Origin of the sequence: Tessaracoccus sp. SD287, assembly GCF_017355265.1 — a bacterium.
Classification (GTDB): domain Bacteria; phylum Actinomycetota; class Actinomycetes; order Propionibacteriales; family Propionibacteriaceae; genus Aestuariimicrobium.
This window is the reverse complement of the sequence record NZ_JADIJQ010000005.1, coordinates 57,672-115,342: the sequence shown is the minus strand read 5'-3', so window position 1 is coordinate 115,342 and position 57,671 is coordinate 57,672. Positions and strand designations below refer to the sequence as shown.

The following is a 57,671-nucleotide window of genomic DNA, read 5'->3' as shown; positions in this document are numbered from 1 at the left end:
TCCACCCGCGACCAGTGGATCCATCAACTCGCTGGGAACGACGGGCACGGCCTTGATGGTGGGGGTGGTGGCGACGGCAGTGACGCCGATGGCAGTGGCGGTGGCGGTCGATCACACGGTCGGACCGGGCGTGAACGGGTGCCCTTGACCGGTCCCCACAACCTGGGTCCGTTGTCGCGCAAGGTGCATCGAGCGAAAACCTTCGGCGGCTGGCAACTCACCCAACCGTCCCCGGGCACCTTCCTGTGGTGCTCACCCCTGGGGTTCGGCTACCTTGTCACGCCCTCGCATTCCTGGATGATTGAGGACCCGTCGGGTCAGATCCTGCCCAAGCAACACCACCCGGCACGAACCGCCCTCGCCAGCTGAGCCCGATCAGCCAGTACCCGCCGTCACCCGGCGGGCTACTGGCATGCCGCGGACTACATCGTCGTCGCTGCGGACTACGACCCGGGTGGGTGTCGTCCGCCCGGCAGAGCCAATGCAGCTTCGGTACCGGAGAAGGGACTCGAACCCTCACGCCCTCGGGCACAGGAACCTAAATCCTGCGTGTCTACCAATTCCACCACTCCGGTCAGCGCCGACAATGCTAGCGCCCGGTGCATCCCACAGCGTGCACCCCTACGCTGTCGCCATGACTTCAGCCGACCGATGGACTCCGCCCAGCCTTGACGCAGTCCGCGAGGTGACGTTCAGCCGCAACCGGCGGGGACTGGACGGCTACGAGACCGGGGAGGTGGACGATTTCATCCAACAGGTCGCGGCGCGTATGGTCCGCGGCGAGGACCTCGGCCCACTCGTCCACCATGCCCGATTCCAGATCGTCCGCTCCGGTGGCTATGACGCAGGACAGGTGGACGATTTCCTCGACCGTCTGGTCGCGAGCTCACCCCCGGACGGCGAAGCGCCGCCGGCCAAGCAGGGCTGGTTCCGGCGGCTGTTCGGCTGAGAATCAGGCGCTGATGCCCAGGTCGCGCTGCAGCTTGGCCACGTGACCGGTGGCCTTGACGTTGTACTGGGCCAGCGCGACGGTGCCGTGACCGTCCTCGTCCACGTCGACCACGAAGGTCGACCGGATGACGCCGATGACGTCCTTGCCGTACAGCTTGCGGCTGCCCCAGGCGCCGTAGGCCTTGATGACCTCACGCTCGGGATCGGCCAGCAGCGGGAAGCCCAACTGCTCGGCCTGGGTGAAGGCGGCCAGCTTCTCGACGGTGTCTGGCGAGATGCCGATCACCGTGTAGCCGGCAGCGGCAAGGTCCTTCAGTGAGCTGCTGAAGTCGACGGCCTGAGTGGTGCACCCGGGCGTCATGGCGGCGGGGTAGAAGTAGACGATGACTTTCTGACCGGGGAAGTCGCTGAGGCTGACGGTCTTGCCATCGGCGTTCTGCAGGGCAAATTCAGGTGCGGAGGTTCCGGCTTCAAGGCGCTCGCTCATGGGTCAAACCCTATAGGCTGCCGGTGGTGAGGCGGCATTTGTCGCCCCGGTCTGACAGATGCTGCGGAGGAACGATGGCCGAGAAGAAGGACAAGCCCAAGGACACCCGAACTGCGGAGCAGATTCGACGTGACATCGCCGCTGCGCGAGCCAGGGTCTCGGCCAATGTCGAGCAGTTGGTCGAAGAGGTGCACCCGACCAGTATCAAGGACCGCGCCGTCGGGCAGGCCCGGACCTTTGCCCAGGCCGAGTTCAACTCCGCCAAGGCGACCATCAAGGACGAGGCCGGATGGCGCCTGGACCGCGTGCTCGCCGTCGGTGCCGCCGTCGCCGGGGTGGTCGCCTTCCTGCTGACCGTCCGCGCCATCGGTGGTGCACGCCAGAAGTCCATTGCCAGGAAGGCGTCCCGGGAACTCACCGTCCGCTGACCCGCAAGGCGTCTGCGAACGATCTGGTCGTTGCCTCGCGGCGTAGAGTGCCGCGAGACGTCACATGATCCATGGGGATATCACCACCGCTTGAGGTGGCTGGCGCATTGTTATCCATTCGCAACCGGTGCGTTCAACACTTGCACTCAAGAAGTTGACAGAGTGAGAGGCGCATACCGAGGGCTGCTCAGTGGGGAGCGCCCAGAAATGGAGTTGTAACCATGCGTCCACTCTCACGGATCGCCGCTGTCATCAGCGCGACCGCTCTGGCACTGGCCATCGCCGGCTGTGCCGACACCGGTGAGGACACCACCGGTGCCACCACCAAGGCCGACGCCGGTCAGATCGACTGCGCTCCCTACAAGGCCTTCGGTGATCTCACCGGCAAGGAAGTCAGCGTCTACACCTCGATTGTCGCCCCTGAGGACCAGCCTCAGATCGACTCGTACAAGCCCTTTGAGGACTGCACTGGCGCCAAGATCATCTACGAGGGCTCCAAGGAGTTCGAGGCCCAGCTGCTCGTCCGCGTGAAGGGCGGCAACGCCCCTGACATCGCCTTCGTCCCGCAGCCCGGCCTGCTGAATACCTTGGTCAAGGAGACCGGCAAGGTCGTGGAGGCCCCGGCCGAGACCGCCGCCAACGTCGACAAGAACTGGGAGAAGTCCTGGAAGGAGTACGGCTCGGTCGACGGCAAGTTCTACGCCGCCCCGCTGGGCGCGAACGTGAAGTCGTTCGTCTGGTACTCGCCCAAGATGTTCGCCGACAAGGGCTACGAAGTTCCCAAGACCTGGGCCGATTTGATGACCCTCACCGAGAAGATTGCCGCCGACGATGCCGAGGCAAAGCCCTGGTGCGCCGGCTTCGGCTCCGGTGACGCCACCGGTTGGCCGGGCACCGACTGGCTCGAGGACGTGCTGATGCGCACCTCGTCGCCCGAGAACTACGACAAGTGGGTCAAGCACGAGATTCCTTTCAACGACCCGACCGTCGTTGACGCCCTCGACAAGGTCGGCGCCATCCTGAAGGACGACAAGTACGTCAACGGCGGCTTCGGCGACGTGAAGTCGATCGCCACCACCACGTTCCAGGACGGCGGCCAGCCGATCCTGACCAACAAGTGCTACATGCACCGCCAGGCGTCCTTCTACGCCGCCAACTGGCCGGCCGGCACCAAGGTGGCCGAGGACGGCGACGTCTTCGCGTTCTACCTGCCCACCGTCGATGAGGCCAAGGGCAAGCCGGTTCTGGGTGGCGGCGAGTTCGTCGCAGCCTTCGCTGACCGTCCCGAGGTGAAGGCCTTCCAGACCTACCTGTCGTCGGCCGACTGGGCCAACGCCAAGGCCAAGGCCACCCCGGCCGGTGGCTGGGTCTCGGCCAACAAGGGTCTCGACCCTGCCAACCTGGTCTCGCCGATCGACAAGCTGTCGTTCGAGACCCTGGCCGACGAGAAGGCCGTGTTCCGCTTCGACGGCTCCGACCTGATGCCCGGCGCCGTGGGCTCGGGCACCTTCTGGAAGGGTCTGACCAACTGGATCACCGGTTCGAACACCAAGACCGAACTGGACATGATCGAGGCCTCCTGGCCCAAGTGACCCCACCCGTCCGGGGGCGGTGACGCCCGCGGGTGCGTGGAACGTCATTGAACATCGAGGCCGTGGTGGGCGGCGCGCACCGTCCACCACGGCCTCCTTCATGAAAAGGGAGGGACCCATGGATCTTGCAGACCTGGGATCAAAGTTCATTCCCATGCTGATCGCGATCGCCATCTTTGCCGCCGTGGTGGCAATCGTGATGGTGGTCGGGCACCTGATCAGCAAGGGCACCAACAAGTACGTGGAAGCCATCCAGGGCTACTGGTTCATCCTGCCGGTCATCCTGATGCTGGCGGTCGGCCTGCTGTGGCCGGGCCTGCTCACCATCCGGCAGAGCTTCGGTGGCCCGCAGGGCAACGGCGGATTCAGCCTGAGCAACTACTCGCACATCTTCACTGACGCCGGCATGCAGCTGACCCTGTTCAACACCATCGCCTGGACCGCGCTGGTGCCATTGCTGTCGACCGCCGTGGGCATGACCTACGCGATCCTGGTCGACCGTACCCGTGGTGAGGCCTTCGCCAAGGCGCTGGTCTTCCTGCCGATGGCCATCTCCATGGTGGGCGCCTCGATCATCTGGCGTTTCGTCTACGACTACCGGGGTGCTGGCCGCGACCAGGTCGGCATCCTCAACGCCGTCCTGGACGGCGTCGGCCTCGAACCGATCCAGTTCCTGCTGGTTCGACCGTGGAACACCTTCTTCCTGATCGTCGTGATGGTCTGGATCCAGGCCGGTTTTGCCATGACGATCCTGTCGGCCGCCATCAAGGCCATTCCTGACGACGTCATCGAAGCCGCAAAGATCGACGGCACGGGCGCGTGGAACCTGTTCCGCTACATCACCCTGCCCAGCATCCGAGGCTCGATGGTCGTGGTGCTGACCACGATCGGCATCGCCACCTTGAAGGTCTTCGACATCGTGCGCACCATGACCGGTGGACAGTTCGGCACCTCGGTCATCGCCAACGACTTCTACAACAACTCCTTCAGGTACAACCAGGCCGGCATCGGCGCCGCCCTGGCAGTGGTCCTGTTCGTCATGGTCATCCCGATCGTGATCTACAACGTCATCCAGTTGAGGAGGTCCTGAGATGGTTCAGCCGGTGATCAATCCTGAAACGCCGCTGCCCAGCGAGACCGACACCAGCGACCGGGTGACCGTGGACGGAGCCGTCGGGGACGACGTCGTCAGCCAGCGCGGCCGCAGGCGCAAGAGTGCCGCCGGCAATGCGGCGCGCGCGGTCACCTCGAAGTGGGCCTCGTTGGCCGCCATCGTGATCGCGATCCTGTGGACGCTGCCCACCCTGGGCCTGTTCGTCACTTCCTTCCGTACCCAGAAGGACATCAACGAGACCGGGTGGTGGTACGCCTTCGCCAAGCCCTGGTTCACCACGAAGAACTACGAACAGGCGTTGTTCGGCTCGTCGACCAGCCTGGTCGACTACTTCGTGAACTCGCTGGTGATCACGGTGCCGGCGGTGATGATTCCGTTGCTGCTGGCCACCATCGCGGCCTACGCCTTCGCCTGGATCAAGTTCCCGGGGCGTGACTTCCTGTTCGTGATGGTGTTCGCGCTGCAGGTGGTACCGCTGCAGGTCGCCCTGATTCCGCTGCTGCAGTTCTTCAACGGCACCGGCATTGACGGCTTCTGGCGGGTGTGGCTCGCCCACGGCGTCTTCGCCCTGCCGCTGGCGGTGTTCCTGCTGCACAACTTCATGAAGGACCTGCCCGGCGAGCTGCTCGAGGCGGCCCGCGTCGACGGGGCCGGCCACGTGCAGATCTTCACCCGGATCATGTTGCCGCTGCTCACCCCCGCACTGGCGAGCTTCGGCATCTTCCAGTTCCTGTGGGTCTGGAACGACCTGCTGGTGGCGCTGATCTTCCTGGGCGGCACCCGCGACGTGGCACCGCTGACGGTGCGCGTGGCCGAACTGTCGGGCACCCTGGGCAACTCCTGGCACCTGCTGGCTGCTGGCGCGTTCATCTCCATGATCGTGCCGGTGGTGGTCTTCCTGGCCCTGCAGCGCTACTTCGTCCGTGGCCTGCTGGCCGGCGGTCTGAAGGGCTGACCATCCGGAGGACTGGCTCCTCTGGTGGTTGGTGCGGCGGGTCTGCTTCGGCAGGCCCGCCGTTTCCGTCCGGGTGACGGGGGAGTGTGTGGATGGCGGGGCGTGCGGCTGCCGAGCTGCATGGACGACCAGGTGTCTGGGAAGGAGCTGGCCATCGACGAACTCGTCGGCACGCCTGATCTGGGCCGATGCCGGGTGTCCGGGAAAGACGAAGGCCCCTCCCGAAGGAGGGGCCTTACTCGTACGCCGCCCGGGACTCGAACCCGGAACCCTCTGATTAAGAGTCAGATGCTCTGCCAATTGAGCTAGCAGCGCGCGCGAGATAGAACATTACCGCGGCCTCACCCAAAAGTGAAATCGGACTGCGTGACCCACGTGACGTGGTCGCAGGGATCGCCCCGGCGACCGGACGTTGTGCCGCTGGTGCCACGAAGTCGCCTCAGATCGCCTGCCCGACCGGACGTTGTGCCGCTGGCGTCACGATGTCTTGGTGGACCGCGTCGTCCGACCGGACGTTGTGCCGCTGGTGTCACGATGTCCTGGTGCAGAGCCCCCGGGGCCGGACATTGTGCCCGTGGTGTCACGATGTCTTGGTGGACCGCGTCGTCCGACCGGACGTTGTGCCCGCTGGTGTCACGATGTCGCGTTGCAGAGCCCCGGGGCCGGACATTGTGCCGCGTGGCGTCACGATGTCCTGGTGCAGAGCCCCCGGGGCCGGACATTGTGCCGCTCGCGTCACGAAGTCGCCTCAGATCGCCTGCCCGACCGGACATTGTGCCCGTGGTGTCACGATGTCCTGGTGCAGAGCACCCGGCGACCGGACATTGTGCCGCTGGCGCCACGACGTCGCGTCGCAGCCATCGTCCGAGCACTCAGGCCCGGATGGCGGCGATCCGCTCGCTGCGCAACGCGTCGACCGAGGGCATCGGCAACGGCTCGAGGGGATGGCCGAGGGCCAGTTCGAGCAGGTGGTCGGCCAGCGCCGGGTTGCGGGCCAGCACCGGGCCGTGCGGGTAGGTGCCGATGATGTTGCCCTGGACGGCGCCCTCGAAGCCGGTGCCATCGTTGCCCACACCCTTCCGAACGCGTGCCAGCGGCTTGGCGGCCGGTCCCAGGGTGGTGTACCCGCCGTGGTTCTCGAACCCGGTGATCAGGCTGGTGCTGCCATCAGGTCTGGTCCACTCGGTCAGGATCTCCCCGACCGCCCGGGAGGGACCGCGACGGGTGCTGACGTCGAGCAGGCCCAGGCCTTCGTGGACGACGTCGTTCTCGCCGACGGTGAAACTGGTCCCGCAGATCTGGAAGCCGGCGCAGACCGCCAGCAGCACCCCGCCCGCGTCCAGTCCCCGGAACAGGTTGCCGTCGGCCGTCAGCGCCCGAACTGCCGAGATCTGGGCGAGGTCCTCGCCGCCGCCGAGCAGGTAGACCTGGGCGTCCGCGGGAATCGTGTCACCGGGCTCGCAGATCACCAGTTCGGCGTCCAGGCCGCGGCGCAGCAGGCGCTGCAGCAGCACGGTGGAATTGCCGCGGTCACCGTAGACACCCAGCAGCGACTGGTAGACCAACGCGATGGTGAACGTCATGCCAGGCCTCCGAGCTTGCGCAGCTTCTGGAACGGGGTGTAGGTGGCGACCACGTCGACGGGGTCGGGGTGGTTGATCACGCGCGTGTCCTGGAAGGCGGCCATCAGGTCCTTGACCACGCTGTGGTCGACGCCGGCGTAGTCGAGCCGCACGGCCAGGTCCTGGGCCCGGGGGCCGGTGCAGATGACGTGACGGCCGACCAGTTGTTCGAAGTCGACGTCCCACAGCCACGACAGGTCGCGGCCGTCGGCGGCGGCAGCATCGATGGGAAGGATCACCGGATCGCTGGTTGCCAACGGCAGCGACTCCGCCCAACCGGCCGGGTTCTTGGCCAGCAGCAGACGCCCCTGGGCCTGGCCAAAGGTGGCGACCGCGTAGCGTCCGGCCGGCGAGGTGACGCCGGCCATGCCGGCCAGGGCCATGCCCGGCGGAACGCCCATGACCCTGGCCGCCGCGAGGGCGCAGGCGGCATTGGCACGGTTGAAACGTCCGGGCACCTGCAGGTCCAGACGCCAGGTCTGCCCGACCGGGTCGATCACGTCGTCGCCGTCCAGGACGTAGTCGGCGTCGGGTTGGACGAGGTCTCCGGTGGGGCACGCCCACCGTCCACCCGCACGGACCAACACCGAACCGCAGGCGGGGCACAGGGTGGAGTCCTGCGTCCACGGGTCGGCGGTGTCGACCCAGATCACCCGCCGCGCGGGCTCGGCCGACCACACCACCAACGGGTCGCACGCATTCGCGACGACCACCGGCCCGGAGTCACCAGCACCAGCCAGGGCGGTGCGCCATCCCCGCCCCAGCGCATTGATCTCATGGTGGCGGTCAAGCTGGTCACGACTGAAGTTGAGCAGCACGAGCACCTCGGGGGCACCCAGGTCGATGATGGCCGGCACCACCCGCTCATCGGTCTCCACGATCGCGATCGAGGCCCGCGGATGGGTGGCCAGCGCCGAGGCAATGCCATGGTGCAGGTTGGCGCCGTCGGCGTTGGTGACCACCTCGCGCGGGTCGGCCAGCGAGGCCTGGACTGCGGCGGTCAGCAGATGGGTGGTGGTGGTCTTGCCGTTGGTGCCCGAGACGGCCGCGACCCTGCGCCCGGCCAGCAGCTTGCCCAGCGCCCTGCGGTCGACCGCCAGCAACACCTTGCCGCGGATGGAGGACCCGGAACCCCGGCCGGCGACCCGCGAGGCCAGCGCGGCACCGCTGCCGGCCAGTGCGGCGGCGTCAAGGTGCATGCGTCCCAGCAGGCCGGGACGGGGTCGGGTGAAGCGGAGTCTCGGTCGGGCCATGCCGACCATTGTGGCACGCGTGACCGTCCCCGAATCGCGACCGGGCTACGCGCTGTGTGACAACTTCGTGACGCTTGCCGGGGCGTCGACGGGGCCGCCGTAGAGTGGGCGGACACCCAACTTGGAGGTGAGGATGACTCCCACGAAGAAGTCCCAACGCGATGACCCGGGGCCCTCGGTGAAGGACCCCGAGCTGTACCAGGCGCTGCGACGCGAGGGCAACAGCAAGGAGAAGTCGGCGCGCATCTCCAACGCCGCGGCCAACACCTCACGATCCGAGGTCGGACGCCGTGGCGGCAATGCCGAGGACTACGACGACCGCACCAAGGACGAACTGATGCAGCGTGCCCGTAAACTCGACATCGCCGGTCGCTCCTCGATGAGCAAGGCCGAGCTGATCGAGGCCCTGCGTCACCACGGCTGAACGTTCAGCACGCCTTGGCGTTCAGCACTCGCTGGATCGGAACACGAACCAGCCGCTGGGCAGTTCGACGGTGATCTCGCAGTCGGGGTCGGAGCCGCGCTGCGCGTACACCGCTGCCCCCACTCCTGCGGCCGTGCTCGAACCGTTGGGCCACGGCCTGGGGATGAACGCCTCGGCCTTCTGGGCAATGGCGGCCACGTCGCAGGTCACCTCGCCCAGACGGTAACTCGGATTGCCGTGGCGATCGGTGGCCTCGTAGTCATGCCAGTTCCACACGACCAGGGCGGGGTAGTCGGGGCGCGGCAGGCTGTTCGGCAGCGGACCGCTCTTGGCCGTGGGGCAGGGGAACAGGGGGCCGCTCCACGCTGGGGCAGGAACACCCTCGGGTCGAGACGCCGTCACGGCGTTCGCAATGCTCACCACCGCCGCGATGACGACGAGCAGGACGACCGTCGCACCGATCAACGCCAGCCGGCGGGACCCGTCCAGGGGAGTGGACTCGATGGTGGTGACCGTGGCGCTGCGGCGGGCGTAGCGGCCGGTCAACGGGTCCAACTGCGGGCGCTGGGAGGCGGCGGACTGTCGCGTTCCAGCCCGCTGGCGCGTCGGCGATGACCCGGCCATGTGACCCAGATTACATCCGTGGCCCAGCCCTGGTCAGGGTGTTCTCCCACCACGTGGGCCGCACCCGCAGCCACAAAAAAGCCCGGTCACCAGGACCGGGCGATTCTTTGACGGTGGTGGGGTGCCTGAGTAGTACGTTCGGCAACTCCGCCCCCAAGACAAAAACCCTGGTCAACCGCCTAAACCGTGGGGTCTACGAGGTCTCTCGACGTCCCCAGGATACCGCTCCGAAGGACGATCGTGGCCCTGTTGTGAGGACTGTCGAGACGGCTCAAACTTTTCTCACCGCCGCCGAGGTGGACGCGCTCGTCGGCGACTACCTCGCCGGGATGAGCGTCAAGGCACTCGCCGAGAGGTACGGCATCCACCGCGCCACCGTGTTCTCGCACCTGCGTCGCCGCAACGTGCCGAGCCGCCGACCAGGGCTGGGAATCGACGAGAAGGCCGAGGCCGTGCGCCTCGCCCGAGCGGGCGTCTCGATGCGAGCGATCAGTCGCCGGATGGGCGTGGACCGCAAGGCAGTACGTGCAGCGCTGGTCGAGGCTGGACTCATCGTGGATGACACCGACGATTCGCGTCTTGACCGACTCGCCGGGTCCGATCTGACAGACTGAGGGTGTTGAGCCGAGTGAAGAGTGACCTCGGCAGCCATCCTGTTGGTGCTAACTCTGACGGATTGCCGCGTGATACTAAAGTTGTGTGCTAGAGTCCTTCGTGACGACGAAGGAGGCCCCGGTGGCTCAGCAACACGACAGCGACGACTGGCGCAGCGAGTTCCAGCCAGCAGAGCTCGCGGCACTCCGCGAACGAATCCCGACCGCGATCCAGCGCAGCCAGGATCGCTCGGCCCGCGCTCAGGCAGCATATGACGATCCCGATGGGGACCAGGACGTGTACGGGGCTGGCATGGCCCGTGGTGTGCAGAAGGAGCTCCGCACACTTCTGTCCGACCTACCTACCTATCGGGAGGCAAAGGTCCCGACGACCCGACGGATGCTGACCTTCGTCGGCAACACACTCATCTTCGCGCAACGGGTGGGCAAGCAGATGCCGCGCAACGTTCGCCGTGTTCGGCTCAGCTACTTGCCTGACTCGCGCCGTGAACTCCTCTCGAAGACGAGCAACGTCAAGTACTCGGACCCCGGGCTCTTCGACATCAGTGACGTTCTCGAAGGAGATCAGCCTGCATCGCTTGAGGATGCGCTCAGCCACGTCGAACTGGCTGTGCCTCGCACTACGCTCTTCGTTCCCTACTACAGCAGTACGCCGCAGGGTGTGGGAACGGTCTACTTCGCACCTGCGCGACTGAACGGCCGGTACCTGGAGTTTGCAGACCCCGAGCGGCTCACCTATGAGCGCACGCCTTCTTCGGTCGATGCTCCGCACACCATGTTGAAGCCTGTCGCCGGGTTCAACGGCAGCGAGCGTCCGCGTACCTCGGTGAAGCTGCGCCAGCGGCGGTCCGAGCAGGAAGGCAACTGACCCATGCCGACTGAGTACGTAGGCGACGCTGACCTAGCGGCGGTTGCCAGGATGTTTGACCCAGCGCGGCTAGCTCAGGCTCGTCGGATCAGCAAGATGTCCAAGGCTGACCTTCATCGCAAGGTTGGCGTATCGGCCGCCGCGATCGGGCAGTACGAGCGTGGAGAGGTGCGTCCCCGCGCAGAGACGGTCGCTGCCCTAGCCACGGCGCTCGGTGTTCCGCCGGGCTTCTTCGCGCTCGGGCGTCCACGCGTCCAGGTGGACATCGCTGAAGCGTCGTTCCGTCGACTCCGTTCAACGACTGTCACGCAACAGCAGCAAGCGACTGCGTATGTCGAACAAGCCTGGGAACTCAGCTGCTACCTCGAAGAGAGCGTGGAGTTCCCTGATCTAGACCTCCCTACCTGGGCGCAGGTCGACTCATCGGATGTGCCCGACCCCGTGACAGCAGCGCGAGCCATGCGTCAACACTGGATGCTCGGGACCGTGCCGATCAATCACCTCGTGTACGAGCTTGAACAGCATGGCATCCTGACAGTCTTCTTCTCCATGAAGGAAGACCTCGCACTTGACGAGAAGAGCCGGATCGACGCCTTCTCGACCACCGCACTGCCACGTCCCATGATCGTGCTGACCCCAGACAAGGCCAACGATGTTATGCGGCATCGGTTCTCGGCCGCGCACGAACTTGGACACATCGTCCTTCATCACGGCCGGCAAGGAACAGATAGCCAACTTGAGCGGCAGGCAGACATGTTCGCGGCCGAGTTCCTCACTCCTCGCGATGCGATCCGTGACCAGTTGCCTCGGCGCATCAACTTCAACCGGTACGAGGAACTTAGCCAGCTGTGGGGGGTCTCCATCAACTCTCTGATCTTCCGGTCCCGGGAGCTTGATCTTATCTCGGAGTCCACAGCCCGTCGCGCGTACATCACGCTGAATGGGATCGCTCGGCGACCTATGCCGGTTCACGACTATCCCGGCGAGCGACCCGAACTCCTGAAGTCCGCGCTTGAGCTGCTTGACCAGGCAGGTGTGCCACTGACTCAGGTCGCGGAGGACCTCCAGATGACGCCTCGTCACATACGACGGCTAGCTGGCATCGACGATCCCCAGCCCAAGCTGACGCTGGTGAAAGACCACCCAGACAACAGGAAGTAGTGGGCAGCAGTCCCATCCGAGAAAGAGGAAAGATCATGACAGAACCCAACAAGCGAGTAGTCCAGCGCCGAAGCGACGGCGACTGGGACGTACGGAAGCCAAGAGCTGATCGTGCCAGCGCCGTAACCTCCACACAGGTCGAAGGCATTCAACGCGCCCGTACGATCCTCGGCAACGACGGAGGGGGCGAGTTGCAGGTCCGTTCGCTCAAGGGGACGATCCGCGCGCAAGACACGATCGCACCTGGGAACGCCCGAGGTCATCCAAGGGGTGATCGCGGCGCACTTGTTGGCAGTCGCGTTCCTTGGATAGGCGAAGAAGAGAGAGGCTCGACGTGGAGTACCGCACCGAGGATGTCTGGGCGACGCCGCACGTCGCGGGCAAGAACGTAGTCCGTCAACTGCTGGTCCCGACGTGCGACGACATTGAGGTGTTTGAGACCGAGCCAGGCATCGAAGTGGTGAAGACACCCTTCGGACAGTGGCCTACAACGTGCACTGCTGATCTTCCGACTGATGGGCTGCTCGCGGCGAGGCTCCCTGGAGATCACTCCCCGAACGCCCAGATCGAATGGGGCGGTAGTCGAGAGGCGGCTCAGGCGAGCGAGGTCATCCAATCCTTCGAAGGTGCCATTGGGTTTACTGCGCATGACCTACCCCGCAGCCTGAGACGACCGCAGATCGCAGCGCTTCACTCCATCGTCGGTTACCAGTCGTCCGGCCTGTCTGAGCCCGGGATCGTGGTCATGCCGACAGGCACAGGCAAGACAGAGACGATGCTGGCGTGGCTCGTGGCACAACGGCCCGAACGTGTGCTGGTGGTCGTTCCCTCCACTGCACTTCGCGATCAGATAGCGAGCAAGTTCGAGACCCTGGGCATCCTTCAGGTCGAAGGCATCGTCGACCACCGCGCGTTGCGCCCCAGAGTCGGCCGGGTAGAGGGCCGGTTCACCGATGGTGCCGAAGCGAGGGCTTTCGTCGAGGCAGCGAACGTCGTCGTTGCAACACCCAACGCGATCCACGCCAACGAGCCTGACGTGCGCGCAGCCTTCTTCGAGAGCTTCACACACCTGCTCGTCGACGAGGCGCACCATGCGCCGGCTCGAACATGGACAGAGATCATCCGTGTATTCGCGAACCGGCCAACGCTTCTGTTCACGGCGACACCGTTCCGTCGCGACGGATTGACACTGCCCGGCCGCGTCATCTTCCGCTTCCCGCTACGGGAAGCTCAGAAGGAGGGATACTTCAGCACCATCGACTTCACTGCGGTACTCGATCTGGATGATGACGATGAGGCATTGGCACTCGCCGCAGTCTCGCGGCTTCGAGATGACTTGGTCGCCGGCCACGAGCATCTGCTTCTGGCACGGGTGGGGTCGAAGGCGAGGGCGGATGAAGTTCATGCGCTCTACTCACGCATCGCTCCCGAGCTCACGCCGAAGGTCATCTACGACTCGATGTCAGCACGCCGCCGAGCCGAGACGCTCAAGGCGATGCGCGACCGGACGAGCCGTGTGATTGTCTGCGTCGACATGCTTGGCGAGGGATTCGACCTACCGACGCTGAAGGTAGGGGCATTTCACGACGCACACCGATCGCTAAGCCCGATGGTGCAACTCATCGGTCGGCTCGCGAGGACATCTTCTCCACTCCCGATTGGCAGGGCGAGCGTCTACGTGCGCCAGGACCCACGTCACGCGCTCTCGCCGATGCGGTTCCTTCTTCGTGAAGACCCTGACTGGGACAAGGTGCTGAGCGACATCACCGAACGCGCCACTGAACGTGCAAACGAGGTCAGTGAGTTCGAGGCGTCGTTCGTTGACAACCCTCCGGATGTGCCAGTCGGCCTCTTGGAACCCAAGATGAGCGCCAAGGCCTTCGCGACATCCACCATCGACTGGGACCCGCTCGCAGCACGCGAAGTCTATGGAGACGCCGTGCTGGACGACCTCATCAGCGTGAACGCAGACAACACCATTGCGTGGTTCGTGGTCGAGACCATCTCGAACCTCCGATGGGGTGACATCCCGTCGCTTCGCGCCACTGACTACACCCTCCTCGCCATGTACCTTGATCGCGCGCAAGGCATCCTCTACATCCACTGTTCTGACACGAAGCACAGTCTCGACGACCTCGTCGAGGCAGTGCTCGGCCACGAGCCGAGACCACTCAACGGATACGACACCTTCAAGGTCTTCTCGAAGCTGGACAGGCTCATCCCCACCAACATCGGCCTTCTCGATGCCCGCGATCGCGACAAACGTTTCTCCATGCACGTCGGCAGTGACGTGGAGACAGCGCTCACGGAGGCTGAACGCACGCACAAGTCCAACACCCACGTCGCGGCGAAAGCGTTCGAGGAAGGCGAGCGCGTCACCATCGCAGCATCGCTCTCGGGAAGGTTCTGGTCCATGCGCACGGCGCCGAACCTTGCCGAGTGGCGCACCTGGTGCCGACAGCAAGGCGCGAAGCTGAACGACGGCAGCGTCGATATTCATTCGCTCTTCCGCTCCATGATCATCCCGACCGACGTAAGCGAACGACCAGGCTTCCCCGTCCTGGCGATGGAGTGGCCCTGGAATCTGTACCTAGGCAACGGAACATCCTCCAGACTTAGCCACAAGGACTCAAGCGTGCTCCTCACCGATGCCGAGTTCAGGATCGACGACTTTGGCACCAGCGGCCCGCTCCGCTTCTCGATCATGACTCCCGGCTGGGAGTTGGCCTACGAGGGGCAGTTCGGCTCGCACGGTCTGCACTACAGCGCAAAGGGTGATGATGCCGAGGTTATCGGCTGGCGAGACGCGAGGACGCCCTTCTCGACCTGGCTCAACAACCACAAGCCAACCCTCTTCCTGTCGGGAGATCGGATGGTAACAGGCGACGATCGGCTCCTCGCGCCACGGACCGAGCTGGCTCCATACCCGCGCGAGCAGCTCCGAGCCCTCGACTGGGTGGGCAATGGTGTTGATATCACTGTGGAATCGCAAGGGACCGACCGCAAGGCGAACTCTATTCAGGCGTACATGGCCCGATTCCTGTCGCAAGACCAGACTTTCGATATCCTCATCGACGACGACCGCGCTGGCGAAGCCGCCGACCTTGTTGGTATCCGCGTCGACAAGGGCGATCTTCTTGTCACGCTGGTGCACTGCAAGTACTCATCGAAGCCCACAGCCGGCTCACGCCTCAGCGACCTGTACGAGGTATGTGGGCAAGCGATGCGAGGTGCGCGATGGCGCGATAACGGAGCCCTTCCGTTGCTGGAGCATCTTGACCGCCGCGCCAAGGCGTACACCATGCGCACTGGTCTCAGCCCTTTTGAGATCGGCGATCGAGAAGCGCTGTTCCGCATCCGGCAGCAAGCCCCCCAACTGTTCCCCCGCATTTCGACCGTCATCGCCCAACCAGGCCTCAGCATCAAGGCATCCTCAGACGAACAGCTCAGGCTGATCGCTGGCGCAGCGTCGTACGTACAGAGCGTCACCAAAGGTAGCTTCGACGTCTACGCGTCTACATAGGTGGTCAGGCCGTTGATACTGGCCTGCTTGCTCTGGGTAACGATGAGAACGGCATCGGCGGCCACCAACGCGTTGATCGTCAGCTGGTCCAGCGAGGGCGGGCAGTCGATGAGCACCAGGTCATACCGGTCCGCCACCGTCGCCAGCGCGTCACGCAGCCGCGACTCACGCCCTGCGCCGGTCACCACGAGCTCATCGCGCACGACTCCGAGGGTCTCCCCGCTTCGGCACAGTGCACATCCTTCCAGCGGCACCCTCAGCGCCACAGATCAGATGTCACTTATCCGTGCAGCGGTCCCGGGTCGCGGTCAGCGACATGGTCCAGGGCTTACCGATCGGGACATCACCAACGTCCAGCAACACCCGCCAGACGACGCTGTGCCGGACCGAACCACTACCTCCGTTGGTTGAGCGTCAGGCTGCCACGCGCGCGAGGGCGAACATGGCGGACATCAGAACGATGAGGATGCCGGTGGCGATAGCGAGCCGATCGGCGAGTGTACGGCGCATTCAGGCCTCCTTCAGGCGAAGTTGTATCGCTCGGAGTGGTACTTGGACATCGGTACGCCCAGTGTGCTGAGGGTGGTCTCCATCGAGTCCATCATCGGGGGTGGTCCGCAGATGAAGTACTCGTGCTCGTCGTATGGCGGCGGGACGTGGCGCCGCAGGATGTCAGCGGTGATGAAGCCTCGCTCGCCGGTCCAGTCGGCGGGCGGATCGGTGAGCACGTAGACGGTGGTCAGCGCCAGCCGGCCGGCGATCTTGTCGAGTTCCTCGCGGAACGTGATCGACTCCCAGTCTGTAGCCCCGTACAGCAGGATGACAGGCCGGTTGTCGTGTCGGTCGGCCAGGGTCCGGATGATACTCATCATCGGTGTGATGCCGACACCGCCAGCGATGAGGATGTGCATGTCGGCCGGGTTTCCGATCGTGAACGCCCCATAGGGTCCGTCCACGTAGACTCGCTTGCCGACCGGAATCGTCCCAACCGTAGCGGTGAAGTCCCCTAGCCTGCGGATCGACATCTCGACCGATCCCTCGCCGGCCTCAGCGCTGCCGGAGAAGGAGAACGGGTGACCCGTGATGCGGAAGGGACCGCCCCAGACGGTGAGCCAGCCGAACTGACCGGGCTCGAAGTGGAAGCCGTCGTGCCCGTCGGGCTCCATCACGAGCGTCGTGGTGTCGCCGCGTTCAGCACGCACCTGTGTGACCGTGTAGGGCCTGCGGAGCATGAACAGCGGCCTGACGATGCGCACATAGGCGAGCAGTCCGATCCAGAACACCGTCAGAGAGATCCACAGCGCCCTCTTCCACGGATCGGCTAGGTAGAAGCCCCAGCTCACCATGTGCGCCAGGCCGGTGACCACCGCGGCGACGGCCAGGACGACATGCAGATGGTGCCACGTCTCGTAGCGCATCCGCAGACGCGCCCGCCACAGCGACGTCATCACGAGCACTAGGAGTGACACCACGGACAGCACGGCGAAGCGCGCGCGCCAGGGCGCGTCGACGAAGGTGAGGAGTCCGATCAGGTTTGGCCGGACGATGAACAGGATGACCGGATGGGCGATAACCAGGGCGACGGCGACCAACGAGAGCTGGCGGTGCAGGTGATAGAGAACGTCTTCGCCCCACGGCTCGGTCACTCGCCGGAACCGGGCAGTGAGACCGAACTGCAGTCCCATCATCGCGAGCCCGGCATAGCCGATTGCGGCGGAGAACTCGGTCCAGAAGTCCCGGGCCGGCCCGACGGTCCCTATGAGCAGAGCGAAGAGAGGCGCCAGGACGAACACCAGGTAGCCGGCTACCCAGGCGGTAGCGCGCGACGGATGGGAGCGCCTCATTGAACTGTCCTGGATCTCTCGGAGAGTTGGTTGATTATGCGGCCCCCGAGGCGGGGTCACAGTCCTAGCCTGCCGCTGACCGAGGTCGAAGTCACCATCCGCTGCCTAAAGCGACTCCTCGCCCGCGAACTCTGGGCCGCCATGCGGCCCATACGAGACGCAAGGAACCAGCTCCAGCAGGCCGCTTGACAGCTATAGGAGCATCATAGCATTTCCACAACGGGGCACTATCGCGAGGGGGCACGAGGCATGACCAAGCAAGCGAACCGGGCCGGTGACATGGTGGTCGGGGCCGACATTGTGGTCGACGCTCCGTGGTCACGGCCGCCGGACGAGGTCCTTGCGGCCGTGACTAGCCGGCGGACCGGGTTGACGGCCGAGGAGGCGGAACAGCGTCTCGAGCGCTTCGGCCCGAACCGGCTTGCGCCTGCGCAACGGCTACCGTGGTGGCGACGCGTGCTTGCACAGTTCAACGACACCCTGATCTACATCCTGCTGATCGCTGCGGCGTTCAAGGCCGTCCTCGCCGACTGGGTCGACTTCTCCGTCATCCTGGGCGTCGCGGTGATCAACGCGATCATCGGCCTGGTGCAGGAGGGACGTGCGGAACGCGCGCTGGACGCGATCAAGAACATGCTGTCGGTGCGTGCCCACGCCGTGCGTTCAGGTGCAGTGATCGATGTCGACGCGGACGTGCTGGTGCCGGGCGACGTCGTCCGGGTGCGTCCAGGGGACCGGGTGCCCGCCGACGTCCGGCTGCTGGAGTCGACCAGCCTGCAGGCGGAGGAGTCGGCGCTCACCGGGGAGTCCGTTCCGGCGTCGAAGGACGTCACCGAGGTTCGGGCCGACGCAGGTCTGGGCGACCGCCACTGCATGCTGCACTCGGGGACGCTCATCGTCGCGGGGGTCGGGACCGGAGTGGTGGTCGCCGCCGGAGAGAACACCGAGATCGGCAAGGTCCAGACGATGATCTCGGAGGTCGAAGGGGTCGATACACCGCTCACCCGGTCGCTCGACGCGCTCGGGAAGAAGCTCGCAGTCGTGATCCTGGTGATGGCTCTGGTGATGATCCTGATCGGTCGTGGGCTCCACGACTTCGGGGTCTCCGACCTCGTCAGTGCCACCATCGGGTTCGCGGTCGCTGCGGTGCCGGAAGGGCTCCCGGCCCTGGTGACGATCACGCTCGCGTTGGGCGTGCAGCAGATGGCCCGGCGGCGTGCGATCACGCGAAAGCTCCCGTCGGTCGAGACCCTGGGTGCTGTCACCACCATCTGCTCCGACAAGACCGGCACACTGACCAGGAACGAGATGACCGCGCGGGTGGTGCGCACCAGCTCGGCCCGGTTCGATGTCAGTGGACTGGGCTATGCCCCGAGCGGCGAGGTCACTCTCCGAGGTGAGCCTGTCGGCGTCGCCGATCACCCGGATCTGGCTCGCCTGGTCGAGGACATGTCGATCTGCAACGACGCCGACGTAGTCGAGGACGGGGCGCAATGGCGCCTGGTCGGCGAGCCGACCGAAGGTGCCCTGAGCGTCCTCGGCCGGAAGGCCGGATTCTCGCCCGTTGGTTGGCGACGGATCGCGGTGGTCCCGTTCGACCCGGCGACCAAGTACATGGGTGTGCTCGCAGGCGACCCGAGCGGCGCCCTCCACGTGCTCGTCAAGGGTGCGCCCGACCGGATCCTGGAGCGGTGCGACTTCCAGACCGGCCCGGCCGGCGAGCCCGAACCGCTCGACCGGGAGTTCTGGGAGGCGCAGCTCGACGAGATCGGGGCCCGAGGACTGCGGGTGCTCGCCGCCGCCCACGCCCGTCCACCCGTCGGGACCTCCACGTTGTCCCACAGCGATCTCGACGGCGGGCTGGTGCTGGCCGGGCTGGTCGGCATCGTCGATCCACCCCGCCCCGAGGCCATAGCGGCGATTGCCGACTGCAGGACGGCGGGTGTACGGGTGAAGATGATCACGGGTGACCACGCAGGCACGGCGCTCGCGATTGCCCGGGAGATGCGGATCGTGCCACCTGAGGCCGGTCGCGTCCTCACCGGCGCGGAGCTGGAGGCGATGTCTACGGAGACTCTGCGCGCCACAGTGCGCGAGGTCGACGTCTACGCCCGGACCAGCCCCGAGCACAAGCTCCGTATCGTCGCGGCGTTGCAGTTCCACGGCGAGGTCGTGGCGATGACCGGCGACGGCGTCAACGACGCACCGGCGCTGACTCGGGCGGACGTCGGGATCGCCATGGGCATTAAGGGCACCGAGGCGACGAAGGAAGCGGCGGACATCGTGCTCGCCGACGACAACTTCGCGACCATCGAACGGGCCGTAGAGGAAGGCCGGCGCATCTACGACAACGTGCGACGGTCGTTGCTGTTCCTGTTGCCCACCAACGGCGCGCAGTCGCTCGTCATCCTCGTCGCCGTGCTCTTCGGGCTGAGCCTGCCCCTACAACCCGTCCAAGTGCTCTGGATCAACATGGTCACCTCGGTGACCCTCGGCCTTGCCTTGGCGAACGAGCGAGCCGAGCACGACATCATGATCCGACCGCCACGACAAGCCCAGGAGCCGATCGTCGGGTTCGCCTCACTGGGGCGTATCGCACTCGTGGGCGCGTTGATCGGCAGCGCGACCATGGGGATGTTCTACTACGAGTACGACCGCGGCGCCTCGCTTGCGGAGGCCCAGACCACCGCCGTCACCATGCTGGCCCTCGGCCAGCTCGCCTACCTGTTCAACTGCCGGTTCCTGGACCGTTCCAGCCTGGCCTCGGCGGTGCTACGCGGCAACGCGGCCGTATGGTGGAGCGCCGGCTCCCTGATCGCGCTCCAGTTGTTGTTCTGCTACGTGCCAATTGCCCACACCTGGTTCGGCTCCGCGCCAATCGGCGCGCGTGAGTGGCTAATGACGGCAACCCTGGCACTGGTGATCTTCCTGCTCACTGAGGTGGCTAAGGCGATCAGCCGCGCACGAACCCGAACGGAGCTCTCGGTGCGATCCTCGCACGACATGCCGTCCGCCTAGATGTCAAAAATCTTGATGCAGCCCGCAGCCTCGAGCGCGTCGCGCTGAAGCTGGGCGTCCTGCGCGTTGGTCGATACCCGGGCCAGCTGAGTCACTCCTCAATGATCTCAGAAACTGTCGCAGAACTCGTCTGCGACACGGAGGGTTTTAAGACGCGTTGTGGTGTGGCTTGCGCCGATAAGTGGCGGGGTTCTATCGGTGGTGTGTGGCGGCCAGTCAGCTGACGCCGATGACAAGGGTGCTGGCGGCGGCTTCGATGACGTCGTTGGTGATGGTGTCGAGTTCGTTGATCTTCAGGACGCGCTCGATCTGGGGGAAGAGTCGTTCCAGGAGTCGGAAGTTCCCTCGGGTGATCCGGGCGACGGCGGCGATGGCTTGGGCGTCGGTGAAGTCCTCTGGGTCGAGGGTCTTGGCGAGGGCGCGCCAATGCCGTTGCAGGACGAAGAGCAGTTCGTCCTTGCCCAGGGGCCGGTACTGGTGGGCGAAGCCGACGCGGCTGTAGAACTGGGGGTAGTGGCTGAACTGTTTCTCCAGACCGGGCATGCCGATCAGGATGAGCGCGATGTTGTCGCGGTCGTAGCGGTCGCGCAGCAGTTCCAGTGCGGTGGGGCGGAGGCGTTCGGACTCATCGACGATGATCAGTTCCACGTAGTTCCTGCTGTGGCGCCATCCGCGCGTCTCTGGCGTGACCTGTCCGGCCGGCGCGAGGTGCTGCTCGATGCAGATGTTGGTGCGGGTGATGACCTGGTCGAGTTCATCCTTCAAGGCTCGTGGGGTGGTCAGCACGCTGGGTGTGTAGAGCACGGTGCGGCTCTTGGCCAGCGTGGCGTAGACCTTCGCGTCACTGTCGGAGCGCGGTCCCCAATAGGTCAGCAGGTCTTGGGCCTTGTCCCAGCGGGCGTAGCGGCGCGCGGAGAGCGTCTTGCCCACGCCGGCGGGTCCAAAGCAAAGGCCGATGGTGTGCCCGCGTCGCACGGCGTCGGCGAACTCGGTGAAGCGGCGGTGTTCTTTGGTCACGATGAAGCGCTGACTCACCTCAGGTCCTCTCTGTAGACCTTCAAGTTCCGCCGTGTCGCCGGTGGCGGCGCCTGGGGCGCTGGTGGCGTTTCGGTGATGTGGGTGGCCACGACGGCGATCCGCTCGTTGATGCCCTGCCGCAGAGCCCGGCGCCGGGCGTTGCGGGCTGCCTGGACCTCCTTGAGGCTGACCTTCTGGTCGTGGTGGTCCTGGTTGATGGCCTTACAGATGAACGCCTCGTGGTCGAACACGCGGATCTCGGTGATGTCTCTGGGGTCGTAGCGGATCACGACCGACCGGCCGACACAGCCGGCCAGGGTCGGGGAGACGTAGCGCAGGCCCTGGAAGTGGATGCCATCGCGGCGCACGACCCTGGTCTGGGCGACGGTGAGCAGGAGCCCGTCGAGGTCCTCCAGGCTCTCGGGCATCCGCGGCAACCAGCCCTCAGCGATCCAGGCAGCGCGCGGGGAGGTGCCGAGTTCGCTGTGGGTTCGGTCGTTGTAGGTGATCACGAACTCCTCCATCGCAGCGTCGAGCTCAGCCAGGGACAGCTTCGGCGTTGGCCAGGGGTGACCCTCGGCGATGTACCCAGGTAAACCAGCCAGAAGCTCGGTGTTCACGGTCCCGAAGAACCTCTCCACCTTGCCCCGCCCCTGAGGACGAGCGACGGCAGAGTGGATGAGCCGGATATGCAGGTCAACGGCTGTGCCGGTGAGCTGGTTGCTGATGAAGTCGCTGCCGTGATCGACGTAGAGCACATCGGGCAGGCCACACATCGGCCAGGAGAGGACGGCCTTGTGCCAGATCGCCTGACGCAGCGCCAGCGCAGTGTTCATCGCCGAGGGCGCACCGAGGAACACGGTGTAGCCGCAGATAGCGCGCGAGCAGTCATCGATGATCGTCGTCAGCCACGGCCGGGCGGGCTTGCCGTCGGTGCCCACCACGAGGACATCGAGCAGGGTGTGATCGGCCTGCCACATCGCGTTCGGCCGCTCGGCCTGCCGGCGCAGCGCGATCTCGTACTTGTCCCGGTAGGACGTCGGCCCTTCCAGGGCCAGGGTGACCATGCCCGGATCGAGGTCGGCGATAATCGCGCGCACGACGCCATAAGAGGGCACGGGCCATCCCTGCTCATCGCAGATGGTGCTGACCTTGCGGTGGATGGTGACGATCGCCGGCCGAGGCTTCCTCAACGCCAGCCCTTCGACCAACGACACGAGCTCGGCGGGCAGGCGTGGCCAGGCGCACTCGACCATTCAGGCGACGTAAGCGCACCTCGTCGGTATCAAATCCCGAGAGGAACCGACGATGGCTGGGCTGAGTGACCTCGCAGACGACGAGCGAACCGCGCGGATGGTGCTGTCCATGCTCGTCGAGCCCAACGATCCGGTGACGGGCCGAGTCATGAATGGACTCGGGGCGATGGAGACGCTCCGACTTGCCGAGCGCGACGGCGCCGTGGTGGGTCTCAGCGCCGTCGGCGCGCAGGTCTGGCGCGACCACTTCGACGCACCTGCGGCGAAGGACATCGCTGCCCGTCTCGACCAGGCTCAGCAGTCAGGCATCCAGGTTCTTGTCCCCGGCGACGCCAACTGGCCGGTCGCCCTCAACGACCTTGGCGATCTCGCTCCCTACGTGTTGTGGACGCGCGGCGCCTCATCGTTCCTCGCTCGCCCGTTGCAGGACTTCGTCACGATCACCGGGTCGCGCGCATCCACTTCCTACGGCGACCATGTTGCCCGCGAACTCGCCGCTTCGACGGCCGCGGATGAACGAGTGGTCGTCGCTGGCGGCGCCTACGGGATCGAAGGTGCTGCGCACCAAGCCGCCCTCGCGGCAGGTGGCGACACCATCGCGATCCTCGCCAACGGCGTCGACCGTCCTTACCCTGCTGGCCACTGCGACCTACTCGAACGCGTGGCCGATGTCGGGCTTCTCGTCAGCGAGGTGCCGCCTGGCACAGTTCCGACACGGCATCGGTTCATCGCTCGCGGGCGACTAATGGCGGCGCTCGCGTCTACGACGGTGATCGTCGAGGCAGCAGGCCGGTCAGGCTCGTTGGAGGTGGCGCAGCACGCTTTCGAGCTGGGCCGGAAGGTGGGAGCAGTGCCTGGCCCGGTGACGAGTGCCGCGAGCAAAGGGCCGCATCGGCTCCTGCGGGAGGGCACCGCGTCACTGATCGCCGACAGCGTTGATCTTGCGCGTCTGGTGGAACGCGGCAACGCGCGCCAGGTCTCAGCGCCGCGTACGCAAGTTGATGCGGATCGAGTCCGTCCGGCTACGCCTGAACCAACAGGTCAAGCCCCAGGTAGTGGTGTAGCGCAGTGTCCTTCGATTGTGATGGTTAGGCGCTGAGTTGAAGGACGGTGTCGGCGATCACCTCAGTTCCGGTGTCGGAGACGAGGCAGAGCCGGGATCTAGCGAGGATGTCGAGTCCGAGGTAGCGGCGGCCCTCGGCCCATTCGTCGGTCTGCTCAGCAAGAACAGCCCCGACGAGTCGGATGATCGCGTCGCGGTTTGGGAAGATGCCGACGCTGTCGGTGCGGCGACGGATCTCCCGGTTCAGCCTCTCGTTCGGGTTGTTTGACCAGATCTGTTGCCAAAGCCCCTCGGGGAACTGGGTGAAGGCGAGGATGTCGGCTCTGGCGGCGTCGAGGTGCTCATACGCGTCGGGGAGCTTTCCGTTGACATAGTCCAGGAGACGGTCGCCTTCGCGTTCACGGCCGCGGCGTCGGGCTGGTCGTAGACCGAATGGAGCATCGCCTTCACTGCCGGCCACATGCTCTTCGGCGTCACCGACATGAGGTTCGCGGCGTAGTGCGTGCGGCAACGCTGCCAAGACGCGCCGGGCAGGTTCGCGGCGATCGCTTCCACGAGCCCTTGGTGCGCGTCACTGGTGACGAGGCGAACGCCAGTCAGCCCGCGGGCGACGAGATCAGCGAAGAAACTGTTCCAGGCCGCTCCGGTCTCACTGGTCGCGACCCGCAACCCGAGGACCTCCCGCCGCCCGTCAGCGTTGACGCCAGTGGCGACCAGGACGACGGCATTGATCACCCGGCCGCCCTCGCGGACCTTCATCGTCAGCGCGTCAGCGGCGACGAACGTGAACGGACCCGCGTCGCCAAGTGGCCGGTGACGGAACTGTTCGACGTGCTCGTCGAGCTCGGCGGCCATGCGAGAGACTTGCGACTTCGACAACGAGTGAATGCCGAGGGTCTTGACGAGTTTGTCCATCCGGCGGGTGCTCACTCCGGCGAGGTAGCAGTCGGCCACAACGGTGATCAGCGCGGACTCGGCGCGCTTGCGTCGTTCCATGAGCCACTCTGGGAAATAGGTGCCCTGGCGGAGCTTCGGGATCGCAACATCGATGGTGCCGACGCGGGTGTCGAGGTCGCGGTGCCGGTAGCCGTTGCGCTGCGTGACACGGTCGGGGCTGGGTTTGCCCCATTCGGCACCGACGACGGCGTCTGCGTCGGCGGACAGGAGCGCGTTGATCATGGTTTGCAAGAGATCTCGCATCAGATCTGGCGACGCGTCGCCGAGGGCTTCCGTAAGTACGGTCTGAGGGTCGACAATATGTGGAGCGGTCATCGTAGTGATGTCCTTTCGAGGATTCTGTGGAAGGTTGACTCGAAGGACCACACGGTGACCGCGTCCACGTCAATGACGGGTCGGCCACCAGCGCGGCTACACCACTATACGGGGCACTACTTGTAGATGGCTCGGTGCCGGCAGGCTCTGAACTCACCTTTGAGGTGTTCAAGTCGCCGGTGGCGGGAGACCTCAAACACGATCAAAATGGTGAGCTCACCGACACTGCCTGGACTCAGGCCGAGGTAGACGCGCTGAACGGTGAGGCGGTGTGCACGATGGAGAATCTTGCCGGCCGCACCGAACCAATTGCCGTAACTGCCGGACCTCACAGCGGCGAGCGCTACACCTCTCCCGGAGTCCAAGTAGACAGGGCCGGCACTTATTGGTGGATCGAATCACTGCTCCATCGCGACCCAGAGTCTGGCGCGGAGACGTTGATCATTTCCGGCACTTGCGGGTTGCTGCTTTTGGCGGCAGTTATGGTCGGGGTTGCAGGTGGGGAGTCGCGCGTCGGCCCGAACGCAGCGAGTCAAGAGAGATGCCCAGTGGGCGGGATTGCTTCTACCTGCTGCTTCGAGCAGTGCGGCCACGAAGCACCCCGACGAGGTGCTGCACGTCAGGTCCGTCCCGTTCAATGCGCCAGCTTGCCCAGATTTCAGTTCCAGGCAGAAGCGTTTCCCCATTGTGTGTGACCGGAATCCCTGAGTTCCGCAGCTGATCGCGTTTCTGGGACATGTCGGGGGACGAACGTGCAGGTCAGCGGTTCGCGGGGTGGTGACGCATCCCGAAACGCCTAGTGACACGACTGGGCGTGTTTGGCTGGCTTAGGCGCGTGTTGCCCGGGTAGCGTCTGGTGACATGTTCGTGAGGACGTCGTCGCGGCGGAACAAGGACGGCACCGTGGTGCGGTACCTGCAGCTGGCGCACAACGAGTGGGATCCGGCTGCGAAGAGCGCGCGGATGAAGGTGCTGTACAACTTCGGCCGGGCCGAGGAGCTGGACCGGGCCGCGGTGCAGCGGTTGATCGGGTCGCTGTCCCGGCTGCTCGGCGAGACCTCGAGAGGCAGCCAGGTCGAGGATCAGGCCGGTGGGCTGCCCGGGTTGGGCTTCATCGAGTCCCGGCCGCTGGGCGGGGCCTGGGTGCTGGACGCGTTGTGGACCCGGCTCGGGATCGCCAAGACGATGCGCACCCTGCTGAGCGGGACCCGCCGCGACGCCACCGTTGAGCGGGTGCTGTTCGCGTTGGTCGCCAACCGTGCACTGGCACCGTCCTCGAAGCTGGCCGCCGCGGGCTGGGTCAACCGTGACGTGCACGTTCCTGGCCTGTCCGAGGTCAGCGACGACGCCTGCTACCGGGCGATGGACTGGCTCCTGGCCGTCGAACCAGCCCTGGCCAAGGACGTGTACGCCTCGACCGCGGACCTGCTCAACCTGCAGGTCGACCTGCTGTTCTTCGAGACCACCTCCACCTACTTCGAAACCGAGACCGGCGACGAACCCCTCTGGCGCGACGTCAAGGGCAACCCCGTGGCCACCACCATCGACACCACCGCTGACGGCGACGGCGACGACGACGGCGGCGAGCTGCCGAGCGGTGCGGTCAAGCAGGCCGGGTTCCGCACCTACGGCAAGTCCAAGGACCACCGCGAGGACCTGCCGCAGGTCGTCGTCGGGATGGCCGTGACCCGCGAGGGGATCCCGGTACGGGTGTGGTGCTGGCCGGGCAACACCTCCGACTCGGCGCTGATCCGCCAGGTCAAGGACGACATGCGCGACTGGAACCTGGCCCGGGTGGTGTGGGTCGCCGACCGCGGGTTCACCTCAGCGGAGAACCGCCGCTACCTCCAACGCGCCGGCGGCGGTTACATCCTGGGCGAGAAGCTCCGTTCCGGCTCGGCCGAAGCCACTGCCGCGTTGGGGCGGGCCGGCCGCTACCAAGACGTCGCCGACAACCTGCGCGTCAAGGAAGTACGGATCAGCGAGAGCGAACGGTTCGTCATCTGTCACAACCCCGAGGCCGCCGACCGCGACGCCCTGGTGCGGACGGCACTGCTCGCACGGCTCACCGAGATGATCAAGAACTCCGACAAGCTCACCAAGACCAAGCGGGCCGAGCTGCGTGGGGTGATCTCCACCAAGCCCGGGCTGAACCGCTACCTGCGCGTCACCCCCAGCGGGCTACTCCGCATCGACGCGGACGCGATCGCCGAGGAGGCCAAGCTGGACGGCAAGTACCTGCTGCGCTCCAGCGACCCCCACCTCTCCGCGCAAGACATCGCGCTGGGCTACAAGCAGCTGCTGGAGGTCGAACGCGGCTGGCGCGACATGAAACAGATCCTGGACCTACGCCCGGTCCACCACCGACTCGAGGACCGCATCCGCGCCCACGTCGTCTTGTGCTGGCTCGCGCTGCTGCTGATCCGGATCATCGAGACCACCACCGGCGACACCTGGAACAACCTGCGCGCCGAACTCCAGCGGCTGTACGTGGGCACCTTCACCGGCCCGGCCGGCACCTACCAGCAGAGCACCGACCTCACCAGCGAGCAGGCCAAGATCCTCGCCCAGCTCGACATCACCGCCCCGCCCCGGATCCTGGACCTCGCCACCGCGGGCTGATCCTCCCGCCGGGACAGGGCTAGTGACACGCCGTGTCACCGGCCAAACACGCGTTTCCGCAGGTCAACCCCCACAACCGCGCCCCCAAGCAGTCACTCAGCTGCGGAACTCAGGGAATCACGGCGTGCACACGCTTGTTAGAGAGGTGCCTGGCCAGGGGCTGCGCCATGAGCGCGCCGCCGAGCCCAGTCGCTACGAGCTCGAGTGTTGCCTTGGCGTTTCGTGGCGTCCAAGAAGGGTCTTTCCACTCCTGGGGTTCGGGCCACTCGGCGAAGTGATCCGGGTGTGCGAGGAGCGTCAATAAGGAGAGATCCTCGAGATCAATCTCTCCCAGCTTCGCGAGCTCGTGATCTGCCGGAACCACAAGAGCGATGGTCTCGTTGTAGAGGTGCATCGCGTGCCGGGTGCGCGCTGCCGCCTCGCTTCCCGCGGTAATAGCTCCGGGTGCAACTCGTTCTAGCAATACATCGAACTCTGTGCGGGCGTTCTCAACCTCGTGCAGGTCCACAGGCACGAGTTCCAACGGTTGTTCTCGCACTGCTCGCGCCCAACGCTCGGCCCACTTGCTTGGGGCCACGCCGCGCACGAAGCCGAGCTGCAGCGTCGGCAGCTCCACCCGTTCCGGTTTGGGCGTTGCCTTGGCAGCGGCCTGCTTTTTCGAGGCGGCCCCGGCCTTCTTGCCAGCTGACTGCGGTCGCTTGATCGACCTCAGAGGGCTGCCTTTTGATGCGCCTCGTCGTGGGGCATTACGGTTCAAGGGGCAACCTCCGAGTAAATTTCATGATCGTAGCTGAGTCGGGCCGATGACAGAGCGATGCGGTAGTCGTCCTCCGATACCTGGCACCTGAGCGGTGTGCCCTCTTCAAGGTAGTGGGGAAGGGCGAGACGACTGTGTCCCTGCGGTGGCAGTCCACTCGCCGGCACGACTCGCCACCAGGTGACGGCGTGGCCGTAGTAGGCGAGCACTCGACCGACTGCCCGCGGAGCGTTGGACCCAAGTGCGTGCGCAATGTCACCGTATGTCATGACGCGCCCTGGCGGGATGCGCCTGATGACGTCGAGCACTGCGTCGACGAACTCCGGGCTTGGCATGCGTTAAGCCTACGGCCACAGCAGAGATTCGAATTGCGAGGATCGCGTGATTTTGAGGATCACCAAGCCAATTGGGCGCTGCTGAAGAGTGTGGGCTCGATCTTCGCCGATTAACCGAGTTGTGAGACCCCGAGGAGCGTACCAATGCCATAGGTGGCCGCGACGGCGATGCCGCCGAAGAGCAGCTGGCGGCCCGCGCTCGCGAAGGGGTTGCGGTCAGTGAACTTTGCGGCAGCGAAGCCCGCAGCGAGAAGACCCACTCCGCCGAAGAGGAGCCCCCACCCGAGGGTTCCGAAGCCGATCAGGAACGGAAGGACCGGGATAATCGCACCCACGCTAAAGGAGACAAGAGATGCGATTGCCGCCACCCTCGGCGATTGCTTTTCGTCGGGGCTCAAGCCAAGTTCGTGCGCGAGGTGCACTCTGAGCGCCTGTTCGGTGTTCGCGTGCACCTGTGAAGCGGCATCGCGAGCTGTACTAGGGTGCATGCCGAGCGACTCGAACATGATCGAGAGTTCGGCCTCCTCGCCTTCTGGATTGCGAGTGAGGGCGTCGCGCTCGGTGTCGATCTCAACTTGAAGCTGCTCGTTCTGCGTCCGCACGGAGGTGTATTCGCCAAGCGCCATTGAGATCGCGCCAGAGATGAGGCCCGAGATACCGGTGATCGCGATAATGCCAGGGGAAGCGCCTGCTGCGGCAATACCTGAAATGAGGCCGGTGTTTGAGACGAGGCCGTCCATCGCACCGAACACCGAAGCGCGAAGCCACCCAGACCCGGCGGAGGACGAGTGAGTGTGGTCGTACTCGTGTGGGTTTGCGATGTTGATTTCCTTCACGTGAGGCAACGTTAGCAATCATTCTCGATGCGTGAGAACCCGTTTTTGAAGGTGGTCGGGCCGCGCAAATCGACTGCGTCACGACGAAGATTTCCTCCGTGAATGGCCCAGTTTGTTACTCCGGGCGGGGGCTGCTGAGCTGAACGAGCACGTTGAGGTGCTGTTGGGCGATGACACGAACTCCCACAAGCAGAAGCGCAGAGAACAGGCACAATAGGCCGATCAAGATCAAAAACGTTCCGAGCATGGCTTGAAAGGGGGCTCCGGAGAAGAAATCACGGCTTGAGGTGCCCATGAAGATCATCCAGCCGAGAATCAAGAGGATCGGCGTGAGCGTAAAGAAGATTGCGGCGATACCGGGCAGGCCGATCCTCGGAGAAACTGAGCCGGATGCGTTCTGTGGTTGTGAATCGGTCATGGTTGAAGCTTATTCGGGAGGCCTGATGAGTGCCATGCCGTCTGGCTACGACTCCTTAGCTACAGTGCTGTCAGACGAGACGCTGAAATTGCTCCCCGCGAGCAAGGCTTCTAGTGCGGCCCGATGTTTTTCGTACGCGGTGCGACCTTGCTTGGTGATTCGAAATGTGGTCGTGCCGCCTCGCCCGCGGCCCGCCTTGGCGACCGTGATGTAGCTGGCCTCAGTCAGAGCAGTGGCCTGCTTGGAGAGGTCGGAATCGCTGACCCCCAATGCATCGCGCACAAACCCGAAATCTGCGTCTTGAGCGTGGGCAAGCAGTGCCATAAGCGCGAGCCGTTTGGGCGCGTGAATGACCGGGTCGAGGTCGGAAATCATGCCAGTCGAACCCGTACACGATCGGCAGCCCGCTCGTAGGCGATGCCGAACCAGGTCAGCCCACCCAGGCATGCCACGAAACTTACCGGAATGCTTACCCAGAGTGAACTCGTGACGGCCAGCGCGAAGACGCCTGCTATGAGTATGATCGTGCCGAGTAAGTACCAGTTGAAAACTCGGCGGATTTCTTGGGGAGCCTTGCCCTTTGGGGTGACGCCGCGGCGTTTTCTTTGGTCGAGGATCACGACAAGTGCAATGAGCACGATCGTAAGGGTCGGGATAGACCCCAAAGGGGTGCGCTCGGAAAACAATCCCTGCGTTTGCGTCACGAGCAGCACGAGGGCTGGACCCGTGAGGCTGATCAGGAGAGTGTGCCACCAGGGGGACCTGGGGAGAGCGATATGGGGCGCGGCGGCTGCCCGCTCGGCCTCGCGGAGCTGTTGTTGAATCTCATTACTTTCCATGTTGGAAAGATTAAGCTATCACTTTCCAGTCTGTCAAGTGATCGATTCTGTGGATCACTTCCTGCCTGCGCGCGAGTCTGCGGCGGATTTCAAGATCTACGGGTGAGGCGTCTCTCGGAGTACCCGGTATCGAATGCAAATGAAATCGCGATTGCGAGCGTGGTCAATGATTTCGAGTTGCAGATTTCGCGGAAGGAGAGGCTGGCCGGAACCAAGTGTTACCGGCGCGAACTGTACCCAGACTTCGTCGAGTAGCTCAGCATCTGCGAACTGGCCAGCAAGGTCGCCACCGCCCACCACCCAAATATCTTTTCCCTGCGCAGCTAGGACGGCCTCTGCGTGAGCCTGCGTCACTGAACCCTGAACAAAGCGGATATCTGCGCCTTCTGGAACGGGCAGGTCGCGATGAGTGAATACCCAGACCGGCTGCTCGTAGCCCCACTCATCTTGGTTGCTCAGTAGCCACTCATACTAGGAAGCACCCATGAAGAGAGCGCCAATTCCTTTCACGAACTCTGGGTATGCCATGGGGCCTTCGAAATCGAAGTCCTGCTTGAACAGCCACTCAAGGGAATGCTCGGGGGTGGCGATGAACCCGTCGAGGCTTGAAGCAGTATAGAAGTGGGTGGTCATGGGAGCGCACCTTTCTTGCGATGTTCTGGAAATCAGGGTCAGAGTTCTGCATCATTGAGCGCAAGCCGCAAGTTATATGGATTCCTCGTCCCTTCGATGCCAGGCAAACCAGGCGACCACACAGAAGGCTGCGAGCATGACGAGGTCAGCGATGAACGCAACTGGGACAGATCGAGATATCCGCGCAACCGGGAACGCAGCCGCCGCAAATACCAACAACACAGCGCTCCAGCGGGGCGTGAGCCCGGTCCACCAATGCATTGCGCCCAAGGACAAAAGCGCGACCGGAAAGAGCGGTCCGGCCAGAATCAGCACAATAGCCACCGGGAGTGGGTAGATGTCGAAAGTAGCTAGCGAGCGAAACTCGGTGATACCGAACACACTCTCAAACACGCCTTGCAGCCCGAACGCGACGGTGCCGAACATGCCGATCAGCACCAGAAGCATCCATAGCCCCGACAGAAGGGGAAACCGGGGGCGGAGGGCGTTGTATTCCCCAATGAGTCCGTACACCCAGGGCACGGCGGCTATGGCAATGAGAAGCCCGCCGGTCACTCCATAGTGTCCGTCGATCCAGAAGAGCGGTGACAGGGCGAACAGCAAGGGTCCGATAATCAGACCAAGGCTTTCCAAACGGCGTACCACCATGCCCAAAGAGTAACACGGCTCTTCCCAATCGAGGGTGGGTGGGCGACGGCGCGGGCTGAGCGTTGAGGAGCCTTGTCGCCGCGAGGATGTGGGTGTCGAATCCCATCCAGCAACAACAAGGCCCATGTCTGACGCTACCTCAACGACGCCCGCCTGCCCGCCGGTCACCAGCCCGGATCTGACCACCTTCGCTCGGGTTGACGCCCTCGGGCTGCGGGTCGACGCCCAGCAGATCTGGCCGGACAAGGCGATCCTGTTCTGCTCGCTCGTCACCGTCGATGACCGATGTCCCCGCTGCGGCGCTGGGGGCCGGGTGCACGACCAGGTGCTACGCCGGTTCACCCACCTGCCCGTGGGCCGACGGCCGACGTGGCTGTCGGTCCGGGTGCCCCGGTTCCGCTGCGATGGGTGTGGGCGGGTGTGGCGGCATTCGCTGAAGACGGTGGCCCGACCGCGGTCGAAGCTGACCAGGGCCGCGGACTGGTGGGCCCTGTGCCAAGTCGTGCTCGATCACACCCCGATCAGCGGTGTCGCCGCCGTGCTGGGCATCAGCTGGGACACCGCCCACATGGCCGTGACCGACGTCGGGACCCAGCTCCTCATCGACCACCCGGGACGGCTCGACGGCGTCGAGGTCGTCGGCGTCGACGAGCACGCTTGGCGACACACCCGCAAGGGCGACAAGTACGTGACCGTGATCATCGACCTCACCCCGATCCGGGACGACACCGGCCCCGCCCGGCTGCTGGACCTGGTCGAGGGTCGCTCGAAGAAGGCGTTCAAGACCTGGCTCGACGCTCAGACCGACCAGTTCCGGGCCCGGGTCGCCATCGTGGCGATGGACGGCTTCACCGGCTTCAAGACCGCCGCCGCCGAAGCCGTCCCCGACGCCACCGCCGTGATGGACCCCTTCCACGTGGTCGCGTTGGCGGGCGACAAGCTGAACGCCACCCGACAACGCGTCCAACGTGAACTCACCGGCGGCCGCGGCCGAGCCGATGATCCGCTCTACAAGGCCCGACGTACCCTGCGCACCGGCCGGGCTCTACTCACCGACAAGCAGAAGGCCCGCCTGTCAGCACTGTGGGCCATCGATGAAGCAGTCCCCCTCGAGGTCACCTGGCTGACCTACCAAGACATCATCGACGCCTACCGACACCCCGACGCCGACGTCGGGAAGAAGCTGCTCACCTCGGTGATCGACCGGATCAAGACCGCTGTCCCGGCCGGGCTGGAAGAGCTCGCCCAACTCGGCAGGACACTCGAAAAGCGACGCGACGACATCCTGGCGTGGTTCGACCACCCCGGCTCCAGCAACGGACCCACCGAAGCCATCAACGGCCGGCTCGAACACCTCCGCGGCATCGCGCTCGGCTTCCGCAACCTCGTCAACTACCGGCTCAGATCACTCCTCGAAGCAGGCGGATTCCGACCCCTCATCCACTCTCTTTCGTGAAGAGCCAGTAACACTGCCAAAGCTCTGGCGCTTAGCCGTTATTGAGTGCCGCAGAAGCCGGCCCCTGCAGCGGAACTGCTGGTGCGACGGCTTTTCCTTGCTGGAGCCAAGGATGCTCGTTGGTACGATTGCACGATGAGAATCCAGCCGATTGATCTCGTGGATGTCCTCGTCTACCTCGTGGTTCTGGGCGCGTTCACCCAGCTGTTCCCAGAGGTGATTTCCGAATCTTTTCTCCTCGCCCTTTTGACCGCGATCCTCCTCAAAGCCGTTCTTGAAATCGTGCTGGGGGTGAAGAGCAAAGTCATCGAAAGAATTCGCAGCGCGAAGAATATTGCGGCACGTGTCGTCAGCGTATGCACGCTTTTGCTCGTGCTTCCAGGTAGCAAATTCTTGGTGCTTGAACTCGTTGCGCTGCTCTTCGGCGATTCGGTGAGCCTCGGCGGGTTCTTCCAGGTGACGGCGTTGATTATCGTCCTCATGCTCGCCCGAGGTGGCGTGCGGCGAGTTTTCAAGCAGACTGACACCGTGCCAGATCAATCCTGAACAGAGCGATCTGGCACGGTGTCAGAATCGTGGTGGGGGTTTCGGCGAGGTATCCCTTGCAGTTGGAGCAGGGATCGTCGCAAGAGCCTAGTGCTCTAAAAAAGAGGGCCAGAGAGAATCAAACTAGTGCCGCGCTGAATGATCGTTAGCCGCATGTCGCGTTCGAAGTTATAGTGAGCGGCATGCACAGGTTCATTGCGCGAGTGATCTCACTTTTTGCCCTCGTAATTGCGTCGATGCTTCTTGTGGCCGGCTGCTCACCTGTGGAGACCGCCTGCCCAGCGATTGGATATTCCAGTACGTTGAGTATTCAACTCATTGGCGACTCAAGTCAGGTATCCGAACACGGTCGTTGTAGCAACGCTGCGACGGCGGAATGGGCGGAAGTGTGCTCAGCGGCTGCTGCTCGTGAGTTCACGCGTAGACACTTCAGCGTCTACCTCGCGCTCGGCACGCTTCCGGGCCTGGCGTTCCCTGGCGCGTGCCCTCACGAGCAGCGCCACGCTCACCGGGCCGATGATGACCATCTTGAGAGCGTTCCAGATACAGACCAGGACCACGAGGTGGAGCCATCCGGGGCCGCCGGACTCGATGAGAGTAGTGCACCAGGCAGCGACGCCCAGGTACGGAGCGGCCAGCAGCATCGCTGGCACGCCCCACTTCAGCCCGTTCCTCGTTCGGATCAGGTCGAGAAGGACGTTGCTCGGCATGTAACGACGTAGGAAGTAGCGGACCTCCGTGCTGACTGTCCACAGTAGGCGGATCATGATGGGCTCCTCTCAACACGCACGTATGTTGTCGAGACGGTGCGTGGAGAGTGACCCGAAGGTCTGCCGCGAGCGGCCCAAAGGTAAGGAGAAATCCGCCTCGCTTCAAGGCTACGTCGAGGCGGGGACATTTGGAAGGGTCAGATGCTGCGTCCTGTCTGAGGTTGCTCCCGCCTGGCGGTGTTGAGCCCAGCCTCCGGCGAAGCGCTCTGGGCAGTGAGAAGGAGCATCCTGTCGAGTGCTGCTCGCGCCCTCGCGGCGTCGATCTTCTGCGCGGCCGACTCGGCCGGGGCACCAAGGGGTGCATCGTCGGTGATGCGGTACCGGTTCCGGTAAGCGGCAACGACTCGTGCAGCCCTGCGCCAGGTCGCAGCTCGGCGTCGCTCATTTGGTGGCGTTCCGAGTGCCCTTGTCCACGAGACGCCTTCGGCAAGCGCGGTGTCGAGCATGGCGTCGGCGCGGGCTTCGATCAGCGTCTCCCGCTCGTCGAGAGCGGCTCGCATTTCGGCGTCCACCACCCCGGCAGCGTGCGGGATGAGCCCCACGATGAGGCGCGGCGACTTCCGGGTTCGTCCTGATCCTGCGGGCCGAGCGGTCGCTCGCTCGACCCGGTAGTGGAGGACGGCGGCGATGTCATCGGCGTCGCCGAATCCGCGCGCTGCGACGAGGCGCGGCAAGAGCGCATCAATGTTGTGGTGGTTGGCCTCGGCGTGGCGAAGTTCAGCCGCGAGCGGGCCGAACGCGTCGGACTCGATGGCGCTCTCGGCCTGTTCGTCGGTGAGTCCGGAGCCGCGGATGAGGGTGGCCCAGCGGTCGCGCTGGGCCGCGGCGGCGATGGTCTCGTACTCGGCGGCAAGCTGGGCGATCGAACCCCACTGCTCCTGCTCGGCAACGATGGTCTCGTGCGCCGACAGTTCGGCCCCGGAGTGCTGCAGGACGCCGTAGAGCACGCTGCGCGCGGTCGCGTTGGGGTCATCGCCGGGGTGCGGCTCTGCATGGTCGTCGGCGCGTTCAAGGGTGACGTAGGCGCGGTTGGAATGCCGGCCTCGGGTCATCGCGACGTAGAAGGTCTCTCTGGTCGAGGTCGGTTCGACCAGCACATGCGCGGTGTCGGTCGTGACGCCTTGCGCGCGGAATGCGGTCACTGCGTAGCCGAGATCGACGCTCTCCGAGACATACGAAGCTGGCAGGACGATACTGCCGCCGAACCTTCGCCCACGCCTCCGCACCGCGATAGTCCCGTCCCGACGGACAGCGGTGCCGACCCCGTGGTCGCGCGCAATGGTGAGAGTCCCGTCGTCACCGACGGCAGTGATGGTCCAGACATCGCCGTTGCGCACCCAGTCCCGTCCGGTCACGGTGCGGAGGTTCCGGCTGTTGAGCCGAGTGATGATCGTGTCGCCGACCCCGGCGGCGGTGCCGTCGCGCAGTTCGACTTCGCGGTCGGGGTTCAGCGTCTTGTTGTGGATCAGGTCGGCGCGGGCGCGTCGGTTGAGCTCGGTCACGTCTTCGTGGGTCTCGGCGATCAGCACCGAGACGAGCCCTTTGTCGCGGTCGTCGCGCCAGGCGTTGTAGGCGGCATCGGTCATAGCCTCGGCGTCGCCGCCGGTGATGCGCTGATGGGCGAGGTAGGTGTCGATGGCCTGGGCGCGTCCGTGGCGCAGCTCGAGTGAGGCGGTCTTCTCCCAAGCATGAGTGAAGCGGTGAACGTCGACCAGCTCGGGAGTGTCGTCGCGGTCGTTCGCGATCATCGCGAACGCGCCGCCGGCGTCCACGGATTGCAGCTGGGCATAGTCACCGACCAGCAGCACCTTCGCGCCAGTGTTCTGGGCGAGGTGGGTGATGCGGTCCAGCGACAGGGTGCCCGCAAGCGAGGCCTCGTCGATGATGACGAGCTGACCCTCCTCGAAGGTGGTGCCGTGCAGGAGATGGTTCTGCCACCACTTCGCGGTGTTCTCGGTCGCTATCCCCAGATCGTCGGCGAGCACCTGTGCGGCGACCGCTGATGGTGCGAGGCCGACGACGGAACCGAGACCGTGCTCGGCCTCCCACGCACGGCGGAGTGCGTTCATGGCGGTGGTCTTGCCCGCTCCCGCTGGGCCGACGAGCACGTCGAGCATCCGTCCCGACACTGCGATGCGTATCAGAGCGTCGGCTTGGTCGTCGCCGAGCATCCGCCCTTCAGGGTCGGCGCGACGCGTGATCTTCTCGACCGTCGCGAGCGCAACTGTCGGCCCGGCCAGGTTGCTGGCGCGTTCGAGCAGCCTGTCTTCGGCCGCGAGCTGCGTCTCTGAGGTGAACACGGTCGAACTCTTCGGGCGGAACACCGAGGTGCCGTCAGGTCGGCGGAACACAACCGGTGACGTGGCGAGTTCAGGAGGCGTCAGCCGGAGGGAGACCCGTTCGGCGGCGTCGGCGACCATTGCGACGATGGCTTCTCGGTCTTGCATGGTCGCGAACCGCCAGCCCATCGTCTGCCTGGATGCCTCGGCCATGAGGTTCCATCGTCGCCAGGTCGAGCGCTTCTCACCGACAACCTCCACGACCGAGCGCCCGATCTCGCCGATCACGTCGAGCGGCACGTCGTCGGCGCGAAGCAGCAACGGCCTGTCGTTGTCGGTCACCTCGCGCGCCCACATCGTCGCGTCCCGGCCCAGCGTCTTCGTAGCGCGGTCGCGCCACTCGGCGGTCAGGTCGGCCAGGGACCGGACCTGCTTCTCCGGCCGAGTCGTCAGGGTCGCTTGGGCGCGGAGTTTGAGGATCGTCGCGTTCGAGGGTTGGCGGCCGTGCTGGGCGACGTACTCGGCGATGAGGCGATCCTTCTCGATGTCGATGTGACGGGCGCGGGTGGAGAACTCCGCGACCAGTTCCTCGGGAATCTCGGTGATCGCCCACGCCGGGTTCCTGTCGCGGCCCATCTCGCGTGCCTCCCATCTCACGCTGAACGTGCGCGTCATGTGATCCGCGAACACGGCTTCGTGCAGCTCAGAGAGCGCGACGACGGCGGCGTGCATCGGCCTGCCGTCGAGTGAGCGCCACTTGCCGTCGAAGGCGGTCTTGGCCTTGTTGCTGATGACCACGTGCGTATGTAGGTGGGGGTCGCCGGCACGGGAGTCGAAGTGATCGAAAGCGGTCGCGATCAGCCCGGTGACATCGACCTGCGCAACCGCACCGTCCCCGGCGGTTGCGCCGGTGCGGGTGGCTGCAACCTCGCGTTCCATGAACGCAACCACCTCCGCAATCGCTCGATGATGCGCCTCACCGATCAGCGCCTGCACCCCTGCGTCAGCGACCGCCCACAACACACTCGCGGACTTCGGGATCGAGAAGGTGAAGTCGAACCCAGCCACCGCACGCCGTGCGCTCCGGGCAGTCTCCTCGGCCACGATCTGCGCGACAGCCTCACCTTTGGCACCAGGTGTCATGGTCGGTTCGAGGCCGGCGATCCGCGCCTCGATCCGCTTCGCCTCGCTCTTGTAGATCGGGAAGGCCCGACCGAGAGGTTGGTCGGTGATCGGATCATGGCCAGCACCCATCAAGAGTTGGAGTTGGTGCTCTGAGACTCGGTCGCCCACCTGAATCTCGCCCTTGCCGAGGGCCGCCACGCCCGTGCCGAGCCAGCGGCCAAGAGGAGTGCCTTCCTCCATGTAGTAGCGAGTGAGCGGCGTCGAGAGGGACCTGTTGCCGTCGGCTGCCGCGACGGTCCTGAGCAGGTACTTGTAGCCGTCGCCCGCCGACATCACACGCATCGAAACAGTCATGCTCACCTCCGCTCCTGCCGGGCAGGTGAGCACCCGCACCCGGCGTGCTCTGCCTCCGTAATGCCTGGCTCAACCTCGATCTGCAAGACGCGTGTGGCCTCAGGAAGAGGTCGGAGCAAACGCCTGAGGACGAGGCGTCGGTGACGGTGCCAGCGGGTTCTGGGCGGGGTGGCTCCGGTCGGCGTGGACGGTCATCGGATGCGTGTCGGAGTCGTGCACCTGACAGGTGACCAGCTCGGCATCGGTTCACGACGAGGCACCGGATGTCGGGGACGACTGTCAGCCGGAGCGCTCTTCATGCACGAACTCAACGCAAACAGCGATCTCAACTCAGGATCGGGTCGCTGTTCAGCGGCTACGGCGGCCTCGACCTCGCCGTCGAGCACGTCTTCAACGCCAGAACGGTGTGGTTCTCTGAACTCAACGAGCCCGTCGCCCGCGTCTTCGCCAGGCACTGGCCCGACGCCCCGAACCTGGGCGACATCACGACCATCGACTGGAGCCTGGTCGAGCCCGTGGACATTCTCATCGGTGGGTTTCCATGCCAGGACGTGTCCACGGTCGGCAAGCGCGCCGGCCTCGCGCCAGGGACGCGCTCGGGACTGTGGGCACACATGGCCGAAGCGATCGACGCGCTTCAACCTGAATGGGTCGTCATCGAGAACGTCCGCGGGCTGCTGTCCTCACCCGCCACGCGGCACGCCACAAAAGGAGACGACCATGAACAACGCAACCCCGGCGATGCAACCCCAGACGACGCAACCCTTCGCGGCCTGGAACCGACCCGTGGCATCTGGGAGACAACGCAGCTCGACCTCTACGGGCTATGGGCGCCGTTCTCGGGGATATGGCCGACCTGCGGCTGGATGCGAGATGGATCGGCCTACCGGCTTCCCTTGTCGGCGCTCCTCACCAACGCTTCCGCATCTTCGCCCTCGCCCGGCGCACTGTTCCGCACCCCGCTCGCGAGCGACTCATCACGCGGCGGGGAAACCCTCGACCAGGTTCGAGCCCGGCGAGGGACGATCGCACTGTCCCACCACCAGATCATCGACTTCGCACTTCACGGACCGGCTGGCTCGCCGAGCAGGCGAGCCGAATCGGAGACGCTGTGGTCGCTGATCGACGGACTGTTCGACGCTGGGGACGCTACGCTGACGCCATCGCCCGTTGGGAACACATCACCGGACGACCCGCGCCAGCACCAACCCTCCTGAACGATGCCAACGGCCCACGTCCAGCACCCGCATTCGTGGAGTGGCTGATGGGCTTACCGGCGGGCTGGGCCACTGGCACCGACGACCTCACCCCGAACCAGCAGATCACCGCGCTTGGGAACGGAGTCCTGCCACTACAGGCTGCGCAGGCACTCGATCTTCTGGGCGCCCGCTCAGGTTCCGTCCGAAGCCTTCATGGTCGGTGAGCGGCCAAGTAGCGCTTGGTACTTCTCGGCAGTATCGACCGCTCCGACTATCCGGTCGACGAGTTTCGGCCGGTATACGAACTGCTTGAACGCGGGTGAGTAGACGCAGTAGCCGTCTGACTTCGGCAACTGTTCCTTGTCACCGCTCTTGGCCGGGCCGATCTGCCATGCCTTCCGGATGGCGGTGAAGTCGTTGACCCCGAACTTGAACGGAATGCGCTTCTCCACCGCAGCCGCAGCCGCCTTGGGCAGCATCTCATCGCCGTGCACTGCTTCGCGGTACTTCTCGGCAACGATCACACTGCCTTCTTGTCCGAGGAGCGCCTGAAGTTCCTCCTCGCTGAGGTCTTCTTGTCGCACGAAGTTGAGCGCGAGGTCCGCCTCCGTCTTCGGTCCCTTCATCGGAAGCAGCAGGAGGCGGTAGGCGAATCGCTCGTCACTGCGCACCTCGTCAGGTAGGCCGACTTGGAACTCAGTGATGAAGCTTGAGACGGCCGCCGGCAGTCCGCGCCGGAGATTGCGTTGCTCCTCGTACCTCGAAGGGCTGAGCGACTGCACGAAGACTGGGAACTTCAGCTCTGAACCCAGCGTCTCGCGGGAGCCGAACCGGCGCACAAGTTCTGCCTCGAAGTTGATGATGCAAGCGTGCGCTTCGGCTGCGGTCGCCACCAGTACAGAATCCTGGAAGCGGTGTTCGACGTGGTTTCGCAGTCCGACAAAGAACTCGACGTTTGCTCTGATCGGGTCGTTGTCCTTGAACTCGTGCTTCAGGCACTGGCTCAGGTCCCAGGTCTTCTTGGAGCCATCCGGGTTTCGCTTGAAGATGCGTCGACCGCCCGATTCGCGGTAGAAAATCTCGGCCTTGCGGCGCATGCGGTCAGCGTGAAGTAGGTTCTGCCACGCGAGGTGGATGTGGACGATGAAGTCACTGAAGCTGCGTCGATCACCGGGACGGTTGTAGAAGTCGATCGCGACAAGCGCCTGTCGCCGGGCCTCGTCAAGCGTGTGCCTCCATGCAGGTGGGCGTGCCATCTCGATCAGACCTCCTCGGCTGTGGGCGAGGCCGGCGTAAGGAAGTCGCGAAGCAGTCTCAGTCGCTCAAGAATCTCGTCGTAGGTCACGATCGTCACGCTGCGGGAGTTCGCGCGATACAACTCGAACGACTTCTGTCTTGCAGGATCGCTGGCCGATGGTGTCCGTCCGGCAACCACGAAGCAGGAGACCGCGTAGGACTCCAAGTCCCATTGACGCGAGCTTTCCTTCAGGCCGGTGAGGTTCTTCGTCAGGTTGTACGCCTGATCGAGTACCTGGGAGACTGCGCCGTTGAGCTCCTTCGATGGACCGAATACACCCTGCCGGTACTCACGCGCTTCCAGCAGCTGCGTGGCCGGCTTCTTGATCTCCACCAGAGCAACGTTGTTCGTGAGCGAGTTCTTGAACAGGTAGTCAGCGATCTTGTCGCCGCTTCCAGAGAGTCCCCGACCGCCTACGTTCGCTCCAGAACGCACACTTACCATTGGGGCCCCGAAGACCTGTTGCAGCGCAAAGGCGTTGTCATCGAAGAAGGCTTGCCAGTACGGTTCGGCCTTGCCCTGTTCCAAGGCCTCTGCGTACGCCTCGATGAGGCGGTCAAGGCTGACGAGCTCGATGTCTCGCTTGAGCTGCTGAAACTTCTGGGGTGATCCAGCTGCTATCGCTGCCGACTCGGACGCAACCGCTTCGACCAAAGCATCACGTTCAACGCTACTGAGTTCTTCGATCCCGTCGGCGGCCTTCGCGATCACGCGCGAGTCCGGGTGTCGCCCAAGCGAGAAGTCCGCGCTGGCGAGACCAAGCGTCGCGGCGAGGTTGTTGTGTACGAATACGTCCTTCACTCGACCCGCCGCACGATTTCCCCGGTCATTGATCCGACCGATCTCGGCCCAGATCGCAGCGAACCGCGATAGGCCGAGGTGGAACCCTGTCCCGTTGATTGCGGCGCTGTTGCCGTCAGTGAAGATGATCTCTGTGCAGGGAGTGTTGGTCTCGATCAACCGAATCAGCCGGTTGCAGTCCTTGAGCAGCCCGAGGCCGTAGGCGAAGTCCTTGACGAATCCGGGCGGTAGCGTCTCAAAGATTGACTCCAAGTCGGAGCCCTCGAAATACTCATCCAGCAACGACGTTTCCAGGGAAAGCGTCTGCACCTGCTCGTACTTCGGGCCAAGGTACTCGCTGTGGTTTGAGAGTGTGTTGATGGGGTGAATCTTCAGGATGCCCGTTGCAGCGTCGAGCTCCACGAGCTTCACACCTTCAGCCAAGCGCCGGTGTGCCGACGACTCTTCATGTGGTAGCTCGGTCGGAACGAAGAAGGCCTCAACTCGACCACCTTCGTCCACCGTGCGGACATCGAGGCGACCGATGTTCGTCTGATCGTTTCCGAATCGAGCCACCGCTACCCTCAGCTCTTCTCGAAGCCGGAGCTGGGGTCGAACTTGAGGACGCGGGCGTTCTCGCCGATCGTGCGGACCTCGGACTCATCGAAGCCCCCGGGCTTGGTTGCCTGAATGTCGATGGTGATGTCGAGTCGCGCGCCTGCACCGGCGAGTCGGTCGATCACCTCGCGGGTCACGTTGCCGATGTCGCGGGCGTAACGGTCGGAGTCGATCTTCACCGATCCGAAGAACCGGGCAAGGACTGCCTCCAGTGCAGACTCGGCCTCGGACGGCTCATCGCCCTCGGCAGACGAACTACCCGTCCACACGAAGTCAACCGGCCCGACGGGAGCGGAGTCGCCGTCGGTTGTGGAGGCGTTCATCGCAGCCTCACGTATAGCTGCGATCCGGTCGGCATCGGCCTGCTTCTGGGCGCGCTCGGTCTCGATGAGCAGTGTGCTGTCGGTGACCTGAATCCTGGTGTTGGGGTTCGGCGCCACGAGCAGGCTACGGTAGCGGCCAGCATCTTTCCCCGAAGCGATGGCAAAGCGCTCGTTGTCGACGAGCACTGCCGAGAGCGACTGTTCGATGGCACTGTCGAGCACCTCGCGTCGGACGAGACGGGGCAGATACGTGTAGCGGGTGAAGTAACCCCACAACTCACCGACGGTGATCTCACCGGAGTCGCGCCACAGAGCACCGAGCTCGTTGTGCAGCGTTGAGCCGAGAATCGGCGCACCGAAGTCGGTGACGAGCTGATCCTCCCGACCAAGCTTGGCGCTGACACGCTCAGCCAGCGAGCGCCCGCCGGAGTCGGGCACTCTGTCGGCGACGAGCTCGAACGGCTTGGTCGGGTCGAACTGCTCAGGGTAGACCGCCCACACGAAAGTGTCGCGGATGCGGTCGGAGACGGTCTGATCGAGCCGAGAGACCCAGTCGTCAGTCTGCTTGCGCTGCTGTGCCGACAGGTTGAGGCTGTCGCTGGTGGCCTGAACGCGCTTCCAGCCGAGGTAGCTGCGGGTCGCGGCTTCGAGGCTCTCCAGCTCGCTCTTGTCGGCCATCAGGAAGATCAGCGTGTTGCGGTGGATGCGCTGGCTCGCGCCCTTGCTCTCGATAGCGTCACGGACCCAGGCGTGCGCAGCCGAGTCGGCTCCGTCCTGCTTGCGTCGGGCGTGACGCGGGTGTCCGATGACCAGGCGCGTGTTTTCAAGGTCCGGGATGTCGGCCGAGGACGACGGCGCGATGTGCACCCGATCGAATACGCCGCGGACCCGTTCTTCTCCTTGAAGGCGGCGGGTGATCTCGTTCCACACCGTCTCGACATCCTCGCGGAGACGTTCGGCGTAGTCGTTCGCGGTCTTGGTGACCGAGGGTTGGGTGTCGAACCAGTAGTGGCCCTGCTCCTCGTAGAAGTAGGTCGAGCGCTGCGCGAGAAGCTCGACGGAGCTGCCGAAGTTCCCGAGCGTGTCACCAGGGACTGCAGTGCCGAGCCAGAGGTACTGCTTGTCGAGTCCCTTCCGGCTGCTCTTGATCCTGGGGGCCGCGCCCATGAAGATCGTGCGTGCGATGCGCTGGGTGACGAACCGCTGGCCGAGGTTCGGTCGGTCGAGGTCGATCTGCTGCGCGGTCGATCCGGGGCCGTCGATGTCAGAGTCGATGATCGGCTTCCACTGGTCTTCGAGGTACTGCGTCAGGTCCGTGTTCACCGTCGTCGCATCCAGCGGCACATTGCCGGGCAGGATCAATGGCGACGTGTCGTTGGATGCCCACAGCTCGTGCACGATCGACGAGACGAGCTTCAGCACGCCGCGGGTGCGCTGGAACCGCTCCAGCGTCGACCAGTCCTCATACAGGCGATCGAGCAACTCGGGGTGCAGCGGGTAGGAGGCGCGGATGCGCTTCTCGTACTCGTCGTTCGGCGACGCTGCATCGCGAGGGAACAGCGCGGTGTTGTTCCGGTAGAGATTCGTGAAGCTGCGCGCCACTGCCGAGATGGTCGTGAGTCCTTCGGCGTTCGGCGCCTGGAACAGCCGGCGGCGCACGATCTCGAACGACTCGTCCTTGCTGGATGGCCGCCACTGGTCCGCGACGCGGCGGATCACGTTCTGGAGGCGTTCGAGCGCGAGCTGGCCGTTCGCGCCACCGATCTCGATGTCGCTGCCACGTCCTTCGGTGCCCGTGTCGGATGCCGGGATCGACACGACGAGCATCACGCCCGGAACGGAACGCACGATCTCTGTCAGGGACTGGGCGAAGGTGAACTGCGTCTCGAACGAACCGGACGGGAGTTCCTTGTCCGTGACGAGCTGGCGCGCGTAGGCGACCCATTCGTCGATCAGGATCAGCGAGGGCGAGTAGCGCACGATCAGGGTGCGCAGTGCCTCACCGGGGTTGGTGCCGGCACGGTCGTCCTCGGCGATCAGGTCGTAGGCTTCACGCCCGCCGAGCTGCCAGGCCAGTTCACCCCAAAGCGTGCGAACCTCGGTGCCGTCATCCTTGATGATCGGCGAGCCGGCCTTCAGGTAGGTGCCGACGAGGGCGACCCGTCGGACATCGAGCGCGCCGAGGTCGGGGTTGCCGTTCGCGGCGATGAGTTCCTGGAGTTCCTGAGGGAAGTCCTTGACCGGAGTGCCGCTGAACAGGTGGTACAGCGCCAGCATCGAGTGGGTCTTGCCGCCGCCGAAGTTGGTCTGAAGGTTCACCACTGGGCTGGCGCCTGCCTCGCCGTTCAGGCGGCGAAGTGCGCGCGACAGCAGGTCACGCAAGCCCTCGGTGAGATAGGTGCGAGTGAAGAACTCGACCGGATCCCCGTACTCGGGGCTCGTCGCCTGCCCGGTGTGCACCAGGTGCAGGTCGGCCGCGAACTCCGACGCGGTGAACGCACCGCGCGCCACGTCATCGTGCGGCCGGATCACCTCGCGCCACGGACGCAGCCCGGAGCCAGGTTCGAGCGACACCTTCGTGCGCTTGACCTGCTTCCGGGTCTGGTCTTCAAACACTGTGCGCTGCAGATCGACGCGCAGTTTCCGCACGTCCTCGGCGGAATCGACCGCGCCGACCGCGTGCAGCAGACGCTCAATCGTGTCCAGCGCCCGCGACGCATCGTCAGAGCTGAAGGGCTCGTTGTGTGCCCAGAGGTTCCGGGTCTCTCGAAGCTCGGACGCGAAGCCCTGCTGCGCACGGGAGAGCACGTCCTTGAAGTGATAGCCCTGCTCGGTGATGGCGCGAAGCTGTACCTGCACGTCATGCTTCGTATATGTGCGCGGAGGACCGCCCCGACGCTGGGCGTCGTCCTTCGCCCACGCGGCCGGCCAGTCCGGAGTCTTATAGGCCCGCGTCATCACCTCATCGACCTCATCCAGGAGCCCCTCGGAGAGCAGGTCGAACGCCTTGCCCACTCGATCTCGGTTGTTCATCGCCATCGTTGTCTCCTAGAACCCACTACTTGCTGCCGACGAGGCCCTGTTCAGAGCCTGCCAATCCCTACTCATCAATGTCTTCTTCCGCCGCTGCGGTCAGCTGCCTGCGGGCGATCCGCTCCTGCGCCTCCCGGTAGACCGCTTGGATACGGGCCTGGAGCTCCGCCTTCGGAGGCAGGGTCGTCCAGTATTCGGCGACCACGATCCCGTCCTTGTGCAGTTCGAGCAGCTCGATCTGGTCGCGGCTCGCCTCGGTACACAGGATGAGGCCGATGGGCGGATTCTCGTCTGCCTGGCGTTCGTGCCGATCCAGCCACTTCAGGTAGAAATTCATCTGCCCCTGGTAGCTCGGCTTGAACTTGCCGACCTTCAACTCCACCGCGATCAGCCGACGCAGTGGACGGGAGTAGAACAGCAAGTCGAGGTAGTAGTCGTCTCCATCGAAGGTCATGCGCTTCTGGCGTTCGACGAACGCCCACCCGCGACCGACCTCCAACAGGAACGACTCCATGTCGTGGCGCAGAGCCGCTTCGAGGTCGCGCTCCAAGAAGGTGTCGGCCAGCCCGAGCATGTCCAGCAGCATCGGGTCGCGGAAGGCATCCAACGGGACTGCCGAGCCCTCGGGAATCTGCGAGTCCGCGATCTCACGGCGCTCGAACGCCTTGCGGGAGATGGCGTGGCGCAGGTCACGGACGCTGAGGTGGCGGTCGATGATCTCCTTCACGTAGAAGGCTCGTGCGTCGTCGGTTGCGAGCGGAAGCAGCTCGCGGAAGTGGGTCCAACTGACTTGTTGCGCCAGTGACGCAACAAGTTCGGGCTCGGTGAACTGCTGGGAGAATCGCACCATCCGATACAGGTTCGTTCGGTCGTAGCCTCGCCCGTACCGTGAGGTCAGTTGTTGCGCCAGCGACGCAACAAGTTCCTGGTCGTGCCCGGCGCGTCCTTCGCGCAGCACGGCCACATCGATCAAGCGACCGATGTACCAGTTCCGCAGCGTCAAGGTCGCGTTCACCTGCGCGGCCGCGAACGCCTGCGCCTGGTCGATCAGAGCCGACACCTGCTCTACGAGTTCGCCGCCCTCGGCGCTGACCGACTCCGCGATGGCCCGGAACGGAGTCAGGTCCGCGCCAGAGCGACGCGCCGCTGCGCCACCGCTCCGGGCTTGATCTCGACTGCCAGGCACGACCTAATCCTCGTCCTCGTCGAAGTCGAACGCCTGCTGTGACGAGCGTGGCGTCGAGGCGTACTTGCGCGCCTGCTCGTTCACGTCACCCCAGGCGCTCACCAAGCCGTTGAAGAGGATGGCGTCCTTCGTGTCCTTCTTCTTCTCGGCCTCGTGGAACAGCAGGAAGCCCAGTTCCTTCACTGCGTCAAGGTTCACGCGTGTGTGCACCGACGGCAACAACTCAGCCACCTTGTCGGCCCCGTCCTTGGCCATCACGGCGGCCAAGCGGACGGTCGCCTCCCAGACGCTGACTCGTTCATCGACTGTTGCATCCCACTGACCCGCCAACTGAGACGGCGAGAGGAGGTGAGCCTTGCCCCCCTTGGCTTCGAAGATGCCACCGCGCTCCAAGGCGCCCACTGAAGTATCCGATGAGCGTGCCAACTGATCAGCGATGCCCGAGTTCTCCTGGCCCCACCCGTACTGCCGATACCACTTCACGGCGAAGCGAGTGTCTGGATCGAAGTCTGACTCCTGCTCGCCCAACACCTCGTCCAGAGTTGCGTTGATTAGGAGGAGTGCGTCTCGCACGCTCATGTCGGAGCCGTCAGCTTCGCGCACGCGCGAATACCGAGAGAAGACCCCGATGCCTGGTCCGATGGCCGCCTGAGCTAGGTCGACCGGAGCGACCGCACCCTGCATGAGCCGCCGAAGTGCCTCCGGCAGCTCTGCCTTCAAAGCAGCAACCAATGCGCGACGTGTCGTTGCAGGGGCGTCTTCAGGGCGCGGTCGGCAGGCCAAGACAATCGATGAGGCGAGGGCGTTCTTTTCCTGAGACAGCGGACGGTTGGACATCTCACTGCGCATTGGCCATGTTGCGGTGACTTCCCAACCCGTACTGATCAGTCCGCTGAGCAAGGTGTACCAGCCCGTTGAAACCTGCCCGTCGATCCCCGCATCTTGCTGCTTGTACGCGTAGTACACAGTCAGTGGGATGTCCGAGGCGGCTGTATGCCGCATCTTCCGGAAGACATCGTTGAATCCGTCGATGAAGAACTGCTCTGCGCCATCCTTGCCATTGTGGCGATGAGGATTCGCGACCAGCTCGTCAGCCTTCGGCGTCAGCAACGTCCTGACGGCTTCCGGTCGCACATCTCGGAGGGATCGCCGAAGCCAGACGTAGAAGAAGTCTGATAGGTCAGAGTATCCGATGTAGTCGTAGTACGGCGGATCAGTTGAAACTGCGACTCCCCGGTAGTCCACCGAACCTGCGTCCCGTTGCTCAGCAACCCCGGGACCGGAGCCGGTGGGCAGGCTTTCGAGTACCTTCGCGACCCACTCGACCTGACCCAGGAAGTTGCCTGTCGAGTCAGAGAAGGGGTTGACCTCGGCGAAGTCCCAGATCATCGGGATGGCCTGACGTGCGAAGACGTTACGTGCGCTGTCCCGACTGGAGTCCCAACTGCAAAGATTCGAGTATCTATCCGTCATGCGGCTGAGCGAGAGCGCCAGATAGGTGGCTATTGCATCAGCATAGGCTTCTGCTCCGGAGCCACCGTCGTCGAGCGATCTCCCACTGTCCATTCCTGCACTGACTGCATCTGACAGCACCCGTTGGCGGACTTCAGAAATGAGATCACTGAACGTGGTGAGGGTCAGGAGTTGTCGGTTGGTGAAGAGGTCTGCCCACCGAGTCATTCCGTACGTCTGAGTCTTGATGTCACGTGGGTAGTGGCCGATCTCACCCTCCGGGACATCATCGGGACGTTCCACTGTGGCGGCGGCGATGTGCGCCGTTGAGGGCGAAAGGTACAACCGCCCACGAGGTCCCTCTGCGACAATCGCGATCATGTGCTGCCCGATGCGCCCGGAGCGTCCCTCTTCACGAACGTAGTTCAGGCTGAAAGGCGTGTCGTCGCCGACAACGGCACCACCTTTCCGGCCGACGGTGCCATCAGACGGTGGCCCGCTTGGATCGTGGACGACCGTGTACGTAATCGAACCGTTTTCGATGGATGGTGAAACAAAGGCTTCACGCCCTTTTCGCTTACTCAACCACCAGGAGTTCACGAGCGGAGTCTCAATCGGGTTCGCAGGGTTAGGGCTCCTGACTGTGCGAGCCCACTTCCACGCGATCACGGTATGTTCGGTGCCGCCAGGAGCTACAGCCCGAGGGAAATGGTGGCCGATACGACGAAACGCCTCGTCACTGACCCACTTCCCGTAGTCTCGAACATCAGCAGCAAGACCGTCGGTGCCCGACCAAGGTGTTGTCTGACCTTCAACAGTCGGCGACACTGGGGGTGTTGCGGCAAAGCGCGACGGGACATCGATCATCGCGTTGCAGAGGAGCACTGCGACAGGGTTCAGATCACTCGCGTAGGCCTCAAGCCCCAACCGGTGCGCTTCCAAAGGGATGGATCCACCCCCCGCGAAAGGGTCAGCAAGTCGCGGCATCTGACCACCGTTGCTCTTCTTGATCTCGGCTCGTGCACGAGCCAATAGGTCAGGGTCGTTCGAGTTCTCCCAGACGATGAGCTCCGCGATCAACTCGTGTAGCCGACGTCGTTCAGCGTCCTGCAGCTCAACCGTCGGGAACTCGTGAGCGCGCGATGAGGGGTCGTCCACCAACTGAGCCAGGAGGACGGCTCGCGCCGTTGCCAAGGGCTTCCTCGACCACCAAAGGTGCAGTGTTGACGGGTGGCCGTGGCGGATCGACTTCTCCCGAGAAGACTCGCGATTGATCGCTTCGAGCGGCAGCCCTACTTCGATGAGCTTCTTCTTGGGCGCGTTGGTCACTGTGCTTCTCTCGCTGGCGTCGGGCTGGTTGCTGTCAGTGGTGTGGGTCATCGCGGTGGTCCTCCGCGTTCCCAGTAGTCGCGCCAGACCTCGTTGTAGGAGCGGGTGGTCGCGGATGGCTCAAGGTGGGTGAAGGCGTCGCTCACGTAGCGCAACTGGTCGTTGGCGGCACCACTGGTCGAGACCTCGACCAGGGCGAGCCGGTGACGGTCGCCTTGGGTCTGGGCGAAGGTAATCTCGTTCGTGGTTATGGTGAACGTGTCGGAGCCTTCGATGCGGCCCTTGACCTCGATGTAGTGGACGAGGCCGCTCTGGTCGGTGGACTGGATGTCGTAGCCGGGGTTGTTGCGCGGCATCTCGACCGGTTCCCGTCCGAGTGCTCGCTCGGCAGCAAGCACAGCTTCGACGGCTCGACGCTCGACTTCCTCGGTCTGACGTGCGAAGGTCTGCGCTTCAGGCTCGGCACCGGTCGCGAGGAGTGCACTGGGGACGACGAGTGCGGCGCCGCGGATGACGGCGGGCACGGCGACAAGGTTGGTGGCCTCGTCGAGTTGTTCGAGCCGGTGGCTCAGGCGTTCATCGAGCTGTCGGGCACGTATGAGTGCGGTCTCGGCGCGGAGCCTGCCGACGGTGCCTCCGCGTTCGAGTGCTTCGAGGCGGTTGTGTTCTCGATCCCAGTGGTTGATCTCGGCGAGCAGGCGATCCTTCACCTGCGCCCGGGTGCGCGCGGTCTCGATGCCGAGTCGGGTCTTGATCTCGTCCATGCGCGGCTGGAGACCCTCGCGGTACGCCCAGGCGCGTACGAGCTTCTCGTGGTTCTGCCGCGCCCAGTCGCTGCCCGCGATCTCAGCCACGGCTTCGGCCTCGGTCGAGTCGGGTCGGTCGAATTCGAGGTACGGCGGTGCGGCGGAGACGGTGACGGTGCCGTCTTGTTCGAGGAGCGGGTAGTCGAAGTGATGAGAGACCGTGTCGGCATCGGCAACCGTATTCTCGATGCGCTGCTCAACGCTGAACATCAGCATCGGCGCATCGGTCTGCTTGGAGCGTCGATCAACCAGCACCGTGCCCTGCTTGAGGGTGGGGCCGAGGTCATCAATGGTTGCCTCGATGACGGCATGCAGCAACGGGTGGCCAGGTGCAATCAGGGAGGCATCGGCGAGACCGTCGGGGTGCATCCGTGAGAGTTCGAAGGTGACGCGCTCGTACTGCTCAGCGACGGGCGCCCACCGGTTGAGGCGACGCGCCGCGTCGATCACGCGGGCCGGGACGCGGGTGATCTCGTAGCGGCCCTTCTCGCGCTTGCGGATGCGCCCGCCGAGCCGTGTGAGCGCGGGGAGGAAGAAGGCGGCGATGTAACCAGGCTGGAGTCGGCGCTCGCGGGCCTTCTCCATCCGTGCCCGCACCTCGTCGAGGTTGAGCGCAGAGAACATCTCGGGGTGGAGCGCGCGCTCGGCGAGCATCTCGTCGAGGCCGTGGGAGACACCGGCGTCGATGATGCGGTCGAGCTTGGCCTTGATCTGGGGCTGGTCGCCGTAGCGGATCGCCTCGATCAGCAGGTCACGCAGCGACCGCTCTTGGAAGGCGTCGGCGTCGCCGAGCACGTTGAACAGGTTGCCGTTGTAGGCGATTGACATCTGGTCGATCTTCGCCAGCAGCCGTGTGAACACGTCGCCTTCGCGGGTGTCTTTGGCGACCATGTTCCACAGGTGGCAGACCTCGCGCTGGCCGATGCGGTGGATGCGGCCGAAGCGCTGCTCGATGCGGTTCGGGTTCCACGGCAGGTCGTAGTTCACCATCAGGTGCGCACGTTGAAGGTTCAGACCTTCCCCGGCGGCGTCCGTGGCCAGCAGGACCACGGTGTCGGGGTTGTGGGTGAAGCGTTCGCGGGCGAGCTTGCGGTCTTCGCGTCGGGTGCCACCGTGGATGGTGATGACCGAATCGGCGCGCCCAAACTGGGCGGTGATCTTGGCTTGCAGGTAGTCAAGGGTGTCGCGGTGCTCGGTGAAGATGATGATCTTGCGCGCATCCCCGGAGCCGTCGTGGGTCAGGAGCTGCTCGTCGAGGATGGTGCGCAGCTGCACCCACTTCTTGTCATCGTCTTGCAGCCGGACGCGCCGGGCTACTTTGATGAGGTCTTCGAGGATCGCGATCTCTGCCCGCAGCTCGGGGATTGTCTGCGCGGCCGTGGCGAGATCGACAACCTGGTCTGCCTGTTCCTCGAACTGGGCGCGTTCCTCGTCGGTCGTTTCCTCGTCGAAGTCGTCGAAGTCGTCGACCGAAAACGCAGGTAGTGCGTCGCTTCCGAAATCGAGCGTGGTCTTGCCCGTGGTCCATTCGTCGATGTGTGAGGCGCTAGAGGTGCTGAAGCGTGCGTCGTCGGTGATGCGCTGCATTTCGCGCAGTTTCGTGTCGAGGCGCTGCTGGCGTCGTTCCAGGGATCGCAGGATCGCTTCGGGGCTGGAGGCGAGTCGGCGTTGCAGCACGGTGAGCGCGAACCCGACGTTGTTGCCGCGCTTCTTGTCCCCGGCCTGGGCGATCCGCTCAGCACGCCCCATCTCGGTGCGGACGTAGTCGGTGACTTGCTCATAGAGGTCTCGCTCGGCCGGGCTCAGCTCGTACTCAACGGTGTAGGCCTTGCGTTCGGGGAACAGCGGCTTGCCTTCGAAGGTGAGCAGGTCTTCCTTCACCATGCGGCGCATCAGGCCGTCGGTGTCGGTGCGGTGTACGCCTTGCCGGTACTGGCCCTCGAAGCGGTCGCGATCCAGCAGCGACATGAACAGCTGGAAGTCTTCTTCCTTGCCCGCGTGCGGGGTCGCGGTCATCAGCAGGAAGTTGTGCGCGGTCTCCGACAGCAGCCGTCCGAGTTTGAAGCGCCTGGTCTCGTCGACTTCGCCCGCCCATGAGGAGTAGTGGGCCGACATGCGGTGGGCCTCGTCAACGACGGCGACATCCCAGGTGACCTCGCCGAGTTGCTCGGTCAGGTCTTCGCTGCGGGAGAGCTGGTCCATGCGGGCGATAAGGAACGGGTGCTCAGCGAAGACGTTGCGGCCCTGGGCGTCATCGACCATCTGGCGGCTGAAGATTTCGAAGCGCAGGTCGAACTTCTGACTGAGTTCCTCGCGCCACTGCTCCACGAGCCCGCCGGGAGCGACGATGATCGCTCGTTCGCAGTCCGAGCGCAGGATCAGTTCCTTCAGATACAGGCCGGCCATGATCGTCTTGCCAGCGCCGGGGTCGTCGGCGAGCAGGAACCGTAGCGGGATGCGTGGCAGGAGTTCCTCGTAGACCGCGCGAATCTGGTGCGGCAGCGGGTCCACGTCCGAACTGTTGACCGCAACCATCGGGTCGTACAGCGCCGCGTACTTGATCCGCAGCGCCTCGGCTGCGAGTCGAAACTCATCCGGGTCCGCGTCGTACGCGGGGGCGGAGTCGAAGTCGCCCGCGATCTCGAAGCGCGCCGCGTCAGCATCAGTGATCGCGCGGGCACCGCTGCGACCGGAGTCGTCGCGGTAGAAGACCTCGAACAGCTCAGCGTCGATGGGATCGATGGCGATCAGCGTGACCGTCTGCCCCGGCACCAGGCCACGGAGGCGCTGACCCGCACGCAGCGTCGCGAGCGTCAACGTCGCGTCGGTCGTCGCTTCCGTCACGAGGTGCCTCCTTCCGGTTTTGGGCAGTGGATCAGGATATGGGGTGCCACCGACAAAGTGTCAGCGACGGCTCGGGCGAGCGAAGTGCTCACCCTGGTGGGAGGGGTTCGGAGTCGGCGGCAGCGCCACCTCGTCGCACCCAGTCGTCGATCTCGCTGGCCTGGAACTTCCAGAGGCGTCCGACCTTGTGGGCGGGCATGGCCTTCTCGGCGATCCAGGTGTAGACGGTGTCTTTGGTGACCCCGAGGTGGGCGGCGATGTCGTCTGCGGACAGCCACGGCTCAGCCACGTTGGTCCTCCCTCGCTCAATGGCCCAGGCAGGCCAACACTCACGATGATACCGGCGGACGTACGGCTTGAGTTGGGTTTCTCCGGGCGTGGCCGAACGAGGTGGGTGTCGTGAGTCGAAGCGATCAGGGCGAGAGGTGCGCGCTGAGCCAGGCCGTCACCACAGAGCGCCACCGCTCAGGATCGGAGTTCCACGCGAGCGTGTGGTCCGCATCGAAGGTCTCCAGCTCCACGAGGTCCGGTCGGGCGTCTCGGAGGGCTTGTGAGAGCCGGATCGGCGCGGAGTCGTCCTGCGTGCCGTGGAGGATCAGTGTTGGCGTGGTGAGGTCTGCGGCTCTGGCGGTCCAGTCGAAGGCTCGGAGTGGGATGCGCCCCGGTAGGCCGGCGAGGCGAGCGAGCGGCTCGATGGTGAGCCACGGGATCGCGAGGTAGCCGGCTGCTGAGGGGAGTCCGCTGCGTGCGCAGTTCGTCTTGATGACTTCGGTCCAGTCGAGGACGGGCGAGTCGAGTACGAGCCCAGCAATCAACCCCTCGTGTCGGGGCCGGTCGGCGAGCTGCAGGGCGATCGCGGCTCCCATTGACCAGCCGAACAGCACGATCTGTTGGGCTCCTCGTCGGACTGCGTATCCGATAGCTTCGTCAACGTCTGCGGTCTCGGTGTGGCCGAGGGTGGATCGGCCGGTGCCGATGCGGGGGCCTACTTCGGTGTTGCGGTAGGTGACGACGAGGGAGGTGTAGCCGGCTTCGGTGGCGGCGAGGACGCCGCGGAGGGTGCCGGCGCGGGTGCTTCCGAGTCCGTGGACGTGGATGGCCCAGGTCGAGGGGTCGCCGTCGATGCGCCAGGCCGGGCATTGTCCTGCGGGGGTCGTGATGGCGATGCTGCGGGCGTCGAGTCCGGCCTCGTGCGGGGTCGCGTAGTAGATGCCGCTCCACGAGGCACGATCACCAGCCTTCGGTGCGAGGCCGGGCGCTACGTCCGTGATCTTTCGCGCGATGCGGGTGGGCCCGCGATCGTGGACTTCTGCGGAGAGCTGTGCCCAGCCGCCGTGCTCGAACCAGAGGTTGTAGATGCCGTCTGCTGTGGTCTGGTCGGTACGGTCGAAGACGATCAGGTCGCTGTCGTCGTCGTGCTCGACATCGTGGACGGTGAGGTCGAACCTTCGTGGGCCGACGGGTGCAGTGAGTCGTCGCGCGATGGTCCAGCCGACACCTGCGGCGGTTGCAGCGACGACGCCGACCCCAAGGGTGAGTCGGCGGATCACAGCGCACCGCCATCGTCGTTCTTGGCGCGCGACGCAACCACGGTTTGGTCGCGTCCGAGGAGGTGGCTTTCGGCGAGTTCCAGCAGAGCGCGCTCGGTGCGGTTGGTGTCGAAGGTGATGCGGGGGTCGATCATGGCGTCGCGGATTTCGACGATCTCTCGGTGCAGGCGTCCTTCTGCATCGTCGGCGCTGGTGGCGAGGGGGTCTGCTTGGCGGAGGCCGGGTCGCAGGCTCGTTGCCCGGGTCCAGAGTGGCTCCAGGTCGGCGGCGAGGGCGGCGGTGCGCTTGTCGCGCAGGTGGTGCCGGGCGCGGCGGACGGCGGGCTCGGCGGCGAAGCCGGCGCAGAGGAACAGGAACGTCAGCAGCGAGAGCGGCCCGTAGGTGGGCTGTACGGCGTGCATGAGGTCGAGTTGGCCGGTGACGTGGGCGATGTCCATGACGATCACCGCGACGCATAGGGCAACACCGAACGCCGATCCCAGGGTCAGGAGCGCGGCGGGGACTCGTTGGATGCCGGTGCTGTTGCGGTATTGCCGGGCGGCGAGGGTCAGCATGGTGGCGATGACGATGCCGCCGTAGACGAAGTTGATGATCGAGTAGGCCGCGGCAGCGGGCTCGTCTCCGAGGTTGCTCATGAACTGGGTGGTGGTCCTGCCACGGTCGATGAACAGGAACGTGACGGTGATCGCGAGCAACGAGACCGCGAGCATGGGAACGCTGACCACGGCGCGGACGAGGCGGGGCCGGTACTCGCCGGTCCTCATGACGCCGCGGCCGAGGAAGAACAGCCCGGTCATCAGCAGCGCGTCTGCGATGAGGGTGGCGAGGTTGGTGCCGCCGAGCAGCGGGTCGATGGCGCTGTAGATGGCGTCCACGTTCAGGGTCATCGCGATGGCGATGGTGATCGCTGCGTAGGTGACGCTGCGGTCGGCCCGTTTGCGGCGGAAGATGAGCAGGCTCGCCACGAGCGCCCACATGAGCGTCGCGACGAGCGTCTGGATCATCCGAAGACCTCCGAGTAGCGGGTCTCGGCGAACACCGATCCTCGGATACCTGCGGCGAGGCGGTCGGCGAGGGACTCGGCGGCGATCTCGGTCTCGCAGTCGATGTCTTGCCGTTTGAGCAGGCGTCCGCGGGTGTAGGGCGGGATGTTGGGCAGGAGCACGTCCTCGGCTGGGCAGTTCTCGCCTTCGCAGTGGCCGAGGATCATGTGGGCGAACTCGTGCAGGACGAACTGCTGGCGGTGCAGGGCGGAGTCGCTGCGGGCGTGGAGCACGATGTCGTCGGTGTCGGTGACGAGCCAGACCGCGCAGATGCCATCGCTGGTGTCGAGATCGGCGAGCTCGACGATGCGCAGGCGGCGGTTTCGGCGCGCGCGTACGGCGGTGAGGAGGTCGTCGAGGGTGAAGGTGCTGCCGAGCTGTAGGCCCGCGACGGCCGCCGATACTGTCTGTTCGATATTCACGGTTCGCCCCTCTCTGTGGGGAGCAGGGACCGGTATCGGCGCCGTGTCGCGCGACACCTGTCAGTGCTCGGGCATGTGGCTCATTTCCTCGTCCAGGAACTTGGTGATGGCGTGGAGTGCTTTCGGCGAGATGTCGCCGAGGGTGCGAGCTGCGTAGGACTTCACCTTCGCTGCCCGCATGGACCGAACGAGGTCGAGCTGCGCGGCGACCTTCTCCGGGGTCTCGGCACCGTCGGCTCCCATGAGGAACGCGGCATCGACATCGAAGAACGCGGCGAGTCCTTCAAACACGGCGGGGTCTTGGACGTAGCGGTGACCGTTGACCATGTACGTCCAGCGCGACCGGGACAGGTTGGTGCCTCGTTCTTTGAGGTAGTCCGCGATCTGCGAGTAGGTCGGTTCAGTGCCGGACTCGGCGACGGCGACGTCCATCAGGAGCCGCAGCCGCTTGGCGAGGTCTTCAGCCGCAGCCCGGCTCTCGTCTTCGGTCATGGTGGCTGACCCCCTTCCCTTCGCGACGGGCAAGGCATCGATGTAGTCCACCCTCGCGGGTGGTTGTGCATGCTCAACGCTACTCGTTGGGCATGCACAAATCAAGGCTTGCGCATGCTCAACGGTCGTGCTGCAATAGGGACTCCGGCCTCATTGAGCATGCTCAACAGATGGTTCGGGTGGGTCGTTCTCGCCAGAGAGGAGATGACGGATGCTGTGCTCCGCGTCGATCCCGGGCGGCTCCTCGCGCAGGCGCACCGCTGTGCCAGGCCGCCCAGTATCGCTGGCCTGGCAGGTGCGCTCCAGCCGTGGCGGGAGGGGTTGCCTACCTCGAAGGTGTACCGCCGCGCCCACACGTGTCGTGGTGGTCGCGAGAGGAGACCCGGTCATGGCATCGACACTGGAGCAACGGGCGGCGCGTGAGGCGAAGCTCGACGAGCTGCACGAGAAGTTGACGGGCGCGGTCGAGCAGCTCGTTTCCGGCGACGACTGGCGCGACGCACTCGCGTTCGCTGCCCGGTTCCGCTCCCGTTCGTTCAACAACACGATGCTCATCTGGGTGCAGCACCAGGTGGCGTTCGAGGCAGGTCGGG

Annotated in this window: 49 protein-coding genes, 2 tRNA genes and 1 pseudogene (2 of these 52 cut by a window edge); 19 read left to right on the top strand and 33 right to left on the bottom strand. The window is 64.8% G+C overall.

Translation table 11 applies throughout. The features are described from left to right. Window positions 1-369, top strand: partial view of a DUF222 domain-containing protein gene (locus IPV09_RS03595; RefSeq protein ID WP_207473726.1) — the 3' portion only. It extends 1,176 nt beyond the left edge of the window; 369 of the gene's 1,545 nt are visible here — the last part of the coding sequence; its start codon lies off the left edge, out of view; it ends in the stop codon at window positions 367-369. 124 nt (window positions 370-493) lie between these two features. Here IPV09_RS03595 and IPV09_RS03590 read toward each other — a convergent pair. Next, window positions 494-575 (bottom strand) — tRNA-Leu (locus IPV09_RS03590). A 59-nt stretch (window positions 576-634) separates the two neighbouring features. Between IPV09_RS03590 and IPV09_RS03585 the strand changes: the two genes are divergently transcribed. Beyond that, window positions 635-949, top strand: a complete 315-nt coding sequence (locus IPV09_RS03585) for a DivIVA domain-containing protein (RefSeq protein WP_207473725.1) — start codon at window positions 635-637, stop codon at window positions 947-949. Window positions 950-952: 3 nt separating this feature from the next. On the opposite strand, the gene bcp is transcribed toward IPV09_RS03585, so the two are convergent. Next, window positions 953-1,438 carry a thioredoxin-dependent thiol peroxidase gene (gene bcp / locus IPV09_RS03580; RefSeq protein ID WP_207473724.1) on the bottom strand — a complete coding sequence of 162 codons (486 nt, stop codon included), beginning with the start codon at window positions 1,436-1,438 and terminating at the stop codon, window positions 953-955. A gap of 74 nt (window positions 1,439-1,512) precedes the next feature. Between bcp and IPV09_RS03575 the strand changes: the two genes are divergently transcribed. The 4 genes from IPV09_RS03575 (at window position 1,513) to IPV09_RS03560 (ending at window position 5,527) form a co-directional block, all read left to right on the top strand. Further along, a complete protein-coding gene (locus tag IPV09_RS03575; RefSeq protein ID WP_207473723.1) occupies window positions 1,513-1,866 on the top strand; it encodes a DUF3618 domain-containing protein in 354 nt (117 codons plus the stop codon). Window positions 1,867-2,087: 221 nt separating this feature from the next. Then, entirely contained in the window at window positions 2,088-3,458 is a 1,371-nt protein-coding gene (locus tag IPV09_RS03570; protein ID WP_207473722.1) for an ABC transporter substrate-binding protein, read from the top strand. Window positions 3,459-3,576: 118 nt separating this feature from the next. Next, window positions 3,577-4,548 (top strand): carbohydrate ABC transporter permease, encoded by a 972-nt coding sequence (locus IPV09_RS03565; RefSeq protein ID WP_207473721.1) that lies wholly within the window; start codon window positions 3,577-3,579, stop codon window positions 4,546-4,548. Between the two features lie 13 nt (window positions 4,549-4,561). Next, entirely contained in the window at window positions 4,562-5,527 is a 966-nt protein-coding gene (locus IPV09_RS03560) for a carbohydrate ABC transporter permease (protein ID WP_370590207.1), read from the top strand. Window positions 5,528-5,769: 242 nt separating this feature from the next. Here the strand turns inward: IPV09_RS03560 and IPV09_RS03555 are convergent. The 3 genes from IPV09_RS03555 to IPV09_RS03545 form a co-directional block, all read right to left on the bottom strand. Beyond that, window positions 5,770-5,842 (bottom strand) — tRNA-Lys (locus tag IPV09_RS03555). Between the two features lie 557 nt (window positions 5,843-6,399). Then, window positions 6,400-7,110 carry a type 1 glutamine amidotransferase gene (locus IPV09_RS03550; RefSeq protein ID WP_207473718.1) on the bottom strand — a complete coding sequence of 237 codons (711 nt, stop codon included), beginning with the start codon at window positions 7,108-7,110 and terminating at the stop codon, window positions 6,400-6,402. After that, on the bottom strand, window positions 7,107-8,249 hold the full coding sequence (locus tag IPV09_RS03545; RefSeq protein ID WP_207473745.1) for a Mur ligase family protein: 1,143 nt from the start codon (window positions 8,247-8,249) through the stop codon (window positions 7,107-7,109). The genes IPV09_RS03550 and IPV09_RS03545 overlap by 4 nt, the downstream gene beginning before the upstream one ends. 286 nt (window positions 8,250-8,535) lie before the next feature. Between IPV09_RS03545 and IPV09_RS03540 the strand changes: the two genes are divergently transcribed. Beyond that, on the top strand, window positions 8,536-8,826 hold the full coding sequence (locus IPV09_RS03540) for a Rho termination factor (protein WP_207473716.1): 291 nt from the start codon (window positions 8,536-8,538) through the stop codon (window positions 8,824-8,826). A 21-nt stretch (window positions 8,827-8,847) separates the two neighbouring features. Here IPV09_RS03540 and IPV09_RS03535 read toward each other — a convergent pair whose 3' ends face one another. Next, window positions 8,848-9,450, bottom strand: coding sequence for a hypothetical protein (locus tag IPV09_RS03535; RefSeq protein ID WP_207473714.1), 603 nt, complete (start codon window positions 9,448-9,450; stop codon window positions 8,848-8,850). A 251-nt stretch (window positions 9,451-9,701) separates the two neighbouring features. Between IPV09_RS03535 and IPV09_RS03530 the strand changes: the two genes are divergently transcribed. The 5 genes from IPV09_RS03530 (at window position 9,702) to IPV09_RS03510 (ending at window position 15,616) form a co-directional block, all read left to right on the top strand. Continuing rightward, the gene (locus IPV09_RS03530) at window positions 9,702-10,064 is read left to right on the top strand and encodes a hypothetical protein (RefSeq protein WP_297105145.1); all 363 of its coding nucleotides are present in this window, start codon (window positions 9,702-9,704) and stop codon (window positions 10,062-10,064) included. A gap of 100 nt (window positions 10,065-10,164) precedes the next feature. Next, window positions 10,165-10,932 (top strand): hypothetical protein, encoded by a 768-nt coding sequence (locus IPV09_RS03525; protein WP_152024721.1) that lies wholly within the window; start codon window positions 10,165-10,167, stop codon window positions 10,930-10,932. A 3-nt stretch (window positions 10,933-10,935) separates the two neighbouring features. Further along, complete coding sequence (locus IPV09_RS03520) at window positions 10,936-12,093, top strand: ImmA/IrrE family metallo-endopeptidase (RefSeq protein ID WP_077351351.1); 1,158 nt, start codon at window positions 10,936-10,938, stop codon at window positions 12,091-12,093. A 35-nt stretch (window positions 12,094-12,128) separates the two neighbouring features. Beyond that, window positions 12,129-12,485 carry a DUF2188 domain-containing protein gene (locus IPV09_RS14560; protein ID WP_077351349.1) on the top strand — a complete coding sequence of 119 codons (357 nt, stop codon included), beginning with the start codon at window positions 12,129-12,131 and terminating at the stop codon, window positions 12,483-12,485. Next, window positions 12,428-15,616 (top strand): DEAD/DEAH box helicase family protein, encoded by a 3,189-nt coding sequence (locus tag IPV09_RS03510; RefSeq protein ID WP_207473713.1) that lies wholly within the window; start codon window positions 12,428-12,430, stop codon window positions 15,614-15,616. Before IPV09_RS14560 ends, IPV09_RS03510 begins: the two co-directional genes overlap by 58 nt. Here IPV09_RS03510 and IPV09_RS14120 read toward each other — a convergent pair. Next, window positions 15,601-15,870, bottom strand: coding sequence for a ParA family protein (locus IPV09_RS14120; protein ID WP_370590206.1), 270 nt, complete (start codon window positions 15,868-15,870; stop codon window positions 15,601-15,603). The two genes, IPV09_RS03510 and IPV09_RS14120, sit on opposite strands and share 16 nt — an antisense overlap. A gap of 267 nt (window positions 15,871-16,137) precedes the next feature. Beyond that, entirely contained in the window at window positions 16,138-17,409 is a 1,272-nt protein-coding gene (locus IPV09_RS03500; RefSeq protein ID WP_207473709.1) for a ferric reductase-like transmembrane domain-containing protein, read from the bottom strand. Window positions 17,410-17,709: 300 nt separating this feature from the next. Here IPV09_RS03500 and IPV09_RS03495 point away from each other — a divergent pair, with 300 nt between their 5' ends. Beyond that, window positions 17,710-20,478, top strand: a complete 2,769-nt coding sequence (locus IPV09_RS03495; protein ID WP_207473703.1) for an HAD-IC family P-type ATPase — start codon at window positions 17,710-17,712, stop codon at window positions 20,476-20,478. A gap of 216 nt (window positions 20,479-20,694) precedes the next feature. Here IPV09_RS03495 and IPV09_RS03490 read toward each other — a convergent pair whose 3' ends face one another. Then, window positions 20,695-21,513, bottom strand: coding sequence for an AAA family ATPase (locus tag IPV09_RS03490; protein WP_207473702.1), 819 nt, complete (start codon window positions 21,511-21,513; stop codon window positions 20,695-20,697). Then, a complete protein-coding gene (locus tag IPV09_RS03485; RefSeq protein ID WP_242681180.1) occupies window positions 21,510-22,688 on the bottom strand; it encodes a Mu transposase C-terminal domain-containing protein in 1,179 nt (392 codons plus the stop codon). The genes IPV09_RS03490 and IPV09_RS03485 overlap by 4 nt, the downstream gene beginning before the upstream one ends. 115 nt (window positions 22,689-22,803) lie before the next feature. Here IPV09_RS03485 and IPV09_RS03480 point away from each other — a divergent pair, with 115 nt between their 5' ends. Beyond that, the gene (locus tag IPV09_RS03480; RefSeq protein WP_207473701.1) at window positions 22,804-23,850 is read left to right on the top strand and encodes a DNA-processing protein DprA; all 1,047 of its coding nucleotides are present in this window, start codon (window positions 22,804-22,806) and stop codon (window positions 23,848-23,850) included. Here the strand turns inward: IPV09_RS03480 and IPV09_RS03475 are convergent. Beyond that, a pseudogene (locus IPV09_RS03475) lies at window positions 23,840-25,086 on the bottom strand (IS256 family transposase). The gene IPV09_RS03480 and the pseudogene IPV09_RS03475 overlap by 11 nt on opposite strands. Before the next feature lie 861 nt (window positions 25,087-25,947). On the opposite strand from IPV09_RS03475, the gene IPV09_RS03470 reads away from it, so the two are divergent. Next, window positions 25,948-27,708, top strand: coding sequence for an IS1634 family transposase (locus IPV09_RS03470; RefSeq protein ID WP_207473700.1), 1,761 nt, complete (start codon window positions 25,948-25,950; stop codon window positions 27,706-27,708). A 109-nt stretch (window positions 27,709-27,817) separates the two neighbouring features. On the opposite strand, the gene IPV09_RS03465 is transcribed toward IPV09_RS03470, so the two are convergent. From IPV09_RS03465 to IPV09_RS03430, 9 genes are all read right to left on the bottom strand, one after another. Beyond that, a complete protein-coding gene (locus tag IPV09_RS03465; protein ID WP_207473699.1) occupies window positions 27,818-28,465 on the bottom strand; it encodes a LysR substrate-binding domain-containing protein in 648 nt (215 codons plus the stop codon). Then, a complete protein-coding gene (locus tag IPV09_RS03460) occupies window positions 28,462-28,800 on the bottom strand; it encodes an MGMT family protein (RefSeq protein ID WP_207473698.1) in 339 nt (112 codons plus the stop codon). The genes IPV09_RS03465 and IPV09_RS03460 overlap by 4 nt, the downstream gene beginning before the upstream one ends. Before the next feature lie 110 nt (window positions 28,801-28,910). Continuing rightward, window positions 28,911-29,636: a VIT1/CCC1 transporter family protein gene (locus IPV09_RS03455; protein ID WP_007273067.1), complete on the bottom strand. Its 726-nt coding sequence runs from the start codon at window positions 29,634-29,636 to the stop codon at window positions 28,911-28,913. Between the two features lie 115 nt (window positions 29,637-29,751). Continuing rightward, the gene (locus tag IPV09_RS03450) at window positions 29,752-30,054 is read right to left on the bottom strand and encodes a hypothetical protein (protein WP_007273068.1); all 303 of its coding nucleotides are present in this window, start codon (window positions 30,052-30,054) and stop codon (window positions 29,752-29,754) included. A 45-nt stretch (window positions 30,055-30,099) separates the two neighbouring features. Then, a complete protein-coding gene (locus IPV09_RS03445; protein ID WP_007273069.1) occupies window positions 30,100-30,429 on the bottom strand; it encodes a transcriptional regulator in 330 nt (109 codons plus the stop codon). After that, a complete protein-coding gene (locus IPV09_RS03440) occupies window positions 30,426-30,893 on the bottom strand; it encodes a hypothetical protein (RefSeq protein ID WP_007273070.1) in 468 nt (155 codons plus the stop codon). The genes IPV09_RS03445 and IPV09_RS03440 overlap by 4 nt, the downstream gene beginning before the upstream one ends. A gap of 96 nt (window positions 30,894-30,989) precedes the next feature. Continuing rightward, a complete protein-coding gene (locus IPV09_RS14115; protein ID WP_255521190.1) occupies window positions 30,990-31,352 on the bottom strand; it encodes a dihydrofolate reductase family protein in 363 nt (120 codons plus the stop codon). Window positions 31,353-31,364: 12 nt separating this feature from the next. Beyond that, window positions 31,365-31,526, bottom strand: coding sequence for a hypothetical protein (locus tag IPV09_RS14110; protein WP_242681178.1), 162 nt, complete (start codon window positions 31,524-31,526; stop codon window positions 31,365-31,367). Between the two features lie 72 nt (window positions 31,527-31,598). Next, a complete protein-coding gene (locus tag IPV09_RS03430; protein ID WP_007273072.1) occupies window positions 31,599-32,174 on the bottom strand; it encodes a hypothetical protein in 576 nt (191 codons plus the stop codon). 124 nt (window positions 32,175-32,298) lie between these two features. Here IPV09_RS03430 and IPV09_RS03425 point away from each other — a divergent pair, with 124 nt between their 5' ends. Continuing rightward, window positions 32,299-33,630, top strand: a complete 1,332-nt coding sequence (locus tag IPV09_RS03425) for an ISL3 family transposase (protein WP_207473697.1) — start codon at window positions 32,299-32,301, stop codon at window positions 33,628-33,630. A 45-nt stretch (window positions 33,631-33,675) separates the two neighbouring features. Beyond that, a complete protein-coding gene (locus IPV09_RS03420; protein ID WP_207473695.1) occupies window positions 33,676-34,176 on the top strand; it encodes a hypothetical protein in 501 nt (166 codons plus the stop codon). Between the two features lie 392 nt (window positions 34,177-34,568). On the opposite strand, the gene IPV09_RS03415 is transcribed toward IPV09_RS03420, so the two are convergent. Together IPV09_RS03415 and mobF are read right to left on the bottom strand one after the other, a co-directional pair. Continuing rightward, window positions 34,569-34,943, bottom strand: a complete 375-nt coding sequence (locus IPV09_RS03415) for a sulfate permease (RefSeq protein ID WP_207473693.1) — start codon at window positions 34,941-34,943, stop codon at window positions 34,569-34,571. 140 nt (window positions 34,944-35,083) lie between these two features. Continuing rightward, window positions 35,084-38,704, bottom strand: coding sequence for a MobF family relaxase (gene mobF / locus IPV09_RS14105; protein WP_242681194.1), 3,621 nt, complete (start codon window positions 38,702-38,704; stop codon window positions 35,084-35,086). Window positions 38,705-38,967: 263 nt separating this feature from the next. Here mobF and IPV09_RS03395 point away from each other — a divergent pair, with 263 nt between their 5' ends. Continuing rightward, window positions 38,968-39,921, top strand: coding sequence for a DNA cytosine methyltransferase (locus IPV09_RS03395; RefSeq protein ID WP_207473691.1), 954 nt, complete (start codon window positions 38,968-38,970; stop codon window positions 39,919-39,921). 173 nt (window positions 39,922-40,094) lie between these two features. On the opposite strand, the gene IPV09_RS03390 is transcribed toward IPV09_RS03395, so the two are convergent. The 11 genes from IPV09_RS03390 to IPV09_RS03340 form a co-directional block, all read right to left on the bottom strand. Next, window positions 40,095-41,159, bottom strand: a complete 1,065-nt coding sequence (locus IPV09_RS03390) for a DUF3644 domain-containing protein (RefSeq protein WP_207473690.1) — start codon at window positions 41,157-41,159, stop codon at window positions 40,095-40,097. A 5-nt stretch (window positions 41,160-41,164) separates the two neighbouring features. Next, window positions 41,165-42,556, bottom strand: coding sequence for a Shedu immune nuclease family protein (locus IPV09_RS03385; protein ID WP_207473689.1), 1,392 nt, complete (start codon window positions 42,554-42,556; stop codon window positions 41,165-41,167). An 8-nt stretch (window positions 42,557-42,564) separates the two neighbouring features. Beyond that, entirely contained in the window at window positions 42,565-45,960 is a 3,396-nt protein-coding gene (locus IPV09_RS03380) for a DUF499 domain-containing protein (protein WP_207473688.1), read from the bottom strand. 61 nt (window positions 45,961-46,021) lie between these two features. After that, window positions 46,022-47,140, bottom strand: a complete 1,119-nt coding sequence (locus IPV09_RS03375; protein WP_286264122.1) for a YhcG family protein — start codon at window positions 47,138-47,140, stop codon at window positions 46,022-46,024. 3 nt (window positions 47,141-47,143) lie between these two features. Next, a complete protein-coding gene (locus tag IPV09_RS03370; protein WP_207473687.1) occupies window positions 47,144-49,972 on the bottom strand; it encodes a DUF1156 domain-containing protein in 2,829 nt (942 codons plus the stop codon). Next, window positions 49,969-53,571 (bottom strand): helicase-related protein, encoded by a 3,603-nt coding sequence (locus IPV09_RS03365; protein ID WP_370590205.1) that lies wholly within the window; start codon window positions 53,569-53,571, stop codon window positions 49,969-49,971. Before IPV09_RS03365 ends, IPV09_RS03370 begins: the two co-directional genes overlap by 4 nt. 88 nt (window positions 53,572-53,659) lie before the next feature. After that, the gene (locus tag IPV09_RS03360; RefSeq protein WP_207473685.1) at window positions 53,660-53,860 is read right to left on the bottom strand and encodes a helix-turn-helix domain-containing protein; all 201 of its coding nucleotides are present in this window, start codon (window positions 53,858-53,860) and stop codon (window positions 53,660-53,662) included. Window positions 53,861-53,984: 124 nt separating this feature from the next. Then, complete coding sequence (locus IPV09_RS03355) at window positions 53,985-55,121, bottom strand: alpha/beta fold hydrolase (RefSeq protein ID WP_207473684.1); 1,137 nt, start codon at window positions 55,119-55,121, stop codon at window positions 53,985-53,987. Further along, window positions 55,118-56,125 carry an MAB_1171c family putative transporter gene (locus IPV09_RS03350; protein WP_207473683.1) on the bottom strand — a complete coding sequence of 336 codons (1,008 nt, stop codon included), beginning with the start codon at window positions 56,123-56,125 and terminating at the stop codon, window positions 55,118-55,120. Before IPV09_RS03350 ends, IPV09_RS03355 begins: the two co-directional genes overlap by 4 nt. Continuing rightward, a complete protein-coding gene (locus IPV09_RS03345; RefSeq protein ID WP_207473682.1) occupies window positions 56,122-56,586 on the bottom strand; it encodes a hypothetical protein in 465 nt (154 codons plus the stop codon). The genes IPV09_RS03350 and IPV09_RS03345 overlap by 4 nt, the downstream gene beginning before the upstream one ends. Before the next feature lie 60 nt (window positions 56,587-56,646). Continuing rightward, on the bottom strand, window positions 56,647-57,129 hold the full coding sequence (locus IPV09_RS03340) for a hypothetical protein (protein WP_370590204.1): 483 nt from the start codon (window positions 57,127-57,129) through the stop codon (window positions 56,647-56,649). Window positions 57,130-57,466: 337 nt separating this feature from the next. On the opposite strand from IPV09_RS03340, the gene IPV09_RS03335 reads away from it, so the two are divergent. Then, window positions 57,467-57,671, top strand: the start of a protein-coding gene (locus IPV09_RS03335; RefSeq protein ID WP_207473681.1) for an ArdC-like ssDNA-binding domain-containing protein. Its footprint extends 869 nt past the window's final position; 205 of the gene's 1,074 nt are visible here — the first part of the coding sequence; its start codon is at window positions 57,467-57,469; the stop codon falls past the right edge of the window.

Bases quoted from the DNA above. Each gene is read 5' to 3' on its own strand.
- IPV09_RS03440 (WP_007273070.1), bottom strand. From the start codon at position 30,893: ATGGAAAGTAATGAGATTCAACAACAGCTCCGCGAGGCCGAGCGGGCA.
- IPV09_RS03390 (WP_207473690.1), bottom strand. From the start codon at position 41,159: ATGGCACGCCCACCTGCATGGAGGCACACGCTTGACGAGGCCCGGCGA.
- IPV09_RS03425 (WP_207473697.1), top strand. From the start codon at position 32,299: ATGTCTGACGCTACCTCAACGACGCCCGCCTGCCCGCCGGTCACCAGC.
- IPV09_RS03380 (WP_207473688.1), bottom strand. From the start codon at position 45,960: ATGGCGATGAACAACCGAGATCGAGTGGGCAAGGCGTTCGACCTGCTC.
- IPV09_RS03415 (WP_207473693.1), bottom strand. From the start codon at position 34,943: ATGATCCGCCTACTGTGGACAGTCAGCACGGAGGTCCGCTACTTCCTA.
- IPV09_RS14560 (WP_077351349.1), top strand. From the start codon at position 12,129: ATGACAGAACCCAACAAGCGAGTAGTCCAGCGCCGAAGCGACGGCGAC.
- IPV09_RS03550 (WP_207473718.1), bottom strand. From the start codon at position 7,110: ATGACGTTCACCATCGCGTTGGTCTACCAGTCGCTGCTGGGTGTCTAC.
- IPV09_RS03480 (WP_207473701.1), top strand. From the start codon at position 22,804: ATGGCTGGGCTGAGTGACCTCGCAGACGACGAGCGAACCGCGCGGATG.
- IPV09_RS03540 (WP_207473716.1), top strand. From the start codon at position 8,536: ATGACTCCCACGAAGAAGTCCCAACGCGATGACCCGGGGCCCTCGGTG.
- IPV09_RS03565 (WP_207473721.1), top strand. From the start codon at position 3,577: ATGGATCTTGCAGACCTGGGATCAAAGTTCATTCCCATGCTGATCGCG.
- IPV09_RS03570 (WP_207473722.1), top strand. From the start codon at position 2,088: ATGCGTCCACTCTCACGGATCGCCGCTGTCATCAGCGCGACCGCTCTG.
- IPV09_RS03575 (WP_207473723.1), top strand. From the start codon at position 1,513: ATGGCCGAGAAGAAGGACAAGCCCAAGGACACCCGAACTGCGGAGCAG.
- IPV09_RS03430 (WP_007273072.1), bottom strand. From the start codon at position 32,174: ATGGTGGTACGCCGTTTGGAAAGCCTTGGTCTGATTATCGGACCCTTG.
- bcp (WP_207473724.1), bottom strand. From the start codon at position 1,438: ATGAGCGAGCGCCTTGAAGCCGGAACCTCCGCACCTGAATTTGCCCTG.
- IPV09_RS03520 (WP_077351351.1), top strand. From the start codon at position 10,936: ATGCCGACTGAGTACGTAGGCGACGCTGACCTAGCGGCGGTTGCCAGG.
- IPV09_RS03370 (WP_207473687.1), bottom strand. From the start codon at position 49,972: ATGACCCACACCACTGACAGCAACCAGCCCGACGCCAGCGAGAGAAGC.
- IPV09_RS03445 (WP_007273069.1), bottom strand. From the start codon at position 30,429: ATGATTTCCGACCTCGACCCGGTCATTCACGCGCCCAAACGGCTCGCG.
- IPV09_RS03450 (WP_007273068.1), bottom strand. From the start codon at position 30,054: ATGACCGATTCACAACCACAGAACGCATCCGGCTCAGTTTCTCCGAGG.
- IPV09_RS03585 (WP_207473725.1), top strand. From the start codon at position 635: ATGACTTCAGCCGACCGATGGACTCCGCCCAGCCTTGACGCAGTCCGC.
- IPV09_RS03470 (WP_207473700.1), top strand. From the start codon at position 25,948: ATGTTCGTGAGGACGTCGTCGCGGCGGAACAAGGACGGCACCGTGGTG.
- IPV09_RS03460 (WP_207473698.1), bottom strand. From the start codon at position 28,800: ATGCCAAGCCCGGAGTTCGTCGACGCAGTGCTCGACGTCATCAGGCGC.
- IPV09_RS03535 (WP_207473714.1), bottom strand. From the start codon at position 9,450: ATGGCCGGGTCATCGCCGACGCGCCAGCGGGCTGGAACGCGACAGTCC.
- IPV09_RS03395 (WP_207473691.1), top strand. From the start codon at position 38,968: ATGTCGGGGACGACTGTCAGCCGGAGCGCTCTTCATGCACGAACTCAA.
- mobF (WP_242681194.1), bottom strand. From the start codon at position 38,704: ATGACTGTTTCGATGCGTGTGATGTCGGCGGGCGACGGCTACAAGTAC.
- IPV09_RS03495 (WP_207473703.1), top strand. From the start codon at position 17,710: ATGACCAAGCAAGCGAACCGGGCCGGTGACATGGTGGTCGGGGCCGAC.
- IPV09_RS14110 (WP_242681178.1), bottom strand. From the start codon at position 31,526: ATGACCACCCACTTCTATACTGCTTCAAGCCTCGACGGGTTCATCGCC.
- IPV09_RS03350 (WP_207473683.1), bottom strand. From the start codon at position 56,125: ATGATCCAGACGCTCGTCGCGACGCTCATGTGGGCGCTCGTGGCGAGC.